Annotated in this window: 60 protein-coding genes (1 of these 60 running past the window's edge); 15 read left to right on the top strand and 45 right to left on the bottom strand. The window is 27.5% G+C overall.

Annotated features, from left to right (window positions below; genetic code table 11):
- The 8 genes from ABVS04_RS11970 to ABVS04_RS11935 all read right to left on the bottom strand — a co-directional run.
- Positions 1-324, bottom strand: the 5' portion of a protein-coding gene (locus ABVS04_RS11970) for an ABC transporter ATP-binding protein (RefSeq protein ID WP_368030965.1). The gene continues 372 nt to the left of window position 1, outside the view; only the first 324 of its 696 coding nucleotides appear in the window; its start codon is at positions 322-324; its stop codon lies off the left edge, out of view.
- A complete protein-coding gene (locus ABVS04_RS11965) occupies positions 317-1,084 on the bottom strand; it encodes an ABC transporter ATP-binding protein (protein WP_368030964.1) in 768 nt (255 codons plus the stop codon). Before ABVS04_RS11965 ends, ABVS04_RS11970 begins: the two co-directional genes overlap by 8 nt.
- Entirely contained in the window at positions 1,081-2,106 is a 1,026-nt protein-coding gene (locus ABVS04_RS11960) for a branched-chain amino acid ABC transporter permease (RefSeq protein WP_368031011.1), read from the bottom strand. Before ABVS04_RS11960 ends, ABVS04_RS11965 begins: the two co-directional genes overlap by 4 nt.
- Positions 2,107-2,123: 17 nt before the next feature.
- Complete coding sequence (locus ABVS04_RS11955) at positions 2,124-3,020, bottom strand: branched-chain amino acid ABC transporter permease (protein ID WP_368030963.1); 897 nt, start codon at positions 3,018-3,020, stop codon at positions 2,124-2,126.
- Between the two features lie 124 nt (positions 3,021-3,144).
- Positions 3,145-4,260 (bottom strand): ABC transporter substrate-binding protein, encoded by a 1,116-nt coding sequence (locus ABVS04_RS11950; protein WP_368030961.1) that lies wholly within the window; start codon positions 4,258-4,260, stop codon positions 3,145-3,147.
- Between the two features lie 118 nt (positions 4,261-4,378).
- Positions 4,379-5,569 (bottom strand): alanine racemase, encoded by a 1,191-nt coding sequence (alr, locus tag ABVS04_RS11945; protein ID WP_368030960.1) that lies wholly within the window; start codon positions 5,567-5,569, stop codon positions 4,379-4,381.
- A 258-nt stretch (positions 5,570-5,827) separates the two neighbouring features.
- Complete coding sequence (locus ABVS04_RS11940) at positions 5,828-7,066, bottom strand: NAD(P)/FAD-dependent oxidoreductase (protein WP_368030959.1); 1,239 nt, start codon at positions 7,064-7,066, stop codon at positions 5,828-5,830.
- A 43-nt stretch (positions 7,067-7,109) separates the two neighbouring features.
- Positions 7,110-7,484 (bottom strand): RidA family protein, encoded by a 375-nt coding sequence (locus ABVS04_RS11935; RefSeq protein ID WP_368030958.1) that lies wholly within the window; start codon positions 7,482-7,484, stop codon positions 7,110-7,112.
- Positions 7,485-7,789: 305 nt separating this feature from the next.
- On the opposite strand from ABVS04_RS11935, the gene ABVS04_RS11930 reads away from it, so the two are divergent.
- Entirely contained in the window at positions 7,790-8,437 is a 648-nt protein-coding gene (locus ABVS04_RS11930) for a transcriptional regulator (RefSeq protein WP_368030957.1), read from the top strand.
- A gap of 28 nt (positions 8,438-8,465) precedes the next feature.
- Here ABVS04_RS11930 and hypA read toward each other — a convergent pair whose 3' ends face one another.
- From hypA to ABVS04_RS11870, 12 genes are all read right to left on the bottom strand, one after another.
- Positions 8,466-8,807: a hydrogenase/urease nickel incorporation protein HypA gene (gene hypA, locus ABVS04_RS11925; RefSeq protein ID WP_368030956.1), complete on the bottom strand. Its 342-nt coding sequence runs from the start codon at positions 8,805-8,807 to the stop codon at positions 8,466-8,468.
- Between the two features lie 42 nt (positions 8,808-8,849).
- Positions 8,850-9,848, bottom strand: a complete 999-nt coding sequence (hypE, locus tag ABVS04_RS11920) for a hydrogenase expression/formation protein HypE (RefSeq protein ID WP_368030955.1) — start codon at positions 9,846-9,848, stop codon at positions 8,850-8,852.
- Positions 9,849-10,205 (bottom strand): nucleotide pyrophosphohydrolase, encoded by a 357-nt coding sequence (locus tag ABVS04_RS11915; RefSeq protein WP_368030954.1) that lies wholly within the window; start codon positions 10,203-10,205, stop codon positions 9,849-9,851. It abuts the gene before it with no gap.
- Between the two features lie 12 nt (positions 10,206-10,217).
- Entirely contained in the window at positions 10,218-11,207 is a 990-nt protein-coding gene (locus ABVS04_RS11910; RefSeq protein ID WP_368030953.1) for a YhcG family protein, read from the bottom strand.
- Positions 11,188-12,675: an McrB family protein gene (locus tag ABVS04_RS11905; RefSeq protein ID WP_368030952.1), complete on the bottom strand. Its 1,488-nt coding sequence runs from the start codon at positions 12,673-12,675 to the stop codon at positions 11,188-11,190. The genes ABVS04_RS11910 and ABVS04_RS11905 overlap by 20 nt, the downstream gene beginning before the upstream one ends.
- A complete protein-coding gene (locus tag ABVS04_RS11900) occupies positions 12,672-13,820 on the bottom strand; it encodes an McrC family protein (RefSeq protein ID WP_368030951.1) in 1,149 nt (382 codons plus the stop codon). Before ABVS04_RS11900 ends, ABVS04_RS11905 begins: the two co-directional genes overlap by 4 nt.
- 31 nt (positions 13,821-13,851) lie before the next feature.
- Positions 13,852-14,715, bottom strand: coding sequence for an NAD(P)-dependent oxidoreductase (locus ABVS04_RS11895; RefSeq protein ID WP_368030950.1), 864 nt, complete (start codon positions 14,713-14,715; stop codon positions 13,852-13,854).
- A 145-nt stretch (positions 14,716-14,860) separates the two neighbouring features.
- Positions 14,861-15,985, bottom strand: a complete 1,125-nt coding sequence (gene hypD, locus ABVS04_RS11890; protein WP_368030949.1) for a hydrogenase formation protein HypD — start codon at positions 15,983-15,985, stop codon at positions 14,861-14,863.
- Positions 15,986-15,998: 13 nt separating this feature from the next.
- Entirely contained in the window at positions 15,999-16,280 is a 282-nt protein-coding gene (locus tag ABVS04_RS11885; RefSeq protein ID WP_368030948.1) for a HypC/HybG/HupF family hydrogenase formation chaperone, read from the bottom strand.
- Between the two features lie 60 nt (positions 16,281-16,340).
- Positions 16,341-17,159 carry a hydrogenase nickel incorporation protein HypB gene (hypB, locus tag ABVS04_RS11880; RefSeq protein ID WP_368030947.1) on the bottom strand — a complete coding sequence of 273 codons (819 nt, stop codon included), beginning with the start codon at positions 17,157-17,159 and terminating at the stop codon, positions 16,341-16,343.
- A 128-nt stretch (positions 17,160-17,287) separates the two neighbouring features.
- Entirely contained in the window at positions 17,288-17,680 is a 393-nt protein-coding gene (locus tag ABVS04_RS11875) for a hypothetical protein (RefSeq protein ID WP_368030946.1), read from the bottom strand.
- 87 nt (positions 17,681-17,767) lie between these two features.
- Positions 17,768-18,409, bottom strand: coding sequence for a hypothetical protein (locus tag ABVS04_RS11870; RefSeq protein ID WP_368030945.1), 642 nt, complete (start codon positions 18,407-18,409; stop codon positions 17,768-17,770).
- Positions 18,410-18,535: 126 nt separating this feature from the next.
- Between ABVS04_RS11870 and ABVS04_RS11865 the strand changes: the two genes are divergently transcribed.
- A complete protein-coding gene (locus ABVS04_RS11865; RefSeq protein WP_368030944.1) occupies positions 18,536-19,177 on the top strand; it encodes a hypothetical protein in 642 nt (213 codons plus the stop codon).
- Positions 19,178-19,211: 34 nt separating this feature from the next.
- Complete coding sequence (locus tag ABVS04_RS11860; protein WP_368030943.1) at positions 19,212-20,360, top strand: MFS transporter; 1,149 nt, start codon at positions 19,212-19,214, stop codon at positions 20,358-20,360.
- On the opposite strand, the gene ABVS04_RS11855 is transcribed toward ABVS04_RS11860, so the two are convergent.
- Together ABVS04_RS11855 and ABVS04_RS11850 are read right to left on the bottom strand one after the other, a co-directional pair.
- Positions 20,347-20,685: a DsrE family protein gene (locus tag ABVS04_RS11855; protein ID WP_368030942.1), complete on the bottom strand. Its 339-nt coding sequence runs from the start codon at positions 20,683-20,685 to the stop codon at positions 20,347-20,349. The genes ABVS04_RS11860 and ABVS04_RS11855 overlap by 14 nt on opposite strands.
- 32 nt (positions 20,686-20,717) lie before the next feature.
- Positions 20,718-21,959 carry an NAD(P)/FAD-dependent oxidoreductase gene (locus ABVS04_RS11850; RefSeq protein ID WP_368030941.1) on the bottom strand — a complete coding sequence of 414 codons (1,242 nt, stop codon included), beginning with the start codon at positions 21,957-21,959 and terminating at the stop codon, positions 20,718-20,720.
- Positions 21,960-22,106: 147 nt separating this feature from the next.
- Here ABVS04_RS11850 and ABVS04_RS11845 point away from each other — a divergent pair, with 147 nt between their 5' ends.
- Both ABVS04_RS11845 and ABVS04_RS11840 read left to right on the top strand, forming a co-directional pair.
- Positions 22,107-23,735, top strand: coding sequence for an ATP-binding protein (locus tag ABVS04_RS11845; RefSeq protein WP_172126565.1), 1,629 nt, complete (start codon positions 22,107-22,109; stop codon positions 23,733-23,735).
- A 16-nt stretch (positions 23,736-23,751) separates the two neighbouring features.
- Positions 23,752-24,858, top strand: coding sequence for a DUF808 family protein (locus ABVS04_RS11840; protein WP_172126566.1), 1,107 nt, complete (start codon positions 23,752-23,754; stop codon positions 24,856-24,858).
- A 36-nt stretch (positions 24,859-24,894) separates the two neighbouring features.
- Here the strand turns inward: ABVS04_RS11840 and ABVS04_RS11835 are convergent, their stop codons facing one another.
- Positions 24,895-25,602, bottom strand: a complete 708-nt coding sequence (locus ABVS04_RS11835) for a DUF481 domain-containing protein (protein ID WP_368030939.1) — start codon at positions 25,600-25,602, stop codon at positions 24,895-24,897.
- On the bottom strand, positions 25,602-27,110 hold the full coding sequence (locus tag ABVS04_RS11830; protein WP_368030938.1) for a DUF4080 domain-containing protein: 1,509 nt from the start codon (positions 27,108-27,110) through the stop codon (positions 25,602-25,604). Before ABVS04_RS11830 ends, ABVS04_RS11835 begins: the two co-directional genes overlap by 1 nt.
- 195 nt (positions 27,111-27,305) lie before the next feature.
- Between ABVS04_RS11830 and ABVS04_RS11825 the strand changes: the two genes are divergently transcribed.
- The 4 genes from ABVS04_RS11825 (at position 27,306) to ABVS04_RS11810 (ending at position 31,186) form a co-directional block, all read left to right on the top strand.
- On the top strand, positions 27,306-27,608 hold the full coding sequence (locus tag ABVS04_RS11825; protein WP_368030937.1) for a DUF3817 domain-containing protein: 303 nt from the start codon (positions 27,306-27,308) through the stop codon (positions 27,606-27,608).
- A gap of 1 nt (position 27,609) precedes the next feature.
- Positions 27,610-28,074 (top strand): DUF420 domain-containing protein, encoded by a 465-nt coding sequence (locus ABVS04_RS11820; protein ID WP_368030936.1) that lies wholly within the window; start codon positions 27,610-27,612, stop codon positions 28,072-28,074.
- Between the two features lie 77 nt (positions 28,075-28,151).
- Positions 28,152-29,369: a cytochrome-c peroxidase gene (locus ABVS04_RS11815; RefSeq protein ID WP_368030935.1), complete on the top strand. Its 1,218-nt coding sequence runs from the start codon at positions 28,152-28,154 to the stop codon at positions 29,367-29,369.
- A complete protein-coding gene (locus ABVS04_RS11810; protein WP_368030934.1) occupies positions 29,366-31,186 on the top strand; it encodes a cytochrome b/b6 domain-containing protein in 1,821 nt (606 codons plus the stop codon). Before ABVS04_RS11815 ends, ABVS04_RS11810 begins: the two co-directional genes overlap by 4 nt.
- A gap of 10 nt (positions 31,187-31,196) precedes the next feature.
- Here ABVS04_RS11810 and ABVS04_RS11805 read toward each other — a convergent pair whose 3' ends face one another.
- The 5 genes from ABVS04_RS11805 to thiI form a co-directional block, all read right to left on the bottom strand.
- A complete protein-coding gene (locus tag ABVS04_RS11805; protein WP_368030933.1) occupies positions 31,197-31,904 on the bottom strand; it encodes an alpha/beta hydrolase in 708 nt (235 codons plus the stop codon).
- Positions 31,901-32,296: a DUF3465 domain-containing protein gene (locus ABVS04_RS11800; RefSeq protein ID WP_368030932.1), complete on the bottom strand. Its 396-nt coding sequence runs from the start codon at positions 32,294-32,296 to the stop codon at positions 31,901-31,903. The genes ABVS04_RS11805 and ABVS04_RS11800 overlap by 4 nt, the downstream gene beginning before the upstream one ends.
- Before the next feature lie 23 nt (positions 32,297-32,319).
- Positions 32,320-34,152 (bottom strand): SLC13 family permease, encoded by a 1,833-nt coding sequence (locus tag ABVS04_RS11795; RefSeq protein ID WP_368030931.1) that lies wholly within the window; start codon positions 34,150-34,152, stop codon positions 32,320-32,322.
- Between the two features lie 67 nt (positions 34,153-34,219).
- Positions 34,220-34,846: a M15 family metallopeptidase gene (locus ABVS04_RS11790; RefSeq protein WP_368030930.1), complete on the bottom strand. Its 627-nt coding sequence runs from the start codon at positions 34,844-34,846 to the stop codon at positions 34,220-34,222.
- On the bottom strand, positions 34,846-36,306 hold the full coding sequence (gene thiI / locus ABVS04_RS11785; protein WP_368030929.1) for a tRNA uracil 4-sulfurtransferase ThiI: 1,461 nt from the start codon (positions 36,304-36,306) through the stop codon (positions 34,846-34,848). The genes ABVS04_RS11790 and thiI overlap by 1 nt, the downstream gene beginning before the upstream one ends.
- A gap of 150 nt (positions 36,307-36,456) precedes the next feature.
- On the opposite strand from thiI, the gene ABVS04_RS11780 reads away from it, so the two are divergent.
- Positions 36,457-36,648, top strand: coding sequence for a hypothetical protein (locus ABVS04_RS11780; protein ID WP_368030928.1), 192 nt, complete (start codon positions 36,457-36,459; stop codon positions 36,646-36,648).
- A 13-nt stretch (positions 36,649-36,661) separates the two neighbouring features.
- Positions 36,662-36,916, top strand: a complete 255-nt coding sequence (locus ABVS04_RS11775; RefSeq protein ID WP_368030927.1) for a hypothetical protein — start codon at positions 36,662-36,664, stop codon at positions 36,914-36,916.
- Positions 36,917-36,953: 37 nt separating this feature from the next.
- On the opposite strand, the gene ABVS04_RS11770 is transcribed toward ABVS04_RS11775, so the two are convergent.
- Entirely contained in the window at positions 36,954-38,417 is a 1,464-nt protein-coding gene (locus ABVS04_RS11770; RefSeq protein ID WP_368030925.1) for a potassium/proton antiporter, read from the bottom strand.
- A gap of 173 nt (positions 38,418-38,590) precedes the next feature.
- On the opposite strand from ABVS04_RS11770, the gene ABVS04_RS11765 reads away from it, so the two are divergent.
- On the top strand, positions 38,591-39,583 hold the full coding sequence (locus ABVS04_RS11765; RefSeq protein ID WP_368030924.1) for a peptidoglycan bridge formation glycyltransferase FemA/FemB family protein: 993 nt from the start codon (positions 38,591-38,593) through the stop codon (positions 39,581-39,583).
- 21 nt (positions 39,584-39,604) lie between these two features.
- Here the strand turns inward: ABVS04_RS11765 and ABVS04_RS11760 are convergent, their stop codons facing one another.
- Entirely contained in the window at positions 39,605-39,958 is a 354-nt protein-coding gene (locus tag ABVS04_RS11760) for a DHCW motif cupin fold protein (protein WP_368030923.1), read from the bottom strand.
- On the bottom strand, positions 39,951-40,757 hold the full coding sequence (locus ABVS04_RS11755; protein WP_368030922.1) for a PhzF family phenazine biosynthesis protein: 807 nt from the start codon (positions 40,755-40,757) through the stop codon (positions 39,951-39,953). The genes ABVS04_RS11760 and ABVS04_RS11755 overlap by 8 nt, the downstream gene beginning before the upstream one ends.
- Positions 40,758-40,872: 115 nt before the next feature.
- Between ABVS04_RS11755 and ABVS04_RS11750 the strand changes: the two genes are divergently transcribed.
- Together ABVS04_RS11750 and ABVS04_RS11745 are read left to right on the top strand one after the other, a co-directional pair.
- The gene (locus ABVS04_RS11750) at positions 40,873-41,256 is read left to right on the top strand and encodes a thioredoxin family protein (protein ID WP_368030921.1); all 384 of its coding nucleotides are present in this window, start codon (positions 40,873-40,875) and stop codon (positions 41,254-41,256) included.
- 8 nt (positions 41,257-41,264) lie between these two features.
- Complete coding sequence (locus ABVS04_RS11745) at positions 41,265-41,858, top strand: pentapeptide repeat-containing protein (RefSeq protein WP_368030920.1); 594 nt, start codon at positions 41,265-41,267, stop codon at positions 41,856-41,858.
- A gap of 21 nt (positions 41,859-41,879) precedes the next feature.
- Here the strand turns inward: ABVS04_RS11745 and ABVS04_RS11740 are convergent, their stop codons facing one another.
- From ABVS04_RS11740 to hypF, 3 genes are all read right to left on the bottom strand, one after another.
- Entirely contained in the window at positions 41,880-42,233 is a 354-nt protein-coding gene (locus ABVS04_RS11740; RefSeq protein WP_368030919.1) for a cupin domain-containing protein, read from the bottom strand.
- 54 nt (positions 42,234-42,287) lie between these two features.
- Positions 42,288-42,704, bottom strand: coding sequence for a hypothetical protein (locus ABVS04_RS11735; RefSeq protein WP_368030918.1), 417 nt, complete (start codon positions 42,702-42,704; stop codon positions 42,288-42,290).
- Positions 42,705-43,022: 318 nt separating this feature from the next.
- Positions 43,023-45,266: a carbamoyltransferase HypF gene (gene hypF / locus ABVS04_RS11730; protein ID WP_368030917.1), complete on the bottom strand. Its 2,244-nt coding sequence runs from the start codon at positions 45,264-45,266 to the stop codon at positions 43,023-43,025.
- A 162-nt stretch (positions 45,267-45,428) separates the two neighbouring features.
- Between hypF and ABVS04_RS11725 the strand changes: the two genes are divergently transcribed.
- Entirely contained in the window at positions 45,429-46,316 is an 888-nt protein-coding gene (locus ABVS04_RS11725) for an AraC family transcriptional regulator (RefSeq protein ID WP_368030916.1), read from the top strand.
- Here the strand turns inward: ABVS04_RS11725 and ABVS04_RS11720 are convergent.
- The 10 genes from ABVS04_RS11720 to ABVS04_RS11675 form a co-directional block, all read right to left on the bottom strand.
- Complete coding sequence (locus tag ABVS04_RS11720) at positions 46,291-48,207, bottom strand: TIGR00341 family protein (RefSeq protein WP_368030915.1); 1,917 nt, start codon at positions 48,205-48,207, stop codon at positions 46,291-46,293. The two genes, ABVS04_RS11725 and ABVS04_RS11720, sit on opposite strands and share 26 nt — an antisense overlap.
- 68 nt (positions 48,208-48,275) lie before the next feature.
- Positions 48,276-49,826 (bottom strand): hypothetical protein, encoded by a 1,551-nt coding sequence (locus ABVS04_RS11715; protein WP_368030914.1) that lies wholly within the window; start codon positions 49,824-49,826, stop codon positions 48,276-48,278.
- Entirely contained in the window at positions 49,792-50,385 is a 594-nt protein-coding gene (locus ABVS04_RS11710; protein WP_368030913.1) for a hydrogenase maturation protease, read from the bottom strand. The genes ABVS04_RS11715 and ABVS04_RS11710 overlap by 35 nt, the downstream gene beginning before the upstream one ends.
- Positions 50,386-50,421: 36 nt before the next feature.
- Positions 50,422-51,135, bottom strand: coding sequence for a cytochrome b/b6 domain-containing protein (locus ABVS04_RS11705; protein ID WP_368031010.1), 714 nt, complete (start codon positions 51,133-51,135; stop codon positions 50,422-50,424).
- 1 nt (position 51,136) lies between these two features.
- Positions 51,137-52,879 carry a nickel-dependent hydrogenase large subunit gene (locus ABVS04_RS11700; protein WP_368030912.1) on the bottom strand — a complete coding sequence of 581 codons (1,743 nt, stop codon included), beginning with the start codon at positions 52,877-52,879 and terminating at the stop codon, positions 51,137-51,139.
- The gene (locus ABVS04_RS11695; RefSeq protein ID WP_368030911.1) at positions 52,879-54,114 is read right to left on the bottom strand and encodes a hydrogenase small subunit; all 1,236 of its coding nucleotides are present in this window, start codon (positions 54,112-54,114) and stop codon (positions 52,879-52,881) included. Before ABVS04_RS11695 ends, ABVS04_RS11700 begins: the two co-directional genes overlap by 1 nt.
- 275 nt (positions 54,115-54,389) lie before the next feature.
- Positions 54,390-55,745, bottom strand: coding sequence for a nickel-dependent hydrogenase large subunit (locus tag ABVS04_RS11690; protein WP_368030910.1), 1,356 nt, complete (start codon positions 55,743-55,745; stop codon positions 54,390-54,392).
- 1 nt (position 55,746) lies between these two features.
- Positions 55,747-56,640 (bottom strand): Ni/Fe hydrogenase, encoded by an 894-nt coding sequence (locus ABVS04_RS11685; protein ID WP_368030909.1) that lies wholly within the window; start codon positions 56,638-56,640, stop codon positions 55,747-55,749.
- Positions 56,630-57,187, bottom strand: coding sequence for a TetR/AcrR family transcriptional regulator (locus ABVS04_RS11680; protein ID WP_368031009.1), 558 nt, complete (start codon positions 57,185-57,187; stop codon positions 56,630-56,632). Before ABVS04_RS11680 ends, ABVS04_RS11685 begins: the two co-directional genes overlap by 11 nt.
- Positions 57,188-57,290: 103 nt before the next feature.
- The coding region (locus tag ABVS04_RS11675) for a pyruvate kinase alpha/beta domain-containing protein (protein WP_368030908.1) at positions 57,291-57,671 on the bottom strand (381 nt) is incomplete at its 5' end.

The raw sequence follows: 57,671 nt of genomic DNA, 5'->3' as shown, positions 1-57,671 counted from the left end.
TTCATATTTAGCATCATTATTAAATGCACCCATTCGCAAGTTTTCTTCAATTGTAAGATTTTGAAAACATCTTCTACCTTCAGGAACTAAAGCAATATGATTTTGAATAATTTTATGTGTTTTTAGATTTGAAATATCTTTATCCATAAATGTAATTTGACCTGTTTTCTTAACATCATTCACAATCGACTGTAAAGTTGAAGTTTTACCAGCACCATTTGATCCAATCAAAGATACAATTTGTCCTTCTTTAACTTCAAAATTAATTCCTCTTACAGCCTTAATAAGTCCATAATATACTTCTAAATTTTTTACTTTAAGCATGTTTAAAATCTCCAAGATAGGCTTTTATAACCTCTTCATCTTTAATTGCATCTTTTATATCACCTTCAAAGATTGTTTTTCCATAATCTAAAACCATAACTCTATCACATAATTTATTTACAAATTTCATATCATGTTCAATTAATAAAATAGTGATATCAAACTCATCTCTTATTTTAAAAAATAATTCAGCTAAGTCATTTGTCTCATTTGGATTCATACCAGCTGCTGGTTCGTCTAATAATAAAAGTTGTGGATTAGCTGCAAGTGCACGTGCAATTTCTACTTTTCTTTGCTGACCATAAGAAAGAGAAGTTGCTTGTTCATTTGCATATTTATCAATTCCTAATACTTCCATAATTTCAAAAGCTCTTTTTTTTACTCTTTTTTCTTCTTTAAAAAATCTTGGTAATCTAAATATAGCTTCAAAATATGTATAAGAAGCTTGATAATCAAAACCTATTAAAATATTTTCTAAAACTGTCATTGATTTGAATAATCTAATATTTTGGAATGTTCTTGCTATTCCTCTATGAACTATCTTATGAGGTTTAATACCATCTATTTTTTGACCATGAAATTTAATTGAACCCTCTGTTGGTTCATAATTTCCAGTAATAATATTAAACATTGTTGTCTTACCAGCACCATTAGGGCCAATTAAACCATAAATTTCTTTTGCTTTTACACTAAATGAGGTGTCTTTTATTGCAGTTACACCACCAAACTGTTTTGTTACATTGCAAACTTCTAAAATCATTTGTTTGCCTTTTTCTTTTTAAATAAATCTTTTAACTCTTTTTTACCCATAAGACCTTCCCTTGCGAAAAGCATAACTATGATTAAAATTAAAGAGAAAACAACCATTCTCATACCTGGCATTGCATCTGTTTGAATACCCATAAAATCCATAGGTTCATCAAGGAATCTCATCCACTCTAAGCCTGCCATTACAAATATAGTTCCTAAAATAGCTCCCGTTGTGCTTCCTAGACCACCTAAAACGATGATAATTAATAATTGGAATGTTAAGAAGAATGTAAATAAATCTGGACTTATAGATGTTAAAAGTGCTGCTAATAAACCACCTCCAACACCTTCAAAAAATGCTGATGTTGTAAATGCTAAAGTTTTAATTTTGAATGTGTTAATACCCATAGCAGTTGCTGCATCTTCATCATCACGAACAGCTTTCATAGCACGTCCAAATTTTGAATATATGATATTCAATATTGCTAATACTGTACAAATAGCAATTCCACCCGTCCAGTAAAGATTTGAAAATTCAGGAATATCATTTATACCCAATGAACCATTTGTAATTGAAGGTGAATTAATAGCTAGAATTCTAATGATAAATCCAAAACCAAGAGTAACGATAGCTAAATAATCTCCTCTTACTCTAAATACAGGGAAAGACAAAGATAAGGCCAATAAGGCTGAAATAGTTCCAGATAATATCAATGCCCAGAAAAAGTTTGTCTGTAAAGCTAAAACCCAAGGAGATGCATCTTCTATATAATATTGATACTCCATAGCTTCAGCATCAACTAATAAGATAGCTGTAACATAAGCTCCAATCGCCACAAATCCATTTGGTTCAAGGGAAAACTGACCAGTTACACCATTTATTAAGTTGTATGAAACTGCCAAAATTATAAAAATAGCAACATTATTGATAATTCTTACTGTATACTCATCAAAGAAGTTTTGAGCAAACCACGTAAACCAAATAGCTGTTATTATAATTGCAAGATTTATTAATCTATCTCTTGTAAAAATTGTATCTTGTACCATGATTAAAACCTACTCTTTTCTAAATCTTCACCCATAATTCCAGTTGGTTTAAATAACAACACTAAAATTAAGAAAATAAAGGCAAAGGCATCTTTATACCCCCCAAGTTCAGGGAAAAAAGCAATTACAACAACTTCTGTAAATCCAATTATAAATCCACCAACAACAGCACCTGTTACAGAACCAATACCACCAACAACTGCTGCTGCAAAGGCTTTAAGTCCAACTAAAACACCCATCATAGGCTCAACAGAAGGATAATTAATAGCCCAAAAAATCCCCCCAACAGCAGCTAAACCTGAACCTAAACCAAATACTAAAGCAATAATAGTATTTGCATCAATTCCCATTAAATTAACTGTTTTAATATCAAATGATAATGCTCTGATTGCCATACCATATTTTGTTTTATATAAAACATATAAAATTCCCAAAAGAAGAATCAAAGTAACAATTGGAACCATAATTGAAGAAAATGAAAAAGTTACACCTGCAACATTAAAAATATTTTCCATATACTCAGGAACAGGGAAAGCTCTAGGAACTCCACCTAAAAAAACTGTAAAAGCATTTTCTAGAAAAAATGAAATACCAATAGCCGTAATAAGTAAAGAAATTTTTGGAGCTTCTCTTAAAGGTTTATAAGCAATTTTATCCATAAGCATACCAAGACTAGCCGAAATAGTAACAGCTAATAAAACAGTAAGTGGGAATGGTAAATCAAAAACAGCCATAAAAGTATAAGCTAAAAAAGCACCTACCATCATAATATCACCATGTGCAAAGTTAATCAACCTTAACACACCATACACCATAGTATAACCAATTGCAATAAGGGCATACATACTACCCAAACTAAAACCGTTTACCATCTGTTGCATAAACGTTAATATATCCATTAAATCTCCTGATTTTTATATATATTTATTGCAATATTAAAAATAACTTTTATTAGTTTTAATATTGCAAAAAAGCCTAACAAAGATTTGTTAGGCTTTTTAAAGTTCTTATTTTAAATAAAAATTATGGGTTAACTGTTGCTTTAAATACAGCTTTTCCATCTTTGATTTCTTTAATAACAGCAGATCTAGTTGCATTACCTTCAGAATTAATTGAAATTTTACCTGAAACACCATCAAAAGCTGTTGTTTTTTTAATCTCTTTATTAATACAAGCAGAGTTTGTTGGATCTTCACATCTATTCATTGCATCTATTAATACATTATATGTATCAGCACCTAAAGCTGTAAATGAATTCATCTCTTTATTTCCAGTTTCTTTTTCATGGAAAGCAACGAAATCAGCTGAAGTTTGAGAAGGTGGGTTTGTATAGTCAAAGAAATCTGTAAACATATATCCATTTACTGAATCTCCACCTAAATCAATAAATGTTTGATTAGCTACACCATCTCCACTAAACATTGGTTTTTCTAAACCTAATTGTTTAGATTGTCTTGCAATCATAGAAGCTTCTGGGTGGTATAAAGGTAAGAACATAAAATCAGGATTTGTTTCTTTGATTTGCGAAACTACAGCTTTAAAATCTTTATCACCTGAAGTAACTTTGATTTTTTTAACTATTTTACCACCATTTTTTTCAAATGCAGATTCAAAAGCTTTAGCTAATCCTAAAGAATATACTTGAGCTTGATCTACAACAACAACAGCTGTTTTATATCCTTGAGCTTTTGCAAAATTTGCAACAACTTCACCTTGGAAAGAATCTGTAAAACAAACTCTATTAGCAAATTCTCTTTTTGCAGTTAATTGATCATTTGTAGCAACAGATGCAATAACCGGAATTCCTTTTTTATCAGCAATAGCAATTGTTTGAGCTGTATTAGTAGAAGTTAAAGCTCCTAGAATAGCTACTACATTATCAGAAGAGATAAGTCTTGTTGTAGCAGTTGCTGTTTCAACTTTATCACCTTTATTATCTAATAAAACAAGTTTAATAGTATCACCATTTTTTAATGTAGGTTGTTGCTTATGAGCTAACTCAACACCTAAGTTTGTAACTTGTCCATAAGCTGCAAGTGGTCCAGACATTGGCATAACAGCACCGATACTAATCTCTTTTGCTGAAACTACACTACAAGTTAATGCAGATGCTAAAGCTATACTTAAAAATTTATTCATTTATTCTCCTTAATTAATTCTTTTTTATTCTATCATAAGAATATAAAAAAATTATGAAAAAAAAACAATAAATTATACAAAAATTATACATTTTATGTAGATAATCAATTATATTATTCTAATTTTTAATATTTTTAAAAGAAATAGAATCTAATACATAATCCTTTAAATTAATTTTCTCACCATTTTTAATATAAACTCTTGGGACTCGTTTATCAACCATACACGTTATTTCATAGTTAATTGTATTTAATAAATCAGCTACACTATCTATTGAAATTCCATTTATATCATTTCCACCAAATAAAATCACTTCATCACCAATATTAACATCAAGTCCACTTACATCAATAACACATTGATCCATACAAATATTTCCAATAACAGGAACAAAAGAGCCTTGAACCATAACTTTTGCTTTTCCTGATAACATTCTTGTATAGCCATCTGCATAACCTATTGGTAAAGTGGCAACAAAAGACTCTTTATCACATTTATATTTTAAACCATAACTAACACCCGTTCCTGCATCAAGAGTCTTTACAAAAGATACTTGAGCTTTTAAGCACATAACTTCTTTTAATTTAACAACATCATGATTTACTTCTTTTGATGGATATAAACCATATAACATAATACCTGCTCGAACCATATCAAAATTATATTCAGGAAGATCAATAATTCCTGCACTATTTGATACATGTTTTAAAGGTATTTTTAATCCTCTTTTTTCTAAATTATCCACAATATACTTGTATTTTTTAACTTGTTCTCTTGTATATTCCTTATTTATTTCATCAGCAGCTGCAAAATGCGTAAAAATACCTTCTATAATTAAATTATCAAGTTTAGAAATTTCTAATATTGTATCAATTGTTTTATCTTCAAAAACCATACCTAATCGATTCATCCCAGTATCTAGTTTTATATGAACAACAATTTCTTTATTTAATGAAAGAGCAATTTTTGAAAACTCTTTAGCTTGTTCTAATGTATAAATTGTTTGTATAATATTGTATTCAATAACTTCTTGTGCAAGATGTTCAGGAGTATAACCCAATACCATAGTTTCAATATTTGGGAAATAAGTTTTTACTTGTATAGCTTCTGATAATGTTGCAACTGCAAATCTATCAGCGCCATTTTCAAGTAATGTCTCAGCAATACTAACAGCACCATGACCATAACCATCTGCTTTAATTACAGCTGTAATTTTTGAATCTTTATTTGTAATTCTTCTTACTTCTTTCATATTATGAGCTAAATTATCTAAATTTATTTCTGCCCAAACTGGTCTTGATAATTTCACTTATTTTCTCCTACTATTTATAATGATTAATATTCTTATAAAAGTAATAAACAGAACACTAAAACTATTTATTACTTTTATAAAATCAGTTATTGATTAAATTACACTTAAAACAAGTCCAGCTTTTAATTTGGAAATAATTTTTTTTGACATCTATTCTAGTTGCACTAGCAAAAGCATGATTAAAAATTAATCTAAAAGCAAATGCTAGTTTATCAAAGATTGTAATTATAATAAAAAATACTTTTCTTTTATATATTAACCTTGAAAAAATGATGAGAATAATAAAATATCTGCGTTTGTCTCATTCTTTTTATCTATTGTAATCACATCATTTATGATTTTTCCAATAGAAGGAGCAAATGTAATTCCAAGCCAACCCAAACCTGTAGCGTGAACTAAGTTTTTATAGTTTTCATCAAACCCTAAGATTGGAATATCATTTGGAGTAAGTGGTCTAAATCCTGACCATTCAACTACATTTTCTCTTTTAAATTCATTTGTATACAAAGATAAATTTTTATTTATACTATCAATTTGTTTTTTCACAATTGATGGATCTGTTGTCCCTAATTCAAGTTTTGAAGTCATTCTTACTGTATTTCTTCTAGGAGTCATAGCTATAAATAAATCTGCAAATAAAGAAGTTGTTTTAGGTTTTAAAGCATCATCCATTTCAAAAGTTAAACTATAACCTTTTGCAGGTGTCATCATAAATTTGTTTTTTGCTTGACGTGCAAGTTTATCATCAGCACCAGTTGAAAGAATAAATGTTTCTGCTTCGTATGTACCTTTTGAAGTTCTAATCTTACTTACTTTTGAACCTTCAAATTCTAATCTTTCAACTTCTTCATTTAAAAGAAATTCAACACCTTTTTCTTCTAAATATTTTTTAACTGCAAGCATCATTTCACCTGAGTCAATATGTCCATTTTCTTTTAAAAGAATTGAACCAATTACTTTGTCATTTAAAATTGGCATATACTCTTTTGTTTTTTCTTTTGAAAGAATTTCATAGGCATTTGGATCATCACAATGAGCAGCTTTTGCATCAAAAGTTTTTTGCTCAGTATAAATCATTAATAAACCATCTTTTCTAAAGTGAAAATCAATCCCTTCATCTTCAACCATAGATTGATACATATCTAAACTAATTTGACCATATCTTTCAAATAAAGCTAAGGTTCTTTTTAATCTGGCTTCTGTTGAATTTGCTGCAAATTTTAAAAGCCATTTATATAAATGTAAGTCCAATGTAGGATGTACACTTGCAGGTGATTCACCTTTTAACATTAATTTAATAGTATCAGGAATCGCTCCTGGTGCACTTAAAGGAGCTTTTTTAAATGCAGATAATAATCCTGCATTTCCAAAAGATGTTCCATTTGTAATATCATTTTTATCAATTACAGTAACACTTCTACCACTTTTTTGTAAACAATATGCACTCATAAGCCCAATACACCCACCACCTACGATTACTACATCTTTTTTCATCTTTTTTCTCCGTTAATGTTAATATTTATAATAAATTTATTTTTTATCTTTTTGCTATCGCTTCAATTTCAATCAAAGCATCTTTTGGTAATCTTGCTACTTCATATGTTGCACGTGCTGGATATGGTGCTGTAAAAAATTGTCCATAAATTTCATTTACAATAGCAAAATCTTCAATATTTTTTAATAGTATAGTAGTTTTTGAAATATCTTTCATTTCTAAACCTGCTTCTTCTAAAATATATTTAATATTTTGTAAAGATTGTTTAGCTTGAGAAGCTATATCATCACCAGCAAAGGCACCTGTTGTTTCATCAATAGGTAATTGTCCAGATACAAATATGAATCCATCTTTATCTACAGCTTGAGAATATGGTCCAATTGCACTTGGTGCTTTTGTTGAGTTTATCGCTTTCATTTAAAATCCTTAATGATAATATTTTTTTACTAAAAGAAGTTTATAATAAAATTTTATTAAAGTAAATAGTTTTTATTATATATTCTATACAATTTGATAATTTTTTCTTGCATATTTTGAAACTAATGTATAATTTATAAACAAAAAATACTAATTTATAGTCTTTTTTAATTTTCTAATAATAAAAAATTATCATAGAAACAATTTGATTTTTCATTATTTTGATAACTTTTTATTATCATATTGACTTTTTTTATTTTATGACTTATAATACTAGCCATAAATATAAATAAAAAAGGTCTTTTTTGAACCCTTACATCAAAAAATTTATTTCCATTGCTGATTTTTTAGGTGAAGTATTAGGAACTAATACTGAAATAATAATACATGACTTAATTAATTATGATCATTCAATAGTACATATTATTAATGGGCATATAAGTAATAGAAAAATTGGCGATGCAATAACTGATGTTGTATTAAAATTTATGATAACAGAAGCTAAAGATAATAAGCAGTTTATATGTAACTATAGTTCTAAAACAATTGGTGATAAGTTATTATATTCATCATCTTATTTTATTAGAGATGAAAAAGATAACCTAGTTGGTGCATTATGTTTGAATTCAGATTATCATGATGTAAAAAAATCATTATCATTCTTAACTTCTCTTCTTCCAAATTATGTGGAAGATAAAGTTATAGCATTGAGTAATATAAAAGAAACTCTAAATTCAAGTTCCCAAGAAGGAACTGTAAATAAAATAGATGAAATTTTAAATCAATTTGATGTTGAACCAAATAGAATGACAATAGAAGAAAAAACAGAGATAATAAGCACATTAAATGATTGTGGTATTTTTAATATTAGAGGATCAGTACAAGAAGTAGCAAATAAATTACAAATGTCTGAGCCTTCTGTTTATAGATATATCAAGAAAATAAAAAGATAAAACATTATCTAAATTATCTTGGTAAAATTTACTCCATCTCTAAACTCATTAAAAACATCTCTTCGCCATCTATAACTTTTATATTTACGCTTTGACATGAAGGACATGAAAATTCATTTTTTTCTAGAGTTGAACTTGTATTGCAATCAAAACACTCAATGACTATTTTTTGATGATTTATTAAAAAAACAGCATCATGACAAACAGTTTGTTCTTTAAAAGTATCAAAGGCTGTTTGAAGTAAATCAGGCTCAACTCCACTTAAAACTCCAATTTTTACCACAACTTTTGTAACTTTACTAGATTCATTTGTTCTGGCGTGTTCTTCACAGCTTTCTAGGAGTGATTGAACTATTGAGTATTCATGCATAAAATACTTCTTTGAAAATATTAAATTTTATGAAGTAAGCCATTAACAAATCCTTGGAAGAAGTTCACCTGTTGGAGTATCTAAAAATCTTTTTGTACCCCATGAACTATTTAGTATTACTTTTTTATTATATTGTTGAGTTACTTTTCCAATAATACAAGCATTTGAAGCTTCAGTGAATCCATGTAAAACTTCAATAGCTTTTACTACATCATCTTTAGGAATAGCCAATACAAAAGTCCCCTCATTTGCAAGATTTGTAGCTTCAAAACCTAACATCTCGCAAATTCCCCTTACCTCATCACACACAGGAATTTTTTCTTCATCTACTTCTATACAAATATCAGATTGTTTTGCCCACTCATTTAAAACAGCACTAACTCCACCTCTTGTGGCATCTCTTAGAGCAGTTATTTTAATACCTGCATCAATCAAGGCTTTTACTTGTGGATATAAAGAAATACAATCACTTTTAAGATTTGAGTTTATATCCATACCTTCACGTGCAGCAAAAATAGTAGCACCATGAGCTCCTATATCTCTATTTACTAAAATTAAATCATTTTCACTAATATTATTTGAGCTAATACTTTTGTATAAAATCTCTCCAATACCAGTTGTATTTATAAAAATCTTATCAACAGCACCTCTTGGTACTACCTTTGTATCTCCACTTACAACAATAGCTTCATTTATTTCAAGCTCTTTTTTCATAGAAGCCACTATTCTTTTTAGTTGCTCTACTTCAAAGCCCTCTTCAATAATCACTGAACAAGTAAGATACTTAGGCTTTGCGCCCATCATGGCTAAGTCATTACAAGTTCCACAAATAGCAAGCTTTCCAATATTTGCTCCATTAAAGAAAAGTGGTGAAACTGTAAAACTATCTGTACTAAAAGCTAACTCTCCATTTTGAATAACTGCAGCATCTTCACTTTTTTCTAAAATCTCATTTTTAAAAGCTTCATAGAAAACTTCTTTGATAAGTTCATTGTTTTCCGCTCCACCATTTCCATGTGCTAGTGTTATTGTTTTGGTCATTTACTTATCTTCCCTACTCTTTGAGTATTTCTTTTTCCCACCAAAAGATGTTTCAACTGGATATTTTGCTTCATTTTTTGTCATCTTATTCATAATGGCATCTTCAAGGTTAATGTCAAGTTTCATACAAAGTCTAAGAAGATAAATAGCCACGTCTGCCACTTCTTCTTTTGTATGCTCTAATACATCATCAGGTAAGTTTTGTGATTCTTCATAATTTAGCCATTGGAAGATTTCATTTAGTTCCCCTACTTCACCTGTTAATGCCATAACTAGATTTTTTGGATTATGAAAACTTTCCCAGTTTCTATCATCTGAGAATTTTTGTATTCGTTGTTCTATTTTTTCTATGTTCATTGATTGTATATCCTACTCTTCTTCTAATAATTTTTTGAACTCTTCTTTGTTTGGTAAAATAGTTAAATATTTACTTGCATATATTTGATTGTTATCTTTTGGAAGAGTTAATTCAACTAATGCTTTACTTTTATCTTTACAAAGTATTATTCCTATTGTTTGATTTTCATCTTCAGTTTTTTCAAACCTATCAAAATAGTTTACATACATTAACATTTGTCCAATATCTTGATGTTTTAATTCACCTATTTTTAAATCAATTACAACAAAAGATTTTAATAACCTATTATAAAAAACTAAATCAACTTTAAAGTGTTTTTCATCTATTGTAATTCTTTTTTGTCTAGCTACAAAAGTAAAACCTTTTCCAAGTTCTAATAAAAAATGTTCTAATTTATCAATAAGTTTTTGTTCAAGTTCACTTTCACTATAAGAGTTAAGTTCAGGAAGTCCAACAAACTCTAAAATATATGGGTCTTTTATCAAATCTTGTGCTGTTTGAATAACTTGACCATTCAAAGATAATTCTTTTACTTTTTGTTTATCACTACTTAAACTAATCCTTTCAAAAAGTCCACTATCAAACTGCCTTTTAAGTTCTCTTAAACTCCAATGATTTTCAATAGATTCTATTTCATAAAAATTTCTTTCATTAATGTTTTCAATTCTTGTTAAAAATATATAGTGTGACCAGCTTAACTCAAATTTCCGAGACACTGTCTCCGATTTTTGAAATGCTAAATAAAATCGTCTCATATTTTCTAAATTATCAACAGAAAAACCTTTACCAAATTCATTAGTAAGTTGTACTGACAAAAGTTTTAATAAAGACTTTCCATATTCGGCTCTAGTCTCTCCACCTTGTTCTTCTTCTACTATTCTTTTACCTATTTGAAAATAGGTTTGTGTCATAGTTGTATTTATAGTTTGGTAAACTTTGTTTTTTGCACTATAAAGTAACTCTTTGATTTCTTGATAAAAGTTATTGTTTATTAGGTTCATTTTCTAATCCTAAAATTGTTATTGCTTTTTCATAGTTTTCTTCATCACAATAAAAATACTCTTCTAATAATGGTTTGATTTTATACTCTTTTACAAACTTTAAATCATTTTTATCTTTTATCTTCATAAAGTAACTATGCCCAAGTTTATAATCTTCATTTATTATTTTTGAAATATGCTCATTTAAATCTTCCATTAGTTTTTTTGCTTCTTCATTTTTTACTAAATCTAAATTTGGCTTCATCTTTAAAAATGTAAATCTTCTTCTTAAAGCTATATCAATAGTTGCGATAGATTTATCAGTTGAGTTCATAGTAGCTATGATATATAAGTTTGATGGTATTTTAAATTTTTCTTTTGAATATGGAAGCGTTACTTCATAGGCATCTCTTTTATCTTCTTCTATAAGGGTGATAAGTTCTCCAAAGATTTTAGAGATATTTCCTCTGTTTATTTCGTCTATCACTATATAGAAGTTTTTTTGTTCTATTTTTTGTATTTCATTATCATTAATTTTTATGTTTTTAGTATCTGAAATAATTTCATTAAAAACTTTAAAATAATATGTTGCATGTTGATTTGCTAAAGAGTTTATAGTTTCAAGTTTCTTTACATCTTGTCGTGTAGATACTTTATTTTTTTCAAATTCAAATAAATCTTCAAACTTCATTCTCAAATCATATTTATAAATTGGATTTGCCCTTCTAATGTTGTATCTAAAAGCATCATTATCAATACTACTGATATATGCTGCTTCAGTTATTGCATAGTATCCATTTTGCTCTACTTCATTTTCAAGTTTCTCAATAAAATTATCTAACTTTTGCTGAAATATAATTTCTTTTTTTAATTCAAGAGTTTCTTTTTTTGATTCTTCAAAATTTTCTTTTGCTTTATCCGATATTCTTTTAAAAATCCCACCTTTTTTATCAAGTTCTATATTTCCATCTTCATTTGGACGAAATCCCTCTATAAAATCTTCATAGGAATAACTTTGATGAAAAGTTACAAACTCTATTCTTTTTTCTTTTTTTATATCTTCAAAAACCGAATTGTCAAAATCATTTGTAGTTTCATTTCTAGAAATAGTATCAAAAATAGTTTTCTCATCATTACCGTTTTCTATCATAGTAATTAATCTTTTATAGTTGTGAGTTTTCCCAACACCTGGAGCACCATAAAGCATTATATTTTTTGTTTTTAATTTAGAATTTTCAAAAATTACTTTAGAGCTATTAGTTTTTAATAGTTGTTTATTTTTCAATAAACTAGCTAATTTTTTACCCTTAGCTATTTCTGTTTGATAAGATTCATTTCCAGTTGCTTCTATTGCTATTTTTCTAATATCTTTATTTATTAAATCTTCAGCATATTCAATCCCAAATAAATGTATGGAAGAAACTTTTTCACCATTTTGTGCATTTGCATACATATCTTTTAATATATTTATTAATTCTTGCTCTGTCATAACATTATCTCCCGTCTTTTTCTAATTTCATCAATATACTCTTTAAAATCATTCCCACTAAAATTCAAATCAATACTTCTTATTTTTAACTCTACTTTTTTATCATATTTTCCCAAAATTAAATCATATTTTATTTCATCCAAATGATTAGGATACAAAAGCATCACATTATCAACTGCATAATTTACTCCATAAGCAAAGGATTGAAGTTTATCACTTTGTTTTATATCTTCTATTGCTTTGATTTTTTTATATTTTGTATCTATTATTTGGTTTTGTATTATTATATCTGGCTTTAATATTAAATCTTCATACTTATCACTATTTTGTATTTTTGCATTATTATCTAATTCTTTTACAATTCTAGCTATAAACTTCTCAAACAATATATTCATATCAAATAAAAAAGCGAATGATTTTTTATCTTGACTAAATAGTGGAATTGATTGTTTCAAAAGTAAAATAGCTATTTCAAAGCTGGTTTTAAATCTTTGATTTAATCTATTGAAATGAATCCTATCAAATTTATTTATATCTATTTGTCTATATTCAACCTCATCAAATATTAGTTCACACTGTTTTAAAAGCTTCTTATCTTTTACAAACTTTTGAAGATATTTTATTGCATATAGAAAAAATTGATTTAGACTATTATTTGGACTAAATTCATCATATTCACAATAAATTTTATTTTTTGTGAAGTTATATTTTAGATTTTCATTTATTAGATATTTTCCTTTTAAAACAGGAAGATTATCTTCTTGGGTAATATACTCTTTATATATACCTTTTTTCAATTCATTCAAAAGATTTGATGCAAACATTTGAACAAAAACTTCTAAAATAGAGTGCTTTTGATTTTGGCAAGAGGCTATTTGTTTATTTAATAGATTTATATTATAAGCATACATCAACATATAAATAAATATATTTAGATTTTGTTCATCGTTGTGATTTGCAATTTTTGGCAAGATATAAAAATCTTGATTATCAAAATTTAAAATTCCACAATATTGTCTAGCATTTAAAGTCTTCCAATCAAGTTTGAAATATTTATGAAGAGATAAATTATCTATAATATGTGTTTTTAACTCTTTATATTTTTCTTCTTTTATCTCTTCATATTCATATATTGTGTTTTGCATTATGGATTATACTTGTTCTTTCTTTTATTTTTTACTCATAATATTTACAAATTGCTTGAGTTCCTAAATCGCCATCACCATTTTTTTCTAAAGTTTCATACATCTCTATAACATCTTGTAGTACTTTTAGATTTGCTACTTCTTCATTTGCTATTTTTAAATCTTTTACAATATGTTTTATATAAAAGCCTGGCTCAAAATCTCTTTTATTCATTTTAGGAGCATTATTTGTCATTTGCCAACTTGATGCTGCTCCATTACTAATACTTGCAAGCATTGTAGGTATATCTAATCCAACTTTATTTCCATAAGCAATAGCTTCACTAATACCTGCAATTATTCCAGCAATTGCTACTTGATTTGCCATTTTTGTATGTTGTCCATTTCCTGCTTTACCCTCATAGATAATCGTAGTCTCCATAGCTTCAAAAACTTCTTTACAAGCATTGAAGTTATCTTCATCTCCACCAACCATAATAGATAAGGTGGCATTTTTAGCTCCAAGATCTCCACCTGAAACAGGGGCATCTAAGAATTTTAATCCTTTTTCTTTTGCCTTATTATAAATATCTATTGTTAGCTTTGGACTTGTAGTTGTCATATCTATTAAGTAAGTATTTTCATTTGCACTATTTAAAATACCCTTTTGAGATAAATATACTTCTTCTACATCTTTTGGATATCCAACTATTGTTATAACTACATCTTTATCTTTTGCACAAGATTCTATAGTTTCACAAAATATTGCACCTTCTTCTAATATATCTTTGATTTTTTCTTTATTTCGTGCATATACTTCAACTTCAAATCCTTTTTTCATTAGATTTAAAATCATAAATTTACCCATTACACCTGCGCCTATAAAACCTATTTTTTTACTTATAATTTGACTCATAATATTAAAACCTTTTTCTAAAATTTATAAAAAGTAAAGCAGTATTCTTTCTTTATAAAAGATTCTCAGACATTTATGGTTTAAACTAAAGATTAAACATCATAAATCTCGTAATCTTTCAAAAAAGTAAAGCAGTTTACTTTTTTTATAAAAGATTACCATATTTATAATAAGCACTACATGCACCCTCTGAGCTAACCATACAAGAACCAATTGGATTTGTAGGGGTACATAGTGTTCCAAAGATTTTACAATCATGTGGTTTTGCAACTCCCTTTAGAATATCTGGGCATCTGCAAGCTTTGTTATCTTTTACTTCTTTTGTTGGTAATATTTCTTTATATACTATTTTTGCATTGTATTTATCAAATTCATCTTTTAGTTCATAACCACTATCTTCAACCTCTCCAATACCTCTAAATTTAAAAGGAACTTTTTTGAAGTATTTGTTTATTAAATCCTGAGCTTTTAGATTTCCATCATATGAAACAAGTCTTTTATACTCTATTTCTAAATCACTTCTTTTCTCTACAAACTGTTTTACTATCATATAAAGAGATTGCATCACGTCTACTGGCTCAAAGCCACTTACAACTACTGGTTTATTATAATCCCTTGGGAACTCTTCATATATCTTACTTCCACTAATAACACTTACATGTGATGGTCCTAAAAAAGCATCAATCTTACAATCACTACTTTGAACAAGTACACGCATAACTTCAGGAACTGTAATATGGTTTATATGAAAAAGTATATTTGTAATATCATGTTTTATTACTTGCTCCAATAAAGCACAAGTCATTGGAGTTGTAGTTTCAAATCCTATTGCAAAAAATACTACTGTTTTATTTGGATTTTCATTTGCTATTTTTATACACTCCATTGGTGAATAAACAAATCTTACATCAGCCCCTTTGCTTCTTGCATTTTGTAAACTTCCCTTACTTCCTGGAACTTTTATCATATCTCCTAGAGTTACAAGTATTACATCTTCTTGTAAACTTAACTCATAAGCACTATCGATTCTCTCTTTTGGCATTACACAAACAGGACATCCCGGTCCATGTATAAAGTTTATTTTTTTATTTATTAGTTGTGGAATTCCATATTTCATAATAGTATGAGTGTGCCCACCACAAACTTCCATAATATTTATAATCCCATCATAATCTTTTAAATCATCATCTATTATTTTCTTATATGCTTTTATTACCTTAGCATCTCTAAAACCATCATATAAATCTTTTAGTTGTAATACTTTTTCCATAATATTTTTTAGCCTATCTATTTGGACAATTATCAGATTGCTCAATAGCATCTAATCTATCTTGCTCTTCCATCTTTTCTATTATTTCAGCGTAGACTTTCAGTGACTCTAGGGCATCAACTTCGTCTATTTTATTCATTGCAAATCCAATATGAATTAAAACATAATCTCCAACTACAACATCTTGATCTATTAAATCTAAACTTGCACTTCTTTCAACACCCATTGTATCAACTACACAAGTGTTCAGTTCACTATCTATACTTTTTATTTTTGATGGTATTGATAAACACATACAATTTTTTCCTTTTGATTTATTATTTGTAAAACAATTTTATGAATGATTCTGCAAATATCATCTCATCTTTCTTTTGAAATTAATCCAATCAATTACATTTTGAAGTGATTGTTTATCTTTTATATTTACTTCTAAAATATCTACATTTGGTTTTAGTTTTCTAGCTTCTGCTTTTTCTTTTTCTATATCATATTCAAAATAAGGAAGTAAATCTGTTTTTGTAATAAGTATTAAATCAGCACATCTAAACATCACAGGATATTTAGCAATTTTATCTTCTCCTTCAGGAACTGAAACCAAAACAATATTTAAATGAGTTCCCACATCATAAGATGCTGGACAAACAAGATTTCCTACATTTTCCACAAAACACACATCTACATCATTTAAAGAGATATCATGTAAACCTTTGTGAACCATAAAAGCATCAAGATGACAAGCACTTCCTGTTTGAATTTGAACAGCGTTTATTCCCTTTGCTTTTAATCTATCTGCATCTTTTGAAGTTTCTAAGTCACCCTCAACAACTGCAAATTTAAAATCAACCATATCAGCAATATTTTCTAAAAGTGTAGTTTTACCACTTCCAGGACTACTCATAAGATTTATTCCTAAAACCTTATGTGAATCAAAATGAGTTCTATTATGTGAAGCTTCATGGTCATTTTTATCTAAAATCTTTTTAATTACAGAGATTGTTTTAGCATCGTTTAATTGGGGATTGTGATTTAGTGTTTTATGGGCTGCTTGATGAGTATTACTAAAAGCCAAATTATCATGTGGATGGTCATGATCATGAACAAGTCCATGTTCATGAATGTCGTGATGGTGGTGATGTTCTTGACCTGCTATTGTACAACCGCAATCTTTACACATATTATTATCCTTTTGAGTTAAACTATTTTTCTGAATAATTATTCATTTTAAATAGTTTAACTCAAAAAGTCTAAATATAGTATAATTTTTATTTACACTTAGGTATTTTTAGAACAAGTTTTATTTTTTTATTTAAAAGAAATAGATGTCTCTTTTAAGATTGCATTTACATCTGTTGAGTCACCATTATATTTAACTAATTTTATACCTTGTGAAGTAAATGAATTAGCTGTATTCTTACAAGCTTTTCTAACAACCACATAACTACACTCAACTAAAGCTTCACCCATTTTATTATGTTGAGCAATATGTTGGGCATCATCATGTTTATGATTACACTCATGATCTTCTTCAGCATGGTCATGGTCTAAATCTGTTCTTGGATTTGTGATTATGGAATCTAATTTAAATGATTTGAACATTCCTGAACCTGTCAAATCATAAATTGCAAACTTTGGAGTATGTCCTGCATTACTAAAGAATGTTAAACTCTCATCTTTTACTGGAATTGCTATTTTCATTGTATGCCTTTTATTACTTTATTGTAGAGTATACTCTCTTAAGTGCTTTTATATGCAATTATTACTCCTTTGACTTTTAAATTAACCCTAAGCTAATAAAAAGTTAGTACCAACAACTACAGAAACAATGCCTGCAACAGTAAATATTCTTTTAATATTTTGTTGAGAATTTAATAAATTTTTATTTATATATAAAATAAATGCCCCAAAAGCTAAAAAGATAATCATAACACCCAAAGTAAAAGCTAAAACCATAGTAAAATCAACACCAGCACTTTCAACCAGTCCTAGAGTAACTAACATTCCTCTAACTCCACCTATTCCCATAAGAGTTCCTATTGCAAAAGCTGAACTTACATCTTTATTTGTATGAAAATGTTCTTTACCAAAATAAATATGAACATGCTCTTTGCCATCGTGAATATGCTTACTTAAGTTTATTCTATTTGTAAATACTAACCATAATAAATAAATTCCCATTCCTAAAATCACAGAAGCAGAAATAACATCTCCATAAGCTAGTATCTCATCTGATATTTTATATGTTTCAAGTATTTTTGCAAAAATAAAAAGTGATATTCCATGACCTACTGCAAACATACTTGTAATAAGCATTGTTTTTCTTTTATTTTTTCCTATTGAAAAATCTGCAATTGCAGTTAAATGATCAGCTCCAAAAGCATGTAAAATTCCATACCAAAAGATTAGAGATAAAGCTACATGTTCCATGTTTTTCCTTACGAGTAGTTCTTAGATTATTGTAGTATATTTTTATATTTATAAACTTATCATAATTTTATAAAACTCTTATGTATTTTTAGAACAAAAAATATACAAAAGATGCTAATATATGAAATGAAATGTCAAAACTGCAATAACACAAACTTTTATATTCTAGCAAATGATTATATAAAATGTAAAAAATGTGCAAAAAAATATTCCCTAAAAAAAATAGAAAAAGACAAGCAAGTAGCAATAAGTTTTTCTCAAAATAAAAATGCCCTTGAAACCTCTAAAGAACTACAATTAAATTATAAAACAGTAAAAGATAGATTTGATATTTATAGAAAAGAAATAGCTATATATTTAGAAAACCAATATAATAACTCAGTAAAAGACAATACAGAATATGAAGAGTTTTATTATATAAAAGAACGTGAAAAAAAGAAAAAGAAAAAATCTTTAAGCCAAGCCATAAATATAATGGGATTTTATTCAAATGAAAAGATATATACTATTCTTATGCCAAAAATTGGTAAAAGAGCTTTTGATATAGAAGATGGTTTTATAGAGTATTTAAATTGGCATAAAATCCACTCAAAAAATTCTTATCAATCAAAACTTAATGAATTTTGGAAATTTTTAGAAGAAAATCTAAAGAAATATAAAGGTGTAGAAGAAGAGAACTTTTTCTTTTATTTAAAAGAGTGCGAATTTAGATTTAACTATTCACAAAAAGAGCAATTAGTGATTATCGAAAATTTATACAAAATATAATTTCTGAATAATTTATTTTCACTATAATTCAAAAATGAGAAATATAAGTAAACTAACCATTTTAACAATGCTTTTATTAGCAATGACAACTAGTATGTCAAATGTCGCTATTGTAACAACTCTTCCACATCTTAAAGAATATTTTACAAATATAAACAATATAGAATTTTATTCAAGATTAATGCTCACGCTTCCTTCACTGGTAATTGCACTTTTAGCACCTATTTTAGGGCATTTTATTTTTAGCTTTGGAAAGAAGAGATCTCTACTTATTGCACTTTTCTTCTTTTCTTTTTTTGGAACTGCAGGGCTTTATCTAAATAGCATTGAATCACTTCTTGCATCACGAGCTTTATTTGGATTATGTGTAGCAACTTTGATGATAGTTTCTACTTCTTTAGTGGGAGATTATTTCAAAGAACATGATAGACACAAATTCATGGGATATCAAAGTGCATTTATGGCAATTGGTGGAGTATTTTTTGTCGTTGGTGGTGGTTTTTTATCTGATATAAACTGGCGTTTCCCTTTTGGTATATATTTTATTGGTTTAGTATTATTGCCTTTTGTAATTCTATTTTTAAAAGAGAAAAAAATAGAAAGCACACAAGAAGAATTATCTATAGATATTGGAAAAAATATGCTTGTTGTATATTTTCTTGCATTTATTTATATGCTATTGTTTTTTATTTTACCAACGCAAATTCCTTTTTTATTAATAGAAAAATTTGAAGCTAGTGGGAAAATGGCTGGAACTGTAATTGCTACTGCATTTTTTTGCAATGCTTTAGGAGCTATTGCTTTTTCAAAATTGAAAAAATACTTAAATTTTATTGCTATTTATTTAATAGGTATTACGTTAATGGCCCTTAGATTTTCACTTGTAGGTGTTATAAATCATATCTATTTCTTTTTTATAACTAGCCCTATTCTAGGTTTTGCAGGTGGAATTATGATGACAAATGCAACAGCTTGGATGCTAAGTAAAACAAGTCATGAAAAAAGAGTAAAAAGTTCAGGATATTTTACTTCTGCTATATTTTTAGGGCAGTTTTTATCTCCTATAGTTTTTCATCCTTTTTTAGACTTTTTAGAAATCCAAGATTTCTTTTTATATATTGGGTTAAGTTTATTTTTTGTTAGTTTTATTTCTTTTTCAATACTAAAAATCAAACAGAAATAATACTTTCTCCACTTTTAACCCAAGAGCTTAAAAGCTCACCTGTGTAATAAACTTGCATATCACAAGATTTAAGTTCATTTTCAACTCCTAAATCTTCAGCACATTTTTTACATGCAATTACTTCTACACCATCTGCTATCATTTGTTTAATTTTTTCTTGAACTTCTTTATCTTTTGCAACTAATCCTTGAGATGCTCCCCAAATAAGGATTTGAACATTTCCTATCCAACCTTTTAGTTTTGCATTATGAGCATATAAACATATCATATTCATAGCTGTTTCTTTATTATCAGTTGTCCATAAAATTTTTGCTGTATTGTTCATATTTTCTTCCTTTTATTAATTTAATTATAATACTAATATAATTTTCCTATTTTTCCTGCAAGATTTCCACTTGAAAATGACCATTGAAGATTATATCCGCCACAAGGTCCATCTATGTTTACTACTTCTCCACAAAAGAAAAGTCCTGAAACTAAACTGCTTTGCATTGTTTTTGAATCTATTTGTTTTAACTCAACTCCACCTCTTGTAATCATGGCATTTTTAAAGCCTTCATGACCAATTACCGTAAGTGGTGTCCAAGCTAAAGTTTTGATTAGTTTTTCTCTTTTTATTCCATCAATATTTTTAAATCTTTGACTTGAATCCACATCACAAATATTACAAATCTCTTGTGCTACACTTGAAGCTAAAAGTGTATTTAGATTTTCTAAAACCGTATTTGTAGGATTTTTTTCAATCTCTTTTTTAATATGTGTATAAATTTGCTCTTCATTCATACCTTTTAAAAAACTAATTAAAAGTGGAACTTCATCATATTTTGCTAAAATGGGAGTTAGTTCCCTTGCAAAATCCAATACAACAGGACCACGAATTCCATTATTTGTGAAGATTAAATCTCCAGTTAGTTTTAGTTTTTTATATTTTGGAATATCTACTTTTAATATAGCCTTAGCAATAGTATCAGCTTTGCAAACAGCAAAATTCTTTTCTTTCGTAAAAAGTGGCATCATTGCAGGATGAAGGGAAGTAACTTCATGACCAAACTCTTTTGCAAAAATATAACCATCTCCCGTTGCTCCTAAAGTTGGATAACCTAATCCTCCCGTTGCTAGAATAATATTTCTTGAGTTATAAATAGTGTCTTTTGAGTTTATAATAAAAATATCATCTATTTTTTGAATAGTTTGAATATCAACAGAACATTGAACTTCTATATTTAATCTTGCAATTTCATCATCTAAAGATTTTAAAATAATACTTGAACTATGATCTGCTGGAAATACTCTAAATCCATCCCTAGCAATTGTTTCAACTCCTATACTTAGAAAAAAATCTCTTAAATCATCTGCTGTAAAAGCAGCTAAAGCATGGGTCATAAAACGTCCATTTTTACCAAATTTTCCCATAAAGTCTTCAGTACTTAGAGTATTTGTAAGATTACATTTTCCTCCACCTGTAGCTTTTAGTTTTGCAGCAATCTTAGGAAGTTTTTCAAGTAATAAAACATCGTTTTTTTCTTTTGCAGCACTTATACTTGCCATTATCCCAGCAGGTCCACCACCAATTACAATTACATCATAAATCTTATTCAAATTTTTCTCTTTTTATTTTTTTATGTATTATATATAAAGCTTTAGGTGGCTTTGATAAAATCCAATATAAATATTCAAAATATGTAGTAATTTTTTGATATAATTGACATTACTTTCAAAAATTATTGTAATACTAAGGTCTCAATCATGATTAATAAAATTATAAAAAATAAATTTTCTATTTTTTGGATAATTATTATTCTTATAATTTCTTTTAACTACTTAAGCTTTAATTATTTTATAAAAAGTTTTATAAACTTAGAAAAACAAGAAAATAATAAAGTTTTAAATTCATTAATGACATTTATTGATACAAAATTTAAAACAATAAAAATAACAGCAAATGATTATAGTTATTGGGATGATACATACGAATTTATAAAAGATCAAAATGAAAAGTATATATACGAAAATTTTCGGGATACGACCACTACTTTAGAAAATGTAAATTTAGATTTTATGATTTTTATGAATTTAGAAAATAAAAATATTCATACTCAATTATCAAAAAATATAAAAACTCTAAATAAAGATAATTTTACTAAATATATAGTAGATTCAATAACAGATGATGAAAATATCTCAATAGCCAAATATCAAAATAACTACTACTATATTGTAAAATCTCGAATACTAAAATCTGATTTAAGTGGTAAAACAAGAGGGTTTATTTATGTAGGTAAAAAAATATATTTAGAAAACTTTAATGATGAATTTAAAAATAGTATAAAATTTATTGATATAGTTTCCAATAAAACAAATAAAACTTTAAAAAGTATATTTTTAGATAAAGTAGAAGTTCATTTTGTATATAGTGAAGATATTTTATCTAATATTATTTCATTACAAAACAATAATAAAAACTTAGCAATGTTAAAATTAGATAATTATAGAGATATTTATAAACAGGGAAGAAAACAGATTATTTTATTTAATACAGCTGTTTCAATATTTGTATTAATTTTATTTTTTATCTTTTATTTTTACATTTATTATCACAAAAGATTAAATATTGAACTTGAAATTAGAGTTGAAGATGAAATAAAAAAACAAAAAGCTCAAGAAGAGATATTAATTCACCAATCAAGATCAGCAGAAATTGGTGAAATGATAAATAACATAGCTCATCAATGGAGACAACCTTTAAATAATTTGAGTTTAACAATACAAAATATTGGTTTTAAATATGAAAATGATGTTTTAACAAAAGAAGAGCTAAATGAAACCATTGATAAATCAAAAATGATAATAAACTCAATGTCAAATACAATAGATACTTTTAGAAACTTTTTTGAACCAACCAAAAATAAAAATCTATTTAAAGTTGAGCATAGTATTGAGAATACCTTAGAAATATTAAGTTCAACCCTTAGATTTTATAATATTGAAGTAGTAAAAGAGATTATTGATGATGTGGAAATATATGATTATGAAAATGAATTTTCTCAAGTATTATTAAATATTATTACAAATGCAAGGGATGCTTTAGTTTCAAATAAAATTGAAAAACCAATAATTAAAGTTAATGTTTCTAAGATTGAGAATAATGTAATAGTTAAAATTAAAGATAATGCAAATGGAATAAATGAAGAGATTATAGATAGAATATTTGAACCATATTTTACAACAAAAGGAAAAGGTAACGGAACTGGAATTGGGCTTTATATGTCAAAACTTATTATTGAAAAAAACATGAATGGAAAATTAACAGTAAAAAATGATAATGATGGTGCAGTTTTTATAATAACACTAAATATCACAAAACAAGAAATATAATTACAAAAGGATTTTAATGGCTGGAATATTAGGCTACTTATCAGTTTTAACAGATGATATAAGTTCACTTGCGGGAAAGACTATGGCAACAACTGCCAAATCACTGGCAACTTCACTTGATGATATAGGGCTTTTATTTGACGATATTGCTACATATACAAAATTAGCAAGTATTAAATCATCTGGACTTTTAGTAGATGACTTAGCTGCAATTGCAAATTTTACAAATGAAACAACTTCTGATATTTTGAAAAGAGAATTATCAAAAGCTAAATCTGTAGATGAATTAAAACAAAATATTGAGAAACTAGATGAAAAATCTCAACAAGAAATTTTTAAAGAGCTAGAAAATATTAGACAAATAGCTATTCTAGAAGCAAAAAGAAAAGCTGCTTTAAGAGAGTTACCTATTGTTTATAAAATTGCAAAGGGAAGTTTTAAAAACAAATTTATCATTATTCCTATAGTTTTACTTCTTAGTTACCTTGCACCTTGGGCTATCTCTCCTATTTTGATTCTTGGGGGAATTTATCTAGCTTATGAAGGTGTTGAGAGTATTTTAGAAAAAATGGGGCATCATCATGAAGTTGAAGATGAAAAGGAAACAATAAAAGAGTTATCAAGTGAAAAACTTGAGGATGAAAAAGTAAAAAGTGCTATTAAAACAGATTTTATTTTATCTTTTGAAATTATTGTAATATCATTAAGTCTTATTGAAAATACAGAATTTATAACAAAACTTTCTGTTTTAACTCTAGTTGGAGTATTAACAACTGTTTTTGTATATGGAATAGTTGCTTTAATTATAAAACTTGATGATATTGGTTTTTATCTACAAGAGAAGAAAAGTGCAATTTCAAAAACTATTGGAAATGCTTTTGTAAACTCAATGCCATGGATTATAAAAGGTATTGGAATTTTAGGAACTATTGCTATGTTAGCAGTTGGTGGAGGAATCGTTGCCCATGAAACTCATATCTTACACTTTATGGATAGTGCAATAAAAGCTATACCATTAGGAGGTTTTTTAAGTGAGATTATACTTGGAGGAATAGTAGGATTTTTAACTGTAAAAATTCTTCCTATTTTTACACCTATTTTTAATAAGTTCAAAAAAAACTAAACTGCAAAAACAGTTTAGTTTAATCTCTAAATAATTTTAGAAATCTACTATTAAAGAAGTTAAAAGTTTTTTATCTGCTTTCTCTTTAGTAGTTTGATTTACATAATCAATTCTATAACTAACACCCAAAGACAGGTTATCAGTCATTTTAACACCCAATGATGTATCACTTGCCATAAAATATTTATCATTATCTTCAAGAGAAACTAAATAATTAAACATTTGTTTAAACTTTAAATTTTCATTGATTTTATATCTATAGTTTATTTCAGCTCTTGAAGCTACATATTCATCTTTTATACCACTTGAGTATTGATCTAGGGCATAATCCAAACCACCTTGTAAATCAACAGTTTGTTCTTTTGTATCTAATAATTTATACCCAAGTCCTGGTCCTGTATTTAATCTATAATCATAATCTGAAAATTGATCTTTTAAATAATTTACTCCATAATAAGCGTAAATTTTTTCATCTAACATATAATTATAATCTAATTCAATATCATATTTATTTGCAGAACTTTCCTTGTTATTTTCACTATAAAGGATATTTCCTTTTGCTTTGAAACTACTTCTATCACTTAAAGCAGTTGATGCTTCTAATTTAGTTGAAAATGTACTTGTATTTGAATTTCCACTTGTTTTTACATAAGATAACTCTAAATGTTTATCAACATCTAAAGCATAAGATGTAGATGCAAAAATTGCTAAAATACAAATTCTGCTAACAATAATTTTACTCACTATTCTTTCCTTAATTGCTGTCTTTTATTTGCTTTTGATACTTCTTTTTGTGCAAAATCATAAGTATCAGGTATTATTTTTTTTAAAAATGTAGGGAAACTTCTTCCTTCTACACTCATAACATCTTGTAAAATAGCATTAGCTATTAACTCTTTATCATAAGAATTACTAAGATATTCATACAAAAATTGCGCAATTCTATCAAGAGAAATCTTATAAGTAGATTCACTTCTTTTATAAAGCCATTTTGAGAAATCATAAAAATTCTCATACACTTTTCCATCGCTAAAAAGTAAAGCTGTAGTTTTTTGAAAATTACCACTATTGTAAATAATATCCCAAAATCTTGCAAACCGTTTCATATCTTGCATCAAATCAAAACTGATTAAATCATTTTTTAAAATATCATAAGGAGGAGCGTCATTATAAACCATTCCATAAATTTTGTCATGTCTATCAAGGGTAGTTCCTGATAACTTTTTCAAAATTCCCACTTGTATTTCACCCGTTGAAAGTGTATAAAGTTGATTTAAATTTCTTCCAAAACTTTCAATACTTTCACTTGGAAGTCCAATAATTAAATCTATATGCATATGAGCATGTGTTTCTTGAGATAAAAACTTTAAATTATCTTTTATTTTGTCTAGTTTTAAATTTCTTCTAATCTCTTTTGCCACATCTAAATTTAAAGTTTGAATACCAACTTCAAGTTGTAAACACCCTGCTTTAAACTGCTTTATTAAATCCCTTAATTCTTCAGGAAAATTATCAGGGATAACTTCAAAATGTAAGAAATAGTCTTCTTGCTTTGCTAAAAAGTAGTTCAAAATAGCTTTTGCATAAGAAATTTTAATATTAAAGGTTCTATCTATAAACTTAAAACTTCTAGCGCCTCTTTGCCACAGTTTTTCGATCTCATCTAAGAAAATATTTATATCTAAATATCTCATTTTTGTTTCTATTGAAGATAAGCAAAATTCACACTCAAAGGGACAACCACGTGCATTTTCAACATAAATATGTCTATTTTTTATATCAAAATCTGTATAATCATCATATGGTAAAGCGATTGTTTCAAAATCAACTTTTGGAGAATGAATAGTTCTTCCTTGAGTACAGTTTCCATCTAATAACTCTCTACAAAGATTATAAAAAGAGACTTCACCTTCACCGCAAATTATATAATCAGCCATATCAAAATTTACTCTAAGTGGAGAGTAACTAACTTCAGGACCACCCAAAACAACAATAGTTTTGGGAGATACTTTTTTTATTATTCGTACAAGTTCACCTATATCAAAAGCATTCCAAATATATACAGCTATTCCTATGATTTTTGGTTTTTTAGAAAGTATTTGTTCTGCAATTGTTTGAACTGAAGAGTTTATAACAAACTCTAAAATTTCAGCTTGAGGTTTTAATTCTTTTAAATTTGCTATTAAATATCTCAATCCTAATGAAGTATGAGAATATCTTGAATTTAATGTAGTTAGTATTATGTTTTTCATTCGCGATTTTAACACAAAAAAGTAGTATTTTAGATAATTTGTTTTTTTCTAAAAAAAATAAGTTTTTAATATATCTGCTAAAATGTACAACATTAGTAAAGTAAAAATAATTTTGTTTGTATTCATAAATTTATTTTATATTAACTTTTCATAAACCAAACTTTTATATACTCACGTTTTATTTAAAGGATTATTATGAAAAATGATACATTTTCGAGATTTAGATTGATCTCATTTGTAGAAGGAATATCTTATTTACTGTTAGTATTTATTGCAATGCCATTAAAATATATGTTTGATTATCCAATGGCTGTAAAAGTTGTGGGGATGGGTCATGGAGTTTTATTTATACTATTTTTTATAGCTTTAATTATGGCTATGAATAAGTATAAATGGAAATTTTTAGGGTTTCAATTATTTGTTTATTCATTAATTCCATTTGGTTTTATTTTGATTGAAAAAATTATTATGAAGAACCCTGCGAAAAAACTAAAATAATATGTTTTTTTCTAAGGGATTTTTAGGCACAAATGCGCCTCTTTATATGGATATTGCAACTGTTTATTTTGCAATTTTACCATTTTTACTTATATTTAGTATTTTTTTTGCTATAAGAAAACAGTATAAAAAACACTTTTTTTCTCAACTTATAATTTTATGTTTGACTTTATACATAGTAGTTTTATTTGAAATTGGTCTTAGAATTTCAGGTGGATTTATGGAGTATTCAAAATATAGTAATATATCTTTTGATTTTATGCTAGTTTTTTTAATAATTCATATTTTTATAGCAATTGCTGCAATTGCTGGATGGATATTTTTATTTATTTCATCTTATAAACAATATAAAAGAAATGAACTTGATGGAATGAAACATAAAAAAATTGGTAAAGCTATTTTTTCAGCATTAACACTAACATCAATTATGGGAATTTTTATGTATTTATTTTTATTTGTTTTTTAAAACTTGATTTCTAACAATTTTTAATTTTCCTATTTTTGCTAAGATGAAATATAAAATAAGCAAAATATAGGAAAAAAATGAAATCATTTTTACAAGTAATAATAGTAGCTCTTCTTTTCATATCATTTTTATTATCACTTCCAAATCTTACAAAAGAAAGAAATTTCAAAACATACAAAGACGAACAACTACGAGCCACTGCGCGATCAAAAGGTTTAAAACCAATTCCAAATACCTATGAAGAGTTATTAAAAATAGCAAATGATGAAAAAAATCCTTTAAGCCATGAAAAAATAGCCTTAGGAAAAGAACTATTTTTTGATACAAAATTATCTTTAGATAATACTATTAGCTGCTCAACTTGTCATATGATTAGTAAAGATCAAAATGAAAAGAAAGTTATTTTAAATGCAATTAGCTCAAAAAAACAGCCTAATGATATGAAAAATGCAAATAACTGTGTAGTTTGCCACCTAAGTGATGAAAGTGGAACAGATAGATTATCAACTGCAATTGGTTATAAAGGTACGATAAACCCCTATCATCTAAATACAATGACTATTTTAAACTCTTCTTTAGCAAAAATTCTCACATGGGATGGTGAAGTAAAAACTTTAGAAAAACAAATTAGTAACTCAATAGAAGCACCTCATAAAATGAATATCAAAGAAGATGATTTAATTAAAAAACTACTAGAAAATAGAAAATATGTAAAAAGTTTTAATGAAGTTTTCAAAGAAGAAAATAGTCTAAGCTTTATAAATATCCAAAAAGCAATAGCTTCTTATGTAAAAACCTTACTTACAAGAAGTTCTTTTGATAACTTTCTAGAAGGAGATAATAGTGCCATTTCAGCAACAGCAAAAAGAGGTCTAGTAAACTTTATGAATTTTGGATGTAGTGGTTGTCATACAGGAATGAGTGTTGGAGGCCAAAGTGTTCAAAGATTTCCATTAAGGCACTTTGCTGGAATTCATGATTTAAGACCAAATTTAGGCTCACCTCCTGATTTTGAAATAATTGATAATACCTTTCCTTTTGAAAATAAAGGAGGATATAAAGGTCGTGCAGATACTCAGTTTTTTAGAGTTCCAATTTTAAGAAATGTTACAAAAACATCACCCTATTTTCATAATGGCTCTGTTGATAAAATAAGAGAAGCTGTGGAAATAATGGGAAAACATCAAATTGGACTAAATCTATCAAATCAACAAATAGATGAAATAGTAGAATTTTTAAAAACATTAGAAGGAAATATTGTTGATTATACAAAAGATACAGGAGTTAATAAATGAAAATATTTAATATAAAAGTATTAATTCTTTTAATATTTCTAAGTGGTATTTTACAAATGGATATATTAAATATCTCATGGGATAAGCTAAAAATTATCTCAGTAATTCATGTTTTTGCTTCTATTTTTCTTTGTATTTTTTATATTATTCCTTTTGTGAATAAACACGCCTATAAATATATAGTTATAAAAAGAGTAAATAGTATCATAGGATGGGTTTTAGGATTTATTTTACTTCTTATTGTTTTAAGTGGTTTTTATCTATTTTTTATTGGAAATACAGGTGGAGATATTTTTGGAATATTAAGCTTTAATATACATTTATATGGTTCTTTTGTACTTTTATTTTTTCTTTTTTATCATACAAAAAAGCCAAAATTAAATAAATCTCTAAGTACTCTTATTTTAGCATCTACTTTTTTAACTTCTCTTCCTTTATATAGTAGTGAAACTAAAATTGAAAATGAACTGCTTAATTTAAAAACTCAAAAAGATGTGATTTATCATAATGAAGACTGGACAAATTCAACAAAATGTAAATCTTGTCATAGTGAAATCTTTAATCAATGGGCAAATTCAAATCATAAAAATTTGGTAGAGTCAAACCCTTATTATATGGTTATGGAATCAATTGCAGGTGAAGTTGAGGGTAATGATTTTAAAAAATGGTGCATGGGATGTCATAATCCAAGTGCACTTACAACTGGACTTACTAGAACAAGTCATTCAATGAATGATAATTTTTTGGCAAATACACTTTTTGAAAAAAATGCAGAAACATTAGTTAAAACTTATGAAAAACATGGAAATACGAGACTTGAAGAGGGAGTTTCATGCTTAACATGTCATAGAATAACTGATGCCACAAGCCAAGGAAATGCTTCATATACTTTAAATCTTACAGATAGAAAAAAATATCCTTTTGAAGATGATGAATCAACATTAGGAGAATTTTTAGGGCACAAATTTATAAATGCAAAACCAAATGTTCATAAAGAAAGTTATATGAAACCTTTGTATAAAGATAGTAGATATTGTGCTTCATGTCATGATGAAACTTCACCAACAACAAATAAGCAAATAGTATCAACTTTTAAAGAGTGGGAAAAATCACCTTATAACAATAAAGAAGATAAAAGTAAAAATAAATCTTGTATAGATTGTCATATGACCTATTTAAAAGATGATAAATTTACTCCACTTCAAGGCGTTTCGACAGATGGTGGAGCTGTAAAAAAAGATATAAAAGTTCACTATTTTGCAGGTTCAAATCATTTTTTAGCAGGATTAAAAGATAAAGAAAATGAAGATCAAATACTTCAACTATTAAGAACTTCAGCAAAACTAGATGTAAATATAAAAAACAATCAAATTCATGTTGGAGTTGAAAATGTAGGTGCTGGTCATCACCTACCAACAGGAGTTGCAGATTTTAGAGAATTATGGCTTGATATTACAGTAAAAGATGCAAATGAGGAAATAGTATTTTCAAGTGGAAAACTTGATATTAATGGTGATTTACAAGCAGATGCAAGACCATTTATGAAAGTATTTGCAGATAAAGATGGAAATCCTGTTGGATTGTTATTTTGGAAGTATGAGAAGCTTTTAAGTGATACAAGAATTCCTGCAAAAACAAGAAGAGTTGAAACTTATGATTTAAAAGAAGAATTAAAATATCCATTAAAAGCTGTGGTAAAACTTAACTTTAGAATCTACCCTCAATGGGTAACTTCAATAGTTCAAAAAGCCTTTCCAGAACTTCCAAACCCACCTATTATAGAGTTAGAAAAAATTGAACAGATTTTTGAGAAGTAATTTAATATAATTAACTTTTTATCCAATCTTTTATCACATCACTTAGAAGTTCTGGAACTTCAAGTGGTATATTATGACTAGTTCCATTTCTACTAATAAGCTTCATATTGTGCTCATTATTAAGTAATCTATCTAAGGCATGAGGGCTTAAAAGTCTATCATTAGAACTATAATAAAACCAAATAGGAATATCAAGATTTACTAAATCTTCGTATAAATCTTTTCTATAAAAAGTGCTCGTAAGTTGAGAAATAAATCTCTCTTTTCCTAAATCAATAAACATATCTTGAATGATTTTTATTAACTCTTTATCATTTTTGTTTTGTTTTTCTACTAAAGATTTTGCTTTATCCTGTGTCAAGCCTGTGAAACCTTCTTTTTCAATTACTGTAAATTTCTCTTTTCTTCTTTCTATTTCAGCTTCACTTGAAGATCCAGGAGTTGCAGCAACCATTAAAAGTCTATTTACTCTATTTGGATATGTAATTGCAAAATAAGAAGCTATATAACCTCCTAATGAAAAACCTAAAAGGTTTACTTTTTCTTCAGATTCATCGAAAAATTGTTTAAATAAAATATCAATAATTTCATCAAAATCTTCTGTGTGAGGAATTGGAATGTGAATCAATTCATAATCATTTTGCAAAAGTGGTTTTATTCTACTCCACAATCTTTCATCTGTCATAAGACCTGGAATTAAATATATTTTTTCTTTCATTGATAAATTATTCCATTATGTTTTAGCCATCCACCTACATGTTTATTTCTTGGATCATGGTGTGTCCAATGAAGAACTCCACCTTTATTATTCCACTCATACTCTCCGTAAAACTCTATACTATCTCCTACTTTTATATCTGCAACTCTTCTGGATAAGTCAATATTATGAGCTACTAAAACAGTAAGATTTGAAGAAAGTTTTAAAAGAAACTTTTGATGACGACTACCTTTTGTATCATCTTTTAGCACTTTGATAACTTTTCCAATTCCTTGAACTTGTACATCACTTTGTTTACTTTGATAAGCTTTGTTTATATCAATATTACTGGCATTTGAAACATTTGACAGTAAGCAAAAAACAGTAAAACATAAAAACAATAATCTTTTCATTTTTTTCCTTTTGTAAAATATATTTATAAATTGTAAAGCAACATTAATAACCAAGAAAGAGAAATCCACATAATAATAGTCAAAGGAATTCCTACTTTCAAAAAGTCATTAAATGTATAACCACCTGCTGTCATAACAAGTAAATTTGTTTTATAAGCCATTGGTGTTGCATAACTCATATTTGCACCAAATAATACAGCTAACACAAAAGGCTCAGCTGGTAGATTTAACTGTTGTGCAATACCTATTGCTATTGGAGTTCCTATTACCGCTGCTGCATTGTTTGATACGATATTTGTCATAATTGCCATTAAAAGCATCAATCCACTTAGCATAAATATAGTAGAGCTTCCTTGCATAAAATCTACAAATAAATGGGCTAAATAAGAAGCAGCTCCTGTTTTTAAAAGAGCTTGGCCTAAAGCAAGTGATGCTACAACTATTAGTACAACCTGAGTATTTAAAGCATCTGAAGCATCTTTCCAATTTATACAATTTGTCAGAAACATTAAAAATACACCTAAAGTTGCACTAATTGCAATTGGCAATATTCCTAAAGCTGCAACTGCTACAATACCTAACATAATAAAAAATGCAATAGGTGCTTGTTTTGAGTGAGCTAAATCAGCCGTAGAATCCAAAACTAATAACTCTCTACTCTTTTTTAATTCAGATATATGTTCACTTTTACCTTGGATTAAAATAACATCCCCTACTTTTAAATTTATATCTCCCATATCTTTTAAAATAGTTTCGGTTTTTTTACCACTTCTATGAAGTGCAAGAGCTACAACATTGTGTCTTTGTAAAAACCTTGTTTGTGATAGTGTTGTGTTATTTAATCTTGAACCTTGAGAAACTATAACTTCAGCTATTTGTTGTTCTTGGGCCATTAAAGGATGTTCATCATCAACAGCTCCTAAGCTAGTATATAAAACAGCTCCTAAAATTGTTTCATAGGTTTTTAGATTTTCAGCTGTATCTTCAACAACTAACATATCTTCAGCTTTTATAATAGCTTTTGAATTTGGAATTATATACATATCAGTACTATTTCTATGAATTCTAAGTACATTCATCATACCATCTGTTTTTGCAACTAATTCATCTAAAGGCTGATCTTTTGATATTGAATCCTCAGGTATAAAAAGCTTTGCAGTAAATATTCTAGGACTTGCATCAGAAAATGGAGTTTTTCGCTCTTTCATAAGATAAGGTACCACTAACCATAAATAAAGCATTGCAAATGCACCTGCAATTACAACAGGTAAAAAGAAATCAAACATACCAAAACTTTTTAATCCCATCTCAACAGCTACAGAAACTACTAATAAATTTGTTGAAGTTCCAATTGTTGTACTCATTCCACCAATAAGTGTTGCAAATCCCATAGGCATCAATACCTTTGAAGCTGATGTTTTTGTACGTATTGAAACAGCTGTTAAAATAGGTAATAATAAAATTACAATAGGAACATTATTTACAAAAGCACTTAAAGTGGCACCCACAACTAAAGTAAGAAGTAAAGATAATTTTGGAGCAGAGGCCCATAACTTAGATAATATTCTACCAACAGGTTCTAGAGCTCCTGTTCGAACTAAACCTTGACCTGCAATCATCAATGCACAAACAGCTATTAAAGCCTCATGTCCAAAACCTGAAAAAAAATCTAAAGCATGAATTTGTGTATCTTTATAAGAATAAGGGAAAACCGTAAAGCCAACCGTTAAAGAAACAATTATAAAAAGACTAGAAGTTTCTAAAGGTATTTTTTCTCTTGTAAATAAAAAAAGTGCTAAAACAGTCAAAAGCATAACTGCTAGAGAGTGATTATTAACAGAGGTAACAAGTTCCATAAAACACCTTTTATTTAAATATATAAACTATTTTACTATTCTTAGGCAAAAAGCAAACTGATATTTACTATTTCTGAAAATGCTGATAATCTTTTATATTTACCCAGTCTCCACCCCATATCCATCCATGTTTTTTAAATATTTGTACTGCTTGACTTGAATCTGTTAATATAGCTTTTTTTTCAATTGAATCTTGATTTTCTTCTCTTTTTAGATATTGAACAGAATTTTTATGGGAAGTTGAACCATTTTTATAAACATATGGATTCTCTAAAGGATTAATATCTATAGCTTTTCCATAAGAGTGTTTTGAGTATTTTTTACTTCCTTCTGCAAGTCTACAATTAAATGCTGATGTATTATCATCTTCAATTGATTCAAAATCATCACCATCGTATTTTTCTATTGGAAAGATTTTTCGTATTGGGTAATTTATAGTAAATAGTTCTTCAAATATTATTGATACTTCAAGTGCTATATCTTTATGAACTACAATATCTCCAAAATATTCCTTTTCATCAAAGCCTAGATACTTTACATTAACAATTCGTAAATCATCTAGAGAAACTGGACACTCTTTTTGATATGTAATTCCTTGCATTTGTTTTGCATAATTCTCATCTATAAGTCTAATATTTGAAGCATTTAAATAAGTGAAAGAAAAAATAAATACTACAAATAAAAGAGTTTTCATTATGGTCTGTAAACTTTTATATTTGTATAATTTTCAGCATCTCTTAAATACTGTGCATGAAGTTGGCTCAAAATTCCTTTTTCACAATAAAATAAATACTCTTTATCTTGCGGAAGTTTTTTAAACTCACTTTTTAGTTTGTAAAATGGAATTTTCAAAGTCTCTACAGAAGTTTCAATACAATCAGCACTTTGTCTAATATCAATTACTGTATAATCACCGCTTGTTAAATCGCTAACCACTTCCATTTGACCTATTTGACTAATATCCACATCAATCTCATCAACATTTACAAAAACAGAGTTTTTTACAGCTTCATCTAAAATAGAATAATCAAATCTTTTAGCTTCACTAGCAACTCTTTCATAATTTCCATGGGTAACTGGATTTTTTGAAATCACACCACAATACTCAGGCATTGCTTCAGCAAATTTTGTTGTTCCAATTTTATTTGCAATATCAATAATATCTGGTTTGCTCATCATAGATAGTGGTCTTAAAACTAATTTATCTGTAGCTTGATCGATTAAGGCTAGGTTTCTTAAAGTTTGACTAGAAACTTGTGCAACACTTTCACCTGTAACTAAAGCATCAATCCCCATACTATCAGCTACTTTTTCAGAAGCTCTTAACATAAGTCTTTTTAGCATAACTCCCATATAAGGTTCACTTACACTTTTAAAGATTTCACTTACAACATCATCAAAAGGAATAGAAATAAACTGAACTCTATGAGAAGACCCAAATTTATTCCATAAATAATATGCAACTTGTTTTACACCAATTTCATGGGCAATTCCACCAAGATTAAAGAAAATAAAGTGAGTTTTAATTCCTCTTTTTATAGTAAGATATGAAGCTACAGTTGAATCAAACCCACCTGACATCAAAGATAAAATACTCCCTTGTGTTCCTATTGGAAATCCACCCATTCCTTGGTGCTTATGTGTAATAATGTTTAATTGAGCAAACACTAATTCCATATTAATAGTAACTTCTGGATTTTTTAAATCAACACCTTTTGTATCATTCATAGCAAGCATATATCCACCAACGGTTTGCTCAACTTGTGTTGATTTAAACTCTTGAGTTCCAGTTCTCTTACATCTAACTACAAATGTCTTACCTTGAATTTCATGGGCCATCATTTCATTTACAACAACTTTTATATCATCTAAAGTATTCATATTATCAAATTGTACTGCTTCTAATATTTGTTGAATTCCAGGAGTATCTAAAAGTCTCATTCTTACTTCTACAACCACTTCAATAGGACAAACAACTTCTACCTTATCAAAAAATTTTTTTACTTTAATATCTTTTGAAATTTTTGATAAAATATTTACAAGGTTATTGTAAACCTGAGATATCATCTGTCTTTTTGCAGTTGAACCTTTTATCATAATTTCAGTGAAATACTTAATTATAAATTTTTGTGTTTTGATTTGTGATTCATTCATTCTTTGAAAGCCTTGTTTATTTAATTAATCGCGATTATAACATAAGAGTGCTTTTGATACTTATTTTTATACCATTTCTAGGTTCTTTTATTTTTTTCACTAAAAGTTTTCTCTATAATACACCTTCAATTTTTACAAAAGGCCTAATTTATGCAAGAAAATCAATATGAAAAAATAAGAGTATTATTTTTCAAACTAATAGAAGAAACTAAAGAATTATCAGACAATGAATTTGAAAATATAGTAAATCAAGTTTTTAAAGAAAATGAATCTTTTACTCCTGCAATGAAAGAAAGATTAACTATTGATATTGCAAAAATGAGAAGTAAAATTTTAAACTAAAAGTGGAAAAACTATGACAAACGAAGAATTAATAGATTTAGCAAATGAATTAAAATCAGACGAAACTAGAAATCCAACAGGAGTTTTTGAAGCGTTTGCAAAAAACAACAACATAAGTCAAGAAGAGTTAGAACAATTATTATCAAAAAAATATGACTGTTTTAAGTGTGAATCTTGTCATAGTTTTTATTGCTATGATGAATATTCATATTTTGATGAAGAGTGTATTTATTGTTGTAATTCAGAAGATGATGGGGAAGAGTTTTAAGAATTTAGATAAGCTAAATTTAGGCTTATCTAATCTTTTATTCTTTTTCTATTTGAAAAGTTTTTAAAACTTTTTTATATTTATTTTCACTATTACATTGAATTAATAACATATCATTTTCTTCTAAAAGAGTAGAACCTGTTGGTTTTATATAATCTTTATCTCTTTTTATAAGAAGAATTAAAAAATCTGCTGGTAAATTAAGCTCAACAATACTTAAGCCTATAACTCTTGATTTTTCTTCAATATAAAACTGCTTTAATGTATGATAAAAAAGTGGGGAAGCAATAATGCTTTCGCCTTTAAAGTCTTTACTTTTTGATTCTACTTTTAACCATTTTGCCATTAAAGGAAGTGTTGTTCCTTGAATTAAAATTGAAAATAAAACAATAAAAAATACAATATTAAAAATCAAATTTGATTTTTCAAATCCCTGTAAATATGGATATGTTGCCAAAATAATAGGAACAGCTCCCCTTAATCCGACCCATGAAATAAAAGTTTTTTCTTTAAAAGTAAAAGAGCTAAACATTGTACTTATAAAAACTCCTGCAGGTCGAGCTACAAACATTAACCAAAAAGCAATAGCTAATCCTGATAAAGCAACATCAGGCAGTTGAGAAGGAAAAACTAAAAGTCCTAAAGCTAGGAAAACTGCAATTTGCATAATCCAAGATAAACCATCATGAAAACCAATTAGATTTTTCTTATGTACAAACTCTCTAGTATTTGCAACAATTCCAACTATATAAACGGCCAAAAATCCATTTCCACCTAATAATGAAGAAGATGAAAATAGAAGTAAAACCCATCCAATTGTAAATACAGGATAAAGACCATAAAAAGTTAAATGTATTCTATTTAAAATAATTGGTAGTAAATACCCAAATAGATACCCTAAAATTCCACCTATAAAAAACTGTAAGAAAAATTTAAAAATCCATTCTGTACTATCTGTACTCTCAGGTAACATAATAATTTGTAAAATAGCAACCGTTAAAAAAATTGCCATAGGGTCATTACTTCCTGATTCTAACTCCAATAAAGGTGAGAGTTTCTTTTTTAAAGAAATACCCTTTGCTCTTAATATTGCAAAAACAGCAGCAGCATCAGTTGAAGAGATAATTGCTCCTAAAAGTAAAGACTCTAAAAAAGTAAAATCAAGTAAATAATAAACACATAAAGCCACAAAAAAAGCAGTTAATAACACTCCAAGTGTTGCCAAAATCAAACCATTCTTTAGAACAGGTTTTATTGATTTCCAAACTGTATCTAATCCTCCTGCAAAAAGGATAAAAATAAGTGCTAAAGTTCCAATATTTTGAGCTAACTCTACATTATCAAATTCGATACCCAAAATTCCATCCGAACCAGCTAGCATACCAAGTCCTAAAAATATAAATAATGATGGTATTCCAAATTTATTAGATAGCTTACTTGCAACTACACTTAAAAGCATTAAAAAAGCTGTAATTAATAAATAAAATTCAATTGACGCCATAAAATTCCTATAATTTATTTTAAATATTTTAATAAAAATTTATTATAGTTTAGAATTATTAATAAAAAGTTTCAAATTAAAGCAGTTAAACTTAGAAAATTTAAATTTATATTTTAAATAATAAGGTTGATTATATTATAATTCGTAAAAATCCATTTTGTTAAGAAGTTCCAATGATTAGATTAATAAAAAAAGAAAATGAAATAGACTACATTTTACCTTTTTTTGCTCAAGAAAAATATTTAAAAACAAAAAGTACAATTTATGGTTGGTTTGTATCAGATAAATTCATACTTCCTTTCATATTATTCAGCACATATATATTTAAAAGAATAGTTTTTACAACAGAAACTATAAACAAAAACAATTCAACAATAGAAGAAGAATTAGCTTTTTTAGAAAATATGCAAAATTATATTAAAAAAAATCATATCTGTGATTTTATTCATAAACCTCAGCCAAGTGCTATTTTTAGAACTTATCCAAAAAATGCAAACGCATTTAAATGGGGAACATTTCAACTTCCAATAAACAGTGATTTTGACGATATGCTAACAAGAGTATCTTCTTCTCAAAGAAAATACGTAAGACACGCAATAAGAGACAATATTAGCATAACAAAAACAGATAATTTTGAAGAAGTATATACCTTATGTAATGAAACCTTATCTAGACAAAAAATTCAATTACAAATAGACAAAGAAGAATTTGCTTATCAATACAAAAACTTACACCCTGACAATATGATAATGTTTAAAGCTACTTTTGAAGATAAAGTACAAGGTGCATTAGTAATATTTTTCGATGATAAAACAGCATTTGCAGAATACGCAGGAAGTGTTCCAAGACCAAAAAATGGTTGTTTGAAACTTCTACACCTATATGCAATGCAATATCTTGCCCAAAACCACAATCTAACAAACTTCGATTTTCTAGGTGCTGTTCCTGATATAAAAGAAGATTCAAAGGAAGCTGGTATTCAAAAGTTTAAAAGAGAGTTTGGTGCGGAGATAAAAGAAGGTTATCAATTTACTGTAATTTTCAAACCAGTTAAATATTTTCTTTTTAATCTTACTCTAAAAATGCATCTTAGACTAAAGGGGGTTACATATGTGGATCCAGTTGAAAGAGATAGAAGATTGTCTAAATCTAGATTGAAAGTTTAATTAAAATAAACTTTGAAGCTGTTAAATATCTGAATTTAAAAAATTCCCATCAATTATTAATAAATGAACACCATTTTTTGTAATAGAACGATGAGAACTTAAATCATCAGAAACAATATATGACATTCCTTCTTTTAATACAGATTGAGTACCATCTTCAAGCTCATTTATAACTTCACCTTTTAAACAATATACAATATGTCCCTTTTTACACCAATGATCTGCTTTATAATTTTTAGTGTATTCAACATATCTAACTCTTAAACCATCAAATTGTATTGTTTGCCAATATGCAACTCCAGTTTCACCTTTATGCTGTGTTTTTGGAATATTTCTCCAATCTATAGTTTGAAATGGTATAGCAATATTATTCATCTATTTCTCCTATTATTATATATCCTTCTAAATACTTAACTGCTTTTCCTAAAATAGTAACAGAAGAATCTGTTACTTTACATTTTAATATTCCACCACGTTGTGATGCTTGATATGCTACTAAATCATTTTTATTTAATCTTTGAGCCCATAAAGGAGCAAGACCAGCATGCATTGAACCAGTTACAGGATCTTCAATTCCACCATTTGCAGGCCAAAAATATCTTGAAATAAAATCATACTCTTTTGATTTTGCAGTTACTGTTACATCTAAAGGTCCCAATTTTTTTATTTCATCTAAATTTACTTTAATATTATATACATCTTCTTCATTAGGATAAACCACAAAATATGTTTGTTGGTTTACTAAAACATCTTTGGGTTCAATTGAAAGACCTTTTTTCAGCTCTTTTGGAATATTATTAACTTTTTGTGGTTTTCTATTTGGAAATATCATTTTTATATATCCATCATCTAATTGGCTCACTTTTAAACTTCCAACAGCTTTTGCTATAAAAGTAACTTCTTTTAATAAAGTATTCTCTTCAAATAAAACAAATGCAGTGGCTAAAGTTGCATGTCCACAAAAATCTATTTCAGTAATTGGAGAAAACCATCTTATTTCATAATTTGAATCATCACATTTTTTTGCAAATGCTGTTTCTGATAGATTATTTTCAATTGCAATTAATTGCATTATATCAACTTCTAACCACTTATCAAGAATAATTACAGCAGCTGAATTACCTTTGAATATTGTGCTTGTGAATGCATCTATTTGATATATTTTTAATTGCATTCTTTTCCTTTTGATAAATTTTTTTATTGTAGCAATAAATAATCAAAAAACAAATACTAAAAACCACAATTCCCATAATTTATAATATAATTAAAGAAAAAAATTAGGAGTCACCATGAAAAAACTTATATTACTTTGTCTATTTGCAATTTCAGTTTTTGCAAGCTCTATAAATTTTGAAAAAGATTTAGACAGTGCTAAGAAAAAGGCTATAACTGAAAACAAGAAACTTATGATTATGTACTCATCACCTACTTGTCCTGAGTGTAATTATATGAAGAAAAAAGTTTTTAAAGATGAGCAAATCATCTCTTATGTAAATGAAAACTTTGTTTCAGTTATAATGGATATTCACGAAGATGAGAAAATTTTACCTTATAAATTCATAGGTATTCCTACCTTTTATTTTGCAAATGCTTCAAATATGGAATTAGTTGGTAAAAAAATAGGTGGAACAAGAGAAGCTGATTTTTTAGAAATAGTTAAAAGCATAAAATAGGATAAGCCATGAAAACAATATTAATATCATTAGCCTTATTATCATCACTTTATTCATATGACACAGCTCATTTAAAAAAGTTTTTAGATACAAAAGATTGCCAACAATGCGATTTAACGGGGGCTGATTTAAGTAAAAGAGATTTAAGTGGTGCTAATTTAAGTGGAAGTGATTTAACAGGAGTAAATTTCGAAAATAGTAGTCTTGTAAAAACAAATCTTTGGGGTGTAAATCTAAAAGATGCAAATATGAATAATACAAATGCAAGAGCTGCCAACTTTACAGGTGCAGAACTAATAAGCATCAAATGTAATAATACAACCTTCAAAGGTGCTAACTTTTCAAATGCAAGTTTTGGAGATGTATCATGTAAAGATTTATCAATTTGGTCAGCAAATTTCCTAGAAACCACTTTTGAAAATGTAGATTTTACAAATGCAGGTGCTGCTTATGCTGTTTTTAATGATGTTGATATGACAGATTTAAATCTAACAGGTGCAATTTTATGGAACGCAAAAGTAACAAATAGTACTTTGAAAAAGCAAGACTGCGAACATCTTAAAAGTGAAGAAGCAATTACTCAAAATAATGAGTGTAAATAACACCCATTATTTTAAAGAAGATTAAATCATTGTGATTTTGTCTTCTTTAGTAGTAATCATACATAAAAATTCATACTCACTACCATAACAAGCCGCGTAATTATGTTCAATCCCTGCTGGAATATAAATAAAATCTCCAGCTTTAGCATGATACTCTTCATCACCAACAACAACCTTTGCTTCACCTTTTAAAACATATTGTTGATGTTGTATTTCATTTATATGATTTGGCATAGAACCATCAACTGCAAGTGTAACTTTTCTTACAATAAAGTCTTTATCCTCTTTTGGAGTTAATACAGCAATTGAAGCATTTACAGTTTTTGGAATACAGTTTGATTCATAAACATTTGAGTTATTACAATATTTATTCATATTTATCCTTTTTTATGTAATTATAACTCTTTTTAAATAATCTATATTAGTTTTTTAAAATACAAAAGCAATATCTACAATACTAATATTATAAATATTTATTTTAACACCATCACTATCAACAACATTATATGAAATAATTAATTCATTTGGATTTTCTATGGTTTGATTCTCTTCAACAAATTTTACATATTTATCATAATCAATAATACTATAAATAAATTTTGCTTTTTCTCTAAATTTTTCATTATTAATATATCTTACATAAACTTCTTTATATGTTTCAGGGTCATATTTATCATAAAAATTCTTCTTATACATTAGCTCACAATAAGCAGCTTTTTTAAAATTTATTGAAGAATATTCTAAATAATCATCAGCGATAATTGACTCTAAATTTTCATGTATTTCAAATAAATTATACTTTTTATATCCATCTTCATTTGATATTTCTGCTGTTGTTCTAATCATTTTTATTCCTAAATTTTTGTTTTATTGTAGCATATTTTTTGTTATAGACACATAATAAATTTTTAATATGTATAATATATTATATTAATAAAACTATTACATTATGTATAGTTTTTTGATGTATTAAGACATGAGTTTGATACATATTTTTTATAGTATTTTTGAAAAAAATTATTTTTTTTCATATACCTTAAATATTGCCATTTATTAATATTATCATTACATTTTATATATTATTTATAGATTTATTAATATTTATATTTTGTATAATATAAATATTTTATATAAAGTAGATATTTCTAGCTTTATTAGGATTTATTAGATTTGATGATAAATTTGGCCAATACTAAGACCTCCATCATTAGCTGGGATATCTATATTAAAATAAAACTCCCTGCCCTGCTTTTCAAATTTGTCAATTAAAATTTCTAATAAAATTCTATTTTGAAAAACTCCTCCACTAATTACTAAAGGAAGATTTTTATAAGTGGTTGATAAATCTTCTATGATTTTAACTATTGTATTTATAAACTTTGAACAGTTTGATTTTTTATTATTATCTAATATTATTTCTTTTATCATCAAAGATAAATCTATTTGATTATCTAATATTTCATAAGAGTAATTATCTTTTATTGAAGTATCATAATATTGTTCTATTTGTAAGCCTGTCTCACCTTCGTAGCTTTGTGTTTGTAAAATATCAGCAAATGATGCAATTGCATCAAATAAACGTCCTACTGAGCTTGTAAGTGGGGCATTTAATGCATTTTGCCACATTGTATGAAACATTTTTATTTCATTTATTTGAAAAGCTTTTACACAAGGATTATTCATATCTAAGATTTCATCTAATGAAAAGTTCTCAAATAATAAACTCAAAGCGACTCTTTTTGGCTCTTTTACAGCCATCTCCCCACCAAGAAGCCTAAAATACTTAATATGATTTACCCTTTCATATGTACTCTTATTTGCTATAAAAACCTCACCACCCCAAATATTCCCATCATCTCCGTATCCTGTACCATCAAATGCTATTCCTAAAACTTCTTTTTCAAGTTTATACTCAGCCATAACAGAAAGAATATGAGCATAATGATGCTGCACTTGAATAAGTTCTATTTTGGGATTAATACTTTTAAGTTTAAGTGCAAATTTTGTGGACTCATAATTTGGATGTTTATCACAAACAATAATATCAGGTTCAAAGTCATAAAAATTTTTAAAAGTATTAATTGTTCTTTCAAAATATTCAACAGATTCAATGGAGTTTAAATCACCAATATGAGGAGATAAAATTAAGTTATTTTCAAAGGCTAAACTAATAGTTGATTTTTGATTTGCACCCATTGATAAAATCTTTTTTTCTACTTTATTTTCTAATTTTATAGAAGTAGGAGCATATCCTCTTGCATTTCGTAACTTTATATTATTATTTTTAACAACTTGTATAACTGAATCGTCACAAGCATTTACAATATCTCTATTAAAATCAAGTATAAAGTCAACAATATGTCCTAGTTTAGTAAAAGCTTCATCTTTATCTTTAATTATTGGTTCATCTTTTAGATTAGCACTTGTAGCTATAATTGGGCCATCTAAATACCTAAAAAGCAAATGATGCAAAGGTGTATAAGCTATAAAGCATCCTATATGATTTACATTTGGTGCAATTTTACTTGATAAAGAACTCTTTCCTTTCTTTCTTAATAATACAATTGGTTTTTCTTTTGATGATAAAATTTCATCTTCTTTTAAAGTAGAATTTGTATATTCTTTAACTGTCTTTAAGTCTTTAAACATAACGGCATAAGGCTTTGTTGGTCTATTTTTATTAATCCTTAATTGATTTACACTATTTTCATTTAAAGCATCACAAATCAAGTGAAAACCACCCATTCCTTTTATGGCTATAATAAAGCCTTTCTTTATTAAAAGAACTGTTTCTTTAATTGCTTCATTATTGTATTTTATAATATTCCTATTAGTACTATACAAAGTTAAATTAGGACCGCATTTTTCGCAAGAAATTGGTTGAGCATGATATCTTCTATTTGTTGGATCTTTATACTCTTTTTTACAATCTTCACACATTTCAAAACTTGCCATTGATGTATTTATTCTATCATATGGAACTGTATTAATTATAGAATATCTAGGGCCACAATTTATACAATTTGTTAAACTATAGTTATATCTAAAGTTATCCATATCATTGATATCATTAATACAATCATCACAAATAGACATATCAGGAGATATTATTGTTGATTTATTATTGGAGTTTAAACTCTCCACTATTTCAAAGCTTTTATACTCTTTTTGATTTGTTATTTCTTCTATTTTTATATTATGTATACTTGCCAGTTTAGGAGGATTTTCTTGAAGTTCTTTTATAAATTTTTGTGCTTCTTCTTCTTTACAAGTAAGAAGAATGTTAACTCCCCTATCATCATTATTAACCCAACCTTTTATATTATATTTTATTGCTAGATTATAAACAAAAGGACGAAATCCAACACCTTGAACTATACCTGTAACTTGAATAAGAAATGACTTCATATAACTCCAAAAAAATTTATAGTTTTATTATAAAAGATTCTTCCTTTACTAAAGATATTTGATAAAATCTATTAAAAGTTAATATTTGTAGAAATCAACATAGATTATAATTATTCTAACACACATTTTATTATAATGTATAAAAAACAATTTGGAAAAAATATGAACGATAAAATATTAGAAGAAATCAATAAACTTGTAAAAGAAAATAGCTTGATAAAAACAAATATAACAGAAGTAAACCTATATAAAACTACAACTTTTTTACCAAGAACTCCTTTGACTTATGACTTTTGTTTGGTATTTGTACTACAGGGTAAAAAGATAGGTTATATTTCAAATAAAAGATTTGAATATGACTGTAAAAACTATCTAGTAGTACCAGCAACGCTCCCCTTTGAATGTGAAACATATGCATCTAAAGAAGAACCTTATACTTGTATTTTAATAAATATTAACAAAGATATTATGTATGAAGTCATCTCTTTTATTTCAAATGAAAAGTCAAAAAACTGTAAATCAGTACAAACAGCAGTTTTTCAAGATAAAGTTACTCAAGATTTAGAAAACTCAATTTATAGATTAGTAAAAATACTTCAATCAAAAGAAGAATCGGCTATTTTAGGTAATTCAATTTTAAGAGAAATTTTTTATAGAATTGCAATTGGTGAAAATGCGCACTTTTTACATAAAATGTTTTTAGAAAACAAAATGGAATCAAAAATAACAAGAACATTAAAAATCATACATAATAAATACAATGAACATCTTGATATTCCAACACTAGCAAAAGAAGAAAATATGAGTGTATCGTCATTTCATTCACATTTTAAAAAGGTTACAACTCTTAGTCCTTTACAATATATTAAAAAAATACGACTTAATAAAGCAAAAGATTTATTAACAAGAAACAATTTACAAGTAAATGAAACAGCTTATGCGATAGGTTATGAAAGTTCTTCACAGTTTTCTAAAGATTTTAAGAGTTATTATGGATATCCGCCAAAAGAAGCAAAAGCCTCTTTTAATTTATCACTATCACAGGGATAATTTTTAATACTAATTCTTTATCAACTGATTGCTGTAGCTTTTCTTTGATTATATTATAATCACTTAATACAAGAGGTTTTGAAGATATTACTTCTAGGTTTACAAAAATTTTATTTTCTTTATTTTGTACAGTTTTTATATTTAACTCTATTTTGTCACTATTTAAAGAGATTGATTTAAAGTTATTTAATTTATTGAAGTAATCATATCTTTGAACTACATCCATAAAAGATAGAAATAGTGGTATCGTAATAAGTGCCATCAAAATAAAAGTATAAAAGATACCTTTTTTAGCTTTTTTAACAGGTGCAAAACCTAAAACTATAAAGGTTAAAGCAGCACTTAGTGTAATACCTACTAAGTTTGTTACAAACAATAAAAATGAACCATAAATTACATCGATATTTCCAAGACCTAGTCCAATTCCTGTTACACTTAAAGGTGGTACTAAGGCAACGGCAATTGCAACACCTGCTAGTGATTTAGCAACCTCTTCTTTTGAGTTTGCGTAAGCTCCTGCTATTCCTGAAAAAACAGCTACCATTAAGTCAAGTAAGTTGGGATTTAATCGTCCTTGCATCTCTGAAGTTATTTGCTCTAGTGGAATAAAAAGAGTATATACACAAGAGAACAATAAAGCCATAAAAATACCAATAATCAAGGTTCTAATACTTTGAACTAATAAAAACTTATCTGCTCTTATAACACCCATTGATAAAGAGATAATAGGAGCCATTAAAGGAGCTAATATCATAGCACCTATAATAACAGGTGCTGAATTTGCAAAAAGTCCTGTAGTAGCTAATAGCGTACTTAAAATCATTAAAGTTAAATAGGTATAAGAAAATTTTGCACTATCTTTCAGATTTGTTAATAAATCTTTAAAATCATCATCTGTAGCCTTTTTAAATAAAGGCAGTTTCCCTCCAATTAAAATAGAACTTAATTCAGCTTTTGGAAGGGTATTTAATTTTATAACATCTTTTTCTTCAACACTATTATCATCATTTTTTACTATTTCTAATAATACTCTTCCTAAATGTATATTCATACAATCTTGTAATACTTCAAGCTCTATACATTTGGACTGATACACATCTTTGTGATCTATTTTAAAATCCAACATTCTTTCTGAAGAAATAGCTAGCTTTGAAGTTTTAATAAAACCTAAACTTTTTGGCAATTCAATTAAAGAAATTCTTTGATAAAAAAAGATTGATAATAAGTACCAAATATAAGAAAATAGTGAAGTTGGTGCTAAAACATAGGCATTTAGTTTTCCATCATGAATTGATAACTCATCTCTTATTGCTGAGTCTTTATTCATAATTGTTGAGTGTTCAAGTATTGTTATACCTGAAGCTGCTGTTTGAATTGAGTGCTCTTTTGATGTTGTTAGGGTATAACTTTGAAATGTAATATTTTTTAAATTAGCAAAAAATATTTTGATTTTATCAAATCTATTATTTTGATTATAATCAAGTCTATTCATACCATGCATATCACCAATCACTATTCGGTTAAAAGCAATTTTATCATTACATTTTAATAGGTCTATTTTACTTAAAAGCTCACCATTAAAAGCATCTTCTACTGCTTCTTTTATATCCTTTGAAATACCATAATTTCTCATGGCATTTGGACATTTTACATTTGGTAAAATTGCAACACTTATTTTTTTATTTAGATGATTTTCAAAAAAAGTTTTTATTTCATCATCAGCTAAATATAAAAGAAATAGTATTTCAAAACTATTTAAAGATTCATCAAATATTTCATTTGTTGAAAAAACAGATATTTCACTATTATATTTCTCTTTTACACTATTAAATATTTCACTTAAAATTTTTTCATCTTCTTCTTGAGTAATAAAATAAACTTTGTTGTACACTTTTGCTAATCCTAGTTTTAATTAAGAGTATTTATACTCTTTGATTTAGCATTATAGTATAAGATATTTTAATAATCTAATGGATACTCTTTAGGAAGAATAATATTATATGTTTTACTAAGATTTTTATTTGTTTTTGAAAAAAGTATCGTGTTTGCAATCATATTTCCACATAAAACAACATCTTTTGCTTTTATTTCTTTTGCTATTTCATTTACATAATTACAAATAAACTCACTCAAACTTTCGTAAAATGAATAAATCAAAGTAACATTATCTACATCAGCCATTTTATAAGCCATGATTGACTGAACTATTCTTCTATAATCTAAATAATTAACTTCATCAATATTCACAAGTTTCATATCTATTTGAATTCCACTAGAAAGATTTGTGCTCAAAGCCATATCTTCAAACTCTTTTGAACTATTTATTCCTAAAACTTTTGCACACATATTTATAATGGATTCGAAACCATTAGTATTGATAGGAACATCATCTTTTAGGACATTTGGAAATTTTTTACTATAATTTGTAATTAATCTAGCACAATGTTCATCAATATCAGCTATTTCATCAAAGCAATTTTTTATGCTATTGTGAATATTTGGAATTACAATAATTTGTTTTAATCCCTTTGTTGGAATATTTATAGAAATATTACTATTTGAACTATTTTGTGAAAAATAAACCCCAATTGAAGGAATTAATCTTTTTGAAACTTGTGCTAAAATTGCTTTATAAACACCACCATTATCATCAAAATACTCTTTTGAAGAATTATATTTTTTATTTGCAATGAAATCGTATTTTGGAAATAAGCCCTTATCTCCATGAATTATTAGATTTTGTTCTTTTATATAAGTGATTTTTAATCCATCTTGATAGACCTCATCATTTACATATAAAAGATAATTTATTCCATTTTGTTTTAAAGCTTGAGCAAATAATACTGTTTCTTTATCATCTGGAATTTTTGCATAAATAAAGTTTGATGAAGAAAACTCTTTATCTGCATTTTTTAATATTTTAAATTTCAACTTCACTAAAGGTCGTTCTATTGAGCATAAAAGTTGGAAATCTTTAATATTTATATCAAAAATTTCTTCTATTTTACTAATATCTGTGATTAAAAGTTTAACTTCATAATCTTTTTCTTCAAACTCTTCTCTTATTTTTTTATTTGGTAAAAAGTAATCTTTTAAACCATTATGTGTTTCAAATCTTGATACTTCGCCTTTTGTAATTTTTACAATATCATTTAAAAAATCAATATGATTTTCTTCTATTATCTCTTTTATAGCAGCATTTGTAAGAAGAGACAGGTTTTGTTTTATTTCAAAATCTTCTAACTCTTCTAAATTTTCATCATATTCTTCAACAACATAAGATTTTCCAATAAAAATTGAAACTGGAAGTTTTCTTTCTAACAATGCAAAAAAACTCTCAATTGCATCTGCTTCCTCTTCTAATATTATTAGAATAAATCCTTTATACTGTTTACATCTAGCATTTACTTTAGATTCTTTTATTAAGTCTTCAATTATATATTTGAAATATAAATTTGTTGTATTAAACTCTATTTTATAAATTAATTGCATGGGTAAAATCTTCTTCATTTGGAATTCTATTTAAGTGTTCGCCATTGTAGCTACCTATCATACTTTTTACAATATCAGAAATCAAGATATCCCTAACTTTTATAGCTTTTATACCTAGGCTTTCTATCTCTTTAATACCATTTAAAATAAACTCTTCAAATCTATTTTCCATAGCTTTTGTAAGCCCAATTTCTACACTAATTATATCTTCAGGAATTATTCCAATAATAGTAACATTTGCATGGGAATCTAAAACAGATACTATTTCTAACATCTCTACAATTTCTACTTCATGGGCTGTTTTTCTATAGTTTCCAAGTCCTAATAAGACTTCAGAAGGAAGTCTATATATCTCACCTACGCTATCCTCAATTGACACAGTATCTAAAATAATAACATTGTCATACTCTTGAAAATATGTCATTAGTTTAAACCCTAATGTTCCACCATCAATTATCTCTAAACTTTCATCATCAAATTTGTAATTTTGTTTAATATACTCAGCCGCATAAATACCAATACCTTCATCTTTGAAAAGCATATTTCCAACACCAATTACAATATTTCTTTTTTTCATAATTATTCCTAAATAAAGGGGCTTAACACCCCTTTTTTATAATTTATTTTTTTCTTCTTTTTTATCTTCATCTCTTACAAATTTATGCCCAGAAAATACAATACCAATATCACCTTCTCTCCAGAATATTGTTCTCCAAATTTGATAATAAATATGAGACATAACCCACATTAAGATTAGATACATAGCAGTATGATGAGCAATTCGAACACCCATATTTCCACCAAATACTGTAAGTGTCCAATCAGTAGCAAGATGAAGCATTGCAGGCCACCAAGTTCCAATTGAACTCTCACCTGAAGCTAATCCATGTACATATAATTGAAGCCCAGTTAAAAGCATAAATACTAATAATATATGAAAAAATGTAAAAAACACAATATTATAAGAATCACTATGTGTTGAATCAAATTTTTTTCTTCTATTAAATGTAATTAAATTAAAGAATACTTCCCAAAACTCTATAAAATTTTGTTTTGTTGGTAAAATCTTTTTATATGGTTTATCAAAATTTGAAAACAAATATAAATAACCAATTAATATAGCTGTTACATCAAAAATAATAGCAGCTATAAAATGTCCCCATCTATTCCAAGCCATTACATACTTATCCACAGCAGGATCAGCTATAAAAGTTTGATAATAAGGATGACCAATATATAAACCGGTTGCAACAGCTACTACCATACAAAGCGCATTCATCCAATGAATCGTTCGCATGGTTGCCGTCATTCGCTCAACCCTTTTCATTTTAGGCACGGCTTGTTCCTCCAATTGGATCTACTTTATAAACACCTAACTCTTTGCCGTTGACATCAATAATATGAACAGCGCAAGCAATGCATGGATCAAAACTATGAACAGTTCTTAATATTTCAAGTGGTTGGTCAGGATTTGCTACTTTTGTACCAATTAATGATGATTCATAAGCACCCATTCTTCCTTTGTAGTCCCTTGGAGCTGCATTCCAAGTTGATGGAACAACCGCTTGATAATTTGCAACTTTTCCATCTTTGATTTTAATCCAATGCCCTAATCCACCCCTTGGAGCCTCAGCCATACCAAACCCTTGAGTATCTTTTGAAACCGTATCAAAATTAAATTCAGTCCATGTAGATAAATCTCCATGAGCCACATTTGAAGCCAATTCATCAACCCAATCCATCATAACATCAGCCATTAATTCAGTTTCAATAGCCCTTGCAGCGGTTCTTCCAACTGTTGAAAATAATACTTTTATAGGTAAATTACCATTTTTTAAAAATGTTGTTACATATTTAGTAATTCGTTCATCACCTTTGGCAACTCCAACTATCATACGAGCTAGTGGTCCCACTTCCATTCTTTCATCATCATAAAGTGGGGATTTAATCCAAGAGTATTTATTTTGTGTATCTAAATATGCAATATTGTCTTCTTTTTTACCAAAACCTGTATAGTTTGGATTTGTAACTCCATCATAAGGATGTAAGTTAGTGTTTCCTTCATACCAAGCATGAGTTACATCTTCTGTAATTTTACTTTGATCAACTTCAAAAACTTTTGTTAGATCTCTATTTTTTACAATTCCAGATGGGAATAATTTAGAAGCCTCATAAAAAGGTGTATCATCAAGTCTAAAATCTCCATAAGACATATAGTTTCCTATACCTCCACCTATTCCTTCAAGTGCTTCATCAGCATACATAGTTCCTGCCATATAAACATCAGGTAAATAGGCTTGTTTTGTAAACTTTTGCCCTCTTTTTAAAATTTGTTTAAATTCTGCAATTCTTGCTGGATTTTTAATATCTTGAACACAAGTTACACCTCCAACCACAAATGATTGTGGATGTGGATTTTTCCCACCAAAAATAGCCATCATTTTTGCTAAATCCCTTTGCAATTCTAGGGCATCTAAATAGTGTGAAAGTCCTATTAGGTTTTGCTCAGGTGTAAGTTTAAAACCTTTTGAACCCCAATAAGCATTTCCAAAGATTCCAAGTCTTCCTTGTTTTACATATCTTGTAACTCTACTTTGAACTTCAGCATAAACATCTTCATTTGCATTCCAAGGTCTTTGACCTGAAAGTGCCGCCCATTTTTGAGCCTCAAGAACTGTAGCTTTTGGATCTGCTTCCAAAGCTTTTGTTATATCAACCCAATCAAGTGCATGCAAATGATAAAAATGAACAATATGATCATGTAAATATAACGCACCTTGAATAAGATTTCTTACTAATCTTGCATTTTTTGGAATTGTGATATTAAAAGCATGTTCAACTGCTTCAATTGATCTTTGATAGTGAGTCCCTGTACAAACACCACAAATTCTCATTGCTAATAAACCACAATCTCTTGGGTCTCTTCCTTTTAAAATAGTTTCAATACCTCTAAACATAGTTGAAGAAGAGAATGCATCTACTACAACATTGTTTTCATCTATGATTGCTTCAATTCTAAGATGTCCTTCGATTCTTGTAATTGGATCAATTACTAAATGTTTTTTTGCCATTATTTTTCTTCTCCTTCATTTGATTTTTTACCAGCAACTGCAGATGCAACAGCATGAACTCCAATACCAACAGCCGTAGCAGTTAATAATCCTAAACCAAACTCATCAACTGTTTTTTCAACTCCACCTGTTGGTGCTTTGATTTTTGCATTTGCCATTGGTCTTTCATATGCATATTTATCCCAAAAATCAGGCTCGCTACATCCAATACAACCTCGACCTACACCAATTGGCCAGTTTGTTCCCTCGTTATATCGAACAATTGAGCAATTATTAAAAGTCATAGGACCTTTACATCCAACTTTATATAAACAGAAGTTATTTTTAGCTCCCTCATCACCCCACTCTTCAACAAATTCACCTGCATCAAAGTGTGCTCTTCTTTCACAATTATCATGAATTCTATATCCAAATGCAAATTTTGGTCTTAAAAGCGAATCAAGTTCTGGAATTTGACCTGTTAATACATAGTGTAAAATAACACCTACCATATTTGCAGGATTTGCAGGACAAGCAGGAATATTTACAATAGGTTTTCCTTTTACTAAATCCATAACACCAACTGCACCTGTTGGATTAGGAGCAGCTGCTGGGATTCCTCCAAAAGTAGCACAAGTACCAACTGCTACAACAGCTGCTGCATCTTTTGCCATTCTAATTAAATGATCATGGAATGTTTCACCCATGGCTCCAATTGTTCCATATTGACCATTCATAGCCATAGGAATTGCACCCTCTACAAATAAAAGGTATTTACCTTTAAAGTGATGAACAGCCTCTTCAAGTTGCTTATCAGCATCATGACCAGCAGCAGCTTGTAGAGTTTCATGAAATTCCAATGATAATACATCAAAAAGTAAATCATCAACAGTTGGAGCAGAGCTTCTTAAAAGTGCTTCAGAATTTCCAGCACAATCTTGTAACTCTATCCAAATAACAGGAACTCTGTTCATAAGTTCTGTAGCTTCTGCAACAAGTGGAGCAAACATAGGAGGTAACATAAGTGTGGCTGTTGTTGCACTAACCCACTTTAGAAAATCCCTTCTGTTTACTCCTTCACTCTCAATTATATCCATCATATCAATATCTTTAAGAGGCTCTTGAGCTCTTAAAGTTGATAATCTTTGTTTGGCTTGAAGAAATAAATTATTATAAAAAGCTTCCCCTTTATTTGTTTCAACCCGTCCTGATTTTTGTGTAAAAACTTTTTTTACCATATCTGCTGAATTAATCATAAGACATACTCTCCTTCGTATAAAATGAATGTTCATTTATCTAAAAGTAAAGTAACAGTATAAAACTTATAATCATCTTAAGCTAAAATCAAGGAAAATAGCATCAAAATAGCAATATTACAAGCTTTTTATTACTGTAAAATTATGATGTTCGAGTATATGGATATTTTATGAATAAGTATTCATTTATTTAAAACAAATAGTATAATTTTTCATTTTTAGAATTTCACAAAATTATTTTTATACTTGTTACAATAGTATACATTTTTGTAAGCTCAATGGGTAGTACAAACAGAACAAACATCAAAACTTCTAAGCACAATTCTAGCTATTTCTATTGATGGAGCTCCAATAATTGCTTTTTGAGCTATTCCTTTTTGAGTTTTATTTTCAGGACCTAAATTCCAAACCGTTGGAGTAATAACATCATATTTAGATATTTTTCCTTTTTCAATATAAATCTCATGAAATAAAGAACCTCTGCAAGCTTCAATTACAGATGAGCCTCTAGCATTTTCAATATCTTTTAGAGAAATTATTGGTTTGATAAATGATTCTTCACTAATATCCACTTTTTTTATTAACTCTTTTGTATTTTCTAATAAAAAAGCCAATTCATCCATTCTGGCCATTATTCTTGTAAAAGATGAGTCTTTATAGCTTTTATGAATATTTTTTATAAACTTCCTATTTGACATCATAGCACGGGATAAAGGACCTGTTTCAAAAAATTTATTATCATAGGATACTGATTTTGACCATGTTGTTTTTTGCTTATTTAGCTTATCATTTTCAAATAAAAAAGTATGTTCATCACTCTCTTTTATTTTTGATAAATCCAATCTATGTGCAATTCTTTGTCTCATTTTTCCACTTTCAAATAAAAAAGAAGAACCCAAAGTAATAAATCTATCATAAGACTTTCCATACTCTTCTAGGGAATATTTAAAAGATAAATCTTTAAAATATTTTAAATCACCTTTCAAATATTCTAAATCATTTACACTATCAAAAGACAAATATTTATCAAAAGGAACTCCAGAGATTGATTGTTCAAAAAATCTAATAGCCCCATATATATAATTTTGCATTGAACTTAACTCAAGTAAAGTAGGATCACTTACAACTCCACCTGGCATCATATATGAAGTATGTGGCCATTGACCACCAATAACCGCTAATGCTTTTATAGTTTCACTTGCATTCTTACAAGCTTCCAACCAACGTAAACCTTTTAAAGGAGTATAAATTCCCAAATCATTTGTATCAAGTTTGACAATATCAGGAAGAATAAACATATAAAACCATTTTATATGAGAATCTATTATTTCAATATTTAAACCTATTTCTCGTAATAGTTTTGCTTTATTTGTAACTTGCAAAGGTTCATTTATATTTTGATAAATATTTTCTAAGGCATCAACAGTAGCTTTAAGATGTGCTTGACCACAAATTCCGCAAATTCTTGGAGTATAAACTAAAGCATCTAAAGGAGATTTTCCCTCTAAAATATATTCAAAACCTCTAAAATTTAAAAAATCTATTCTAGCATCACTTACTATATTATTTTTCCAAATACAAGATAATTTTGCTTCCCCCTCTATTCGCTCAACTATTTCAACGGTTTTCATATTAATCCATTAGTTTTTTATTTAATCTATCTATTTTAAAGGTTTTTGCAATTCCAGCAAGAGATAAATAAGCTCGCTTTGAAATACCAATAGGAACATCTTGTGGAATTCCAATATTTTTTTTTGTTTCTAACATATTTTCTCGTGGGAAATCACTTTGAGTACATCCAATACATGGCATTCCTACTCTAGTTTTTGAAGAAATATCATTCCATAAAATTTTATTACAAGAGCTATGAGTCATTGGACCACGACATCCTTGATCATAAAATAAACAACCCTCTTTTCGTCCAAATTCACCTTCAACTTTCCACTCAAAATACTCATTTCTAGTACAACCATGGTGAGCTAAAGAACTATATAGTTCTTTTGGTCTTTTTTCTTCATCTAAATTCATTTTTCCATAATCTCTTAATGAAAAAAGTGTTTGAAGTATCCATTCAGGATGAACAGGACAACCTGTAAGATTTATAATACTATGCTCAAGTTTATTTATAGTTTCTTTATCAATAGAATCACTTATTCCTTTGATATCATTATTTTGAGTAAATTTTGCATGTATCCCACCATTTGAAGCACAAGAACCAACAGCAATTATATATTTTGATTTAGATGAAAGTTTATTTAATAAATTAAAAGTTGAATCATTTGAGATAGAAAAGAAATTTTTATTTGAAGTAATAGCCCCTTCAATAAGTAAAAAGTCTATTTGTTCACTTTGAATTAAAATATCATTCAAAGTTTTTTCAATAGTTAAACTTGGATGATAAATAAGATTAAAGCTATCAAAAAATAACTCTAATCTTGAAGAATTTGCACTTAATAAGGAATGGGTATTTCCATTACATGTAATTGCACTAAACCATACAACAGTTGGTTTTTGTTTACTCTTCATACTTTAATGCTCGATATATATTATCAGCAACAGCATCACTATATGATAATAAATCCTTATCAAGTACTTTTTCTCCACTTAAAAAAGCAAAACCACCTAGGCAGCCCATTATCATAGAAAAAGCTGGGAAGAACTCTTGTTCTCTAAACTCTTTTTTAGAAGCTCCATCATCTAGTAAAATCATAATTTCTGTTACAAACTCTCCTACACATAAAAAGCCTTCACAACCTTGTTTGAACACTTCTCTATTTGATAAATATACTCTTAAAAAGTATTCAATTACTTCTGGTGAATTTTGTACATTTTCTAAATATCTTCTTACAAATGTATAAATTTTCTCTTTTGAAGAGATATTCAATTGATTAATTTCTTTTAATTCTTCAGCTAATATATTTGTTGAATATTTTATTGCAAATTTTGCAAGTTCTTCTTTCGAAGAGAAATAATTATACATATTTCCAACACTCATACTCATAGCTTTTGCTATATCAGGAATTGTTGTGTTATAAAAACCTTTTTGAGAAAATAGCTTTAAAGAATTTTCTATAATCGAATTTTTTTTAGTTTCTTTTGTATTAGAAATAGTTTATCCTTCGTTGTATTATTTTTTATTATTATAATAATACAACTTTGTTTAAAATAAGCTACTATTAATCTAAATTATTATTCCCATAGTTTAAATAATAATTAATTTCACTAGGTGTTAAAATTTTAATAGTATTAGTGCTTCCTTGTAATCCAACTGGATATCCAACAGTTGCCACATAAGATTGGTTTTTATCTAATAAACCTTTTTTATCTAAAGTTTGTAACATAGTTTGAAACATTTTTGAAGCTTGATCCTCTTTTATAGTTCCAATTGCTTCAATTCCCCAAATTGCTGTTAATGAATTTAATACTTTTTCTTCATGAGTAAATGCATAAATTGGAGTCTTTGGTCTATATCTTGACATTTTTAAAGCTGATTTTCCAGAACTTGTAAGTGCTAAAATACCATTTGCTTTTAAATCATCTGCTAATTTTGTAACAGT

Source organism: Arcobacter sp. s6 (assembly GCF_040884245.1).
In the GTDB taxonomy this organism is placed as follows: domain Bacteria; phylum Campylobacterota; class Campylobacteria; order Campylobacterales; family Arcobacteraceae; genus Aliarcobacter.
Note: the sequence above shows the minus strand (reverse complement) of the source record. Positions and strands in the feature narration are given on the sequence as shown.

Bases quoted from the DNA above. Each gene is read 5' to 3' on its own strand.
- ABVS04_RS11965 (WP_368030964.1), bottom strand. From the start codon at position 1,084: ATGATTTTAGAAGTTTGCAATGTAACAAAACAGTTTGGTGGTGTAACT.
- ABVS04_RS11955 (WP_368030963.1), bottom strand. From the start codon at position 3,020: ATGGATATATTAACGTTTATGCAACAGATGGTAAACGGTTTTAGTTTG.
- ABVS04_RS11950 (WP_368030961.1), bottom strand. From the start codon at position 4,260: ATGAATAAATTTTTAAGTATAGCTTTAGCATCTGCATTAACTTGTAGT.
- ABVS04_RS11940 (WP_368030959.1), bottom strand. From the start codon at position 7,066: ATGAAAAAAGATGTAGTAATCGTAGGTGGTGGGTGTATTGGGCTTATG.
- ABVS04_RS11935 (WP_368030958.1), bottom strand. From the start codon at position 7,484: ATGAAAGCGATAAACTCAACAAAAGCACCAAGTGCAATTGGACCATAT.
- hypA (WP_368030956.1), bottom strand. From the start codon at position 8,807: ATGCATGAATACTCAATAGTTCAATCACTCCTAGAAAGCTGTGAAGAA.
- hypE (WP_368030955.1), bottom strand. From the start codon at position 9,848: ATGACCAAAACAATAACACTAGCACATGGAAATGGTGGAGCGGAAAAC.
- ABVS04_RS11915 (WP_368030954.1), bottom strand. From the start codon at position 10,205: ATGAACATAGAAAAAATAGAACAACGAATACAAAAATTCTCAGATGAT.
- ABVS04_RS11910 (WP_368030953.1), bottom strand. From the start codon at position 11,207: ATGAACCTAATAAACAATAACTTTTATCAAGAAATCAAAGAGTTACTT.
- ABVS04_RS11905 (WP_368030952.1), bottom strand. From the start codon at position 12,675: ATGACAGAGCAAGAATTAATAAATATATTAAAAGATATGTATGCAAAT.
- ABVS04_RS11900 (WP_368030951.1), bottom strand. From the start codon at position 13,820: ATGCAAAACACAATATATGAATATGAAGAGATAAAAGAAGAAAAATAT.
- ABVS04_RS11895 (WP_368030950.1), bottom strand. From the start codon at position 14,715: ATGAGTCAAATTATAAGTAAAAAAATAGGTTTTATAGGCGCAGGTGTA.
- hypD (WP_368030949.1), bottom strand. From the start codon at position 15,985: ATGGAAAAAGTATTACAACTAAAAGATTTATATGATGGTTTTAGAGAT.
- ABVS04_RS11885 (WP_368030948.1), bottom strand. From the start codon at position 16,280: ATGTGTTTATCAATACCATCAAAAATAAAAAGTATAGATAGTGAACTG.
- hypB (WP_368030947.1), bottom strand. From the start codon at position 17,159: ATGTGTAAAGATTGCGGTTGTACAATAGCAGGTCAAGAACATCACCAC.
- ABVS04_RS11875 (WP_368030946.1), bottom strand. From the start codon at position 17,680: ATGAAAATAGCAATTCCAGTAAAAGATGAGAGTTTAACATTCTTTAGT.
- ABVS04_RS11870 (WP_368030945.1), bottom strand. From the start codon at position 18,409: ATGGAACATGTAGCTTTATCTCTAATCTTTTGGTATGGAATTTTACAT.
- ABVS04_RS11865 (WP_368030944.1), top strand. From the start codon at position 18,536: ATGAAATGTCAAAACTGCAATAACACAAACTTTTATATTCTAGCAAAT.
- ABVS04_RS11860 (WP_368030943.1), top strand. From the start codon at position 19,212: ATGAGAAATATAAGTAAACTAACCATTTTAACAATGCTTTTATTAGCA.
- ABVS04_RS11855 (WP_368030942.1), bottom strand. From the start codon at position 20,685: ATGAACAATACAGCAAAAATTTTATGGACAACTGATAATAAAGAAACA.
- ABVS04_RS11845 (WP_172126565.1), top strand. From the start codon at position 22,107: ATGATTAATAAAATTATAAAAAATAAATTTTCTATTTTTTGGATAATT.
- ABVS04_RS11840 (WP_172126566.1), top strand. From the start codon at position 23,752: ATGGCTGGAATATTAGGCTACTTATCAGTTTTAACAGATGATATAAGT.
- ABVS04_RS11830 (WP_368030938.1), bottom strand. From the start codon at position 27,110: ATGAAAAACATAATACTAACTACATTAAATTCAAGATATTCTCATACT.
- ABVS04_RS11825 (WP_368030937.1), top strand. From the start codon at position 27,306: ATGAAAAATGATACATTTTCGAGATTTAGATTGATCTCATTTGTAGAA.
- ABVS04_RS11820 (WP_368030936.1), top strand. From the start codon at position 27,610: ATGTTTTTTTCTAAGGGATTTTTAGGCACAAATGCGCCTCTTTATATG.
- ABVS04_RS11815 (WP_368030935.1), top strand. From the start codon at position 28,152: ATGAAATCATTTTTACAAGTAATAATAGTAGCTCTTCTTTTCATATCA.
- ABVS04_RS11810 (WP_368030934.1), top strand. From the start codon at position 29,366: ATGAAAATATTTAATATAAAAGTATTAATTCTTTTAATATTTCTAAGT.
- ABVS04_RS11805 (WP_368030933.1), bottom strand. From the start codon at position 31,904: ATGAAAGAAAAAATATATTTAATTCCAGGTCTTATGACAGATGAAAGA.
- ABVS04_RS11800 (WP_368030932.1), bottom strand. From the start codon at position 32,296: ATGAAAAGATTATTGTTTTTATGTTTTACTGTTTTTTGCTTACTGTCA.
- ABVS04_RS11795 (WP_368030931.1), bottom strand. From the start codon at position 34,152: ATGGAACTTGTTACCTCTGTTAATAATCACTCTCTAGCAGTTATGCTT.
- ABVS04_RS11790 (WP_368030930.1), bottom strand. From the start codon at position 34,846: ATGAAAACTCTTTTATTTGTAGTATTTATTTTTTCTTTCACTTATTTA.
- thiI (WP_368030929.1), bottom strand. From the start codon at position 36,306: ATGAATGAATCACAAATCAAAACACAAAAATTTATAATTAAGTATTTC.
- ABVS04_RS11780 (WP_368030928.1), top strand. From the start codon at position 36,457: ATGCAAGAAAATCAATATGAAAAAATAAGAGTATTATTTTTCAAACTA.
- ABVS04_RS11775 (WP_368030927.1), top strand. From the start codon at position 36,662: ATGACAAACGAAGAATTAATAGATTTAGCAAATGAATTAAAATCAGAC.
- ABVS04_RS11770 (WP_368030925.1), bottom strand. From the start codon at position 38,417: ATGGCGTCAATTGAATTTTATTTATTAATTACAGCTTTTTTAATGCTT.
- ABVS04_RS11765 (WP_368030924.1), top strand. From the start codon at position 38,591: ATGATTAGATTAATAAAAAAAGAAAATGAAATAGACTACATTTTACCT.
- ABVS04_RS11760 (WP_368030923.1), bottom strand. From the start codon at position 39,958: ATGAATAATATTGCTATACCATTTCAAACTATAGATTGGAGAAATATT.
- ABVS04_RS11755 (WP_368030922.1), bottom strand. From the start codon at position 40,757: ATGCAATTAAAAATATATCAAATAGATGCATTCACAAGCACAATATTC.
- ABVS04_RS11750 (WP_368030921.1), top strand. From the start codon at position 40,873: ATGAAAAAACTTATATTACTTTGTCTATTTGCAATTTCAGTTTTTGCA.
- ABVS04_RS11745 (WP_368030920.1), top strand. From the start codon at position 41,265: ATGAAAACAATATTAATATCATTAGCCTTATTATCATCACTTTATTCA.
- ABVS04_RS11740 (WP_368030919.1), bottom strand. From the start codon at position 42,233: ATGAATAAATATTGTAATAACTCAAATGTTTATGAATCAAACTGTATT.
- ABVS04_RS11735 (WP_368030918.1), bottom strand. From the start codon at position 42,704: ATGATTAGAACAACAGCAGAAATATCAAATGAAGATGGATATAAAAAG.
- hypF (WP_368030917.1), bottom strand. From the start codon at position 45,266: ATGAAGTCATTTCTTATTCAAGTTACAGGTATAGTTCAAGGTGTTGGA.
- ABVS04_RS11725 (WP_368030916.1), top strand. From the start codon at position 45,429: ATGAACGATAAAATATTAGAAGAAATCAATAAACTTGTAAAAGAAAAT.
- ABVS04_RS11715 (WP_368030914.1), bottom strand. From the start codon at position 49,826: ATGAAGAAGATTTTACCCATGCAATTAATTTATAAAATAGAGTTTAAT.
- ABVS04_RS11710 (WP_368030913.1), bottom strand. From the start codon at position 50,385: ATGAAAAAAAGAAATATTGTAATTGGTGTTGGAAATATGCTTTTCAAA.
- ABVS04_RS11705 (WP_368031010.1), bottom strand. From the start codon at position 51,135: ATGAAAAGGGTTGAGCGAATGACGGCAACCATGCGAACGATTCATTGG.
- ABVS04_RS11700 (WP_368030912.1), bottom strand. From the start codon at position 52,879: ATGGCAAAAAAACATTTAGTAATTGATCCAATTACAAGAATCGAAGGA.
- ABVS04_RS11695 (WP_368030911.1), bottom strand. From the start codon at position 54,114: ATGATTAATTCAGCAGATATGGTAAAAAAAGTTTTTACACAAAAATCA.
- ABVS04_RS11690 (WP_368030910.1), bottom strand. From the start codon at position 55,745: ATGAAAACCGTTGAAATAGTTGAGCGAATAGAGGGGGAAGCAAAATTA.
- ABVS04_RS11685 (WP_368030909.1), bottom strand. From the start codon at position 56,640: ATGAAGAGTAAACAAAAACCAACTGTTGTATGGTTTAGTGCAATTACA.